The sequence below is a fragment of the Streptomyces hazeniae genome, from assembly GCF_031845485.1.
Lineage (GTDB): Bacteria > Actinomycetota > Actinomycetes > Streptomycetales > Streptomycetaceae > Streptomyces > Streptomyces hazeniae.
The window spans coordinates 1-56,529 of the sequence record NZ_JAVREQ010000030.1; the positions used below are offsets into that span (position 1 = coordinate 1).

The 56,529-nt window shown below is 72.3% G+C and carries 48 protein-coding genes, 2 pseudogenes and 1 riboswitch (1 of these 51 only partly in view); of the genes and pseudogenes, 16 read left to right on the plus strand and 34 right to left on the minus strand.

What is annotated here, in order from left to right; translation table 11 throughout:
- The 9 genes from RM572_RS25180 to RM572_RS25220 all read right to left on the minus strand — a co-directional run.
- Positions 1-7,473: SDR family NAD(P)-dependent oxidoreductase (locus RM572_RS25180; protein WP_311675673.1), on the minus strand; the 7,473-nt coding region annotated here is incomplete at its 3' end.
- Positions 7,455-9,050: an MFS transporter gene (locus RM572_RS25185; RefSeq protein WP_311675674.1), complete on the minus strand. Its 1,596-nt coding sequence runs from the start codon at positions 9,048-9,050 to the stop codon at positions 7,455-7,457. The genes RM572_RS25185 and RM572_RS25180, both read right to left, overlap by 19 nt.
- Entirely contained in the window at positions 9,047-10,276 is a 1,230-nt protein-coding gene (locus RM572_RS25190) for an ABC transporter ATP-binding protein (RefSeq protein ID WP_311675675.1), read from the minus strand. The genes RM572_RS25185 and RM572_RS25190 overlap by 4 nt, the downstream gene beginning before the upstream one ends.
- Positions 10,277-10,290: 14 nt before the next feature.
- The gene (locus tag RM572_RS25195; protein WP_027765910.1) at positions 10,291-11,397 is read right to left on the minus strand and encodes an ABC transporter ATP-binding protein; all 1,107 of its coding nucleotides are present in this window, start codon (positions 11,395-11,397) and stop codon (positions 10,291-10,293) included.
- On the minus strand, positions 11,394-12,392 hold the full coding sequence (locus RM572_RS25200) for an ABC transporter permease (protein ID WP_027765911.1): 999 nt from the start codon (positions 12,390-12,392) through the stop codon (positions 11,394-11,396). Before RM572_RS25200 ends, RM572_RS25195 begins: the two co-directional genes overlap by 4 nt.
- Before the next feature lie 110 nt (positions 12,393-12,502).
- On the minus strand, positions 12,503-14,272 hold the full coding sequence (locus tag RM572_RS25205) for an ABC transporter substrate-binding protein (protein ID WP_311675676.1): 1,770 nt from the start codon (positions 14,270-14,272) through the stop codon (positions 12,503-12,505).
- A 56-nt stretch (positions 14,273-14,328) separates the two neighbouring features.
- Complete coding sequence (locus RM572_RS25210) at positions 14,329-15,330, minus strand: ABC transporter permease (protein ID WP_027765913.1); 1,002 nt, start codon at positions 15,328-15,330, stop codon at positions 14,329-14,331.
- Positions 15,331-15,609: 279 nt separating this feature from the next.
- The gene (locus RM572_RS25215) at positions 15,610-16,431 is read right to left on the minus strand and encodes an enhanced serine sensitivity protein SseB C-terminal domain-containing protein (RefSeq protein ID WP_311675677.1); all 822 of its coding nucleotides are present in this window, start codon (positions 16,429-16,431) and stop codon (positions 15,610-15,612) included.
- Between the two features lie 53 nt (positions 16,432-16,484).
- On the minus strand, positions 16,485-17,285 hold the full coding sequence (locus RM572_RS25220) for an enhanced serine sensitivity protein SseB (RefSeq protein WP_311675678.1): 801 nt from the start codon (positions 17,283-17,285) through the stop codon (positions 16,485-16,487).
- A gap of 204 nt (positions 17,286-17,489) precedes the next feature.
- Between RM572_RS25220 and RM572_RS25225 the strand changes: the two genes are divergently transcribed.
- A complete protein-coding gene (locus RM572_RS25225; RefSeq protein WP_311675679.1) occupies positions 17,490-18,179 on the plus strand; it encodes a hypothetical protein in 690 nt (229 codons plus the stop codon).
- Positions 18,180-18,307: 128 nt separating this feature from the next.
- Here the strand turns inward: RM572_RS25225 and RM572_RS25230 are convergent, their stop codons facing one another.
- A complete protein-coding gene (locus tag RM572_RS25230; protein ID WP_311675680.1) occupies positions 18,308-18,952 on the minus strand; it encodes an AAA family ATPase in 645 nt (214 codons plus the stop codon).
- Positions 18,953-19,319: 367 nt separating this feature from the next.
- Positions 19,320-19,431, plus strand: a riboswitch (glycine riboswitch).
- A 144-nt stretch (positions 19,432-19,575) separates the two neighbouring features.
- Here RM572_RS25230 and gcvT point away from each other — a divergent pair.
- The 5 genes and pseudogenes from gcvT to RM572_RS25255 all read left to right on the plus strand — a co-directional run bounded on the left by gcvT (position 19,576) and on the right by RM572_RS25255 (position 25,523).
- On the plus strand, positions 19,576-20,718 hold the full coding sequence (gene gcvT / locus RM572_RS25235; protein ID WP_311675681.1) for a glycine cleavage system aminomethyltransferase GcvT: 1,143 nt from the start codon (positions 19,576-19,578) through the stop codon (positions 20,716-20,718).
- A gap of 88 nt (positions 20,719-20,806) precedes the next feature.
- A complete protein-coding gene (gcvH, locus tag RM572_RS25240) occupies positions 20,807-21,187 on the plus strand; it encodes a glycine cleavage system protein GcvH (RefSeq protein ID WP_027765918.1) in 381 nt (126 codons plus the stop codon).
- 61 nt (positions 21,188-21,248) lie between these two features.
- Complete coding sequence (gene glyA, locus RM572_RS25245; RefSeq protein ID WP_311675682.1) at positions 21,249-22,523, plus strand: serine hydroxymethyltransferase; 1,275 nt, start codon at positions 21,249-21,251, stop codon at positions 22,521-22,523.
- A gap of 74 nt (positions 22,524-22,597) precedes the next feature.
- The gene (locus RM572_RS25250; protein WP_311675683.1) at positions 22,598-23,980 is read left to right on the plus strand and encodes an L-serine ammonia-lyase; all 1,383 of its coding nucleotides are present in this window, start codon (positions 22,598-22,600) and stop codon (positions 23,978-23,980) included.
- 818 nt (positions 23,981-24,798) lie between these two features.
- Positions 24,799-25,523 (plus strand): annotated as a pseudogene (locus tag RM572_RS25255) (transposase family protein).
- An 85-nt stretch (positions 25,524-25,608) separates the two neighbouring features.
- Here the strand turns inward: RM572_RS25255 and RM572_RS25260 are convergent.
- From RM572_RS25260 to RM572_RS25270, 4 genes are all read right to left on the minus strand, one after another.
- Complete coding sequence (locus RM572_RS25260; protein ID WP_311675684.1) at positions 25,609-26,133, minus strand: hypothetical protein; 525 nt, start codon at positions 26,131-26,133, stop codon at positions 25,609-25,611.
- 350 nt (positions 26,134-26,483) lie between these two features.
- A complete protein-coding gene (locus tag RM572_RS25265; RefSeq protein WP_311675685.1) occupies positions 26,484-26,822 on the minus strand; it encodes a hypothetical protein in 339 nt (112 codons plus the stop codon).
- Between the two features lie 551 nt (positions 26,823-27,373).
- Positions 27,374-27,793, minus strand: coding sequence for an Imm53 family immunity protein (locus RM572_RS29790; RefSeq protein WP_394813704.1), 420 nt, complete (start codon positions 27,791-27,793; stop codon positions 27,374-27,376).
- Entirely contained in the window at positions 27,693-29,345 is a 1,653-nt protein-coding gene (locus RM572_RS25270; RefSeq protein ID WP_449657225.1) for a polymorphic toxin-type HINT domain-containing protein, read from the minus strand. The genes RM572_RS29790 and RM572_RS25270 overlap by 101 nt, the downstream gene beginning before the upstream one ends.
- Before the next feature lie 553 nt (positions 29,346-29,898).
- On the opposite strand from RM572_RS25270, the pseudogene RM572_RS25275 reads away from it, so the two are divergent.
- A pseudogene (locus RM572_RS25275) lies at positions 29,899-30,969 on the plus strand (stealth family protein); the annotation flags it as partial.
- A gap of 17 nt (positions 30,970-30,986) precedes the next feature.
- Here RM572_RS25275 and RM572_RS25280 read toward each other — a convergent pair.
- Positions 30,987-32,033, minus strand: coding sequence for a PhlD (locus RM572_RS25280; RefSeq protein WP_311675687.1), 1,047 nt, complete (start codon positions 32,031-32,033; stop codon positions 30,987-30,989).
- Between the two features lie 101 nt (positions 32,034-32,134).
- The gene (locus tag RM572_RS25285; protein WP_311675688.1) at positions 32,135-32,971 is read right to left on the minus strand and encodes an MmyB family transcriptional regulator; all 837 of its coding nucleotides are present in this window, start codon (positions 32,969-32,971) and stop codon (positions 32,135-32,137) included.
- Between the two features lie 158 nt (positions 32,972-33,129).
- Between RM572_RS25285 and RM572_RS25290 the strand changes: the two genes are divergently transcribed.
- A complete protein-coding gene (locus RM572_RS25290) occupies positions 33,130-34,041 on the plus strand; it encodes a hypothetical protein (RefSeq protein ID WP_311675689.1) in 912 nt (303 codons plus the stop codon).
- A 56-nt stretch (positions 34,042-34,097) separates the two neighbouring features.
- Positions 34,098-34,631 (plus strand): hypothetical protein, encoded by a 534-nt coding sequence (locus RM572_RS25295; RefSeq protein WP_311675690.1) that lies wholly within the window; start codon positions 34,098-34,100, stop codon positions 34,629-34,631.
- Positions 34,632-34,659: 28 nt separating this feature from the next.
- Here the strand turns inward: RM572_RS25295 and RM572_RS25300 are convergent, their stop codons facing one another.
- The 13 genes from RM572_RS25300 to RM572_RS25360 form a co-directional block, all read right to left on the minus strand.
- Positions 34,660-35,685 carry a LacI family DNA-binding transcriptional regulator gene (locus RM572_RS25300; RefSeq protein WP_311675691.1) on the minus strand — a complete coding sequence of 342 codons (1,026 nt, stop codon included), beginning with the start codon at positions 35,683-35,685 and terminating at the stop codon, positions 34,660-34,662.
- A gap of 224 nt (positions 35,686-35,909) precedes the next feature.
- Positions 35,910-36,299, minus strand: coding sequence for a gas vesicle protein K (locus RM572_RS25305; protein WP_311675692.1), 390 nt, complete (start codon positions 36,297-36,299; stop codon positions 35,910-35,912).
- A 31-nt stretch (positions 36,300-36,330) separates the two neighbouring features.
- On the minus strand, positions 36,331-36,534 hold the full coding sequence (locus RM572_RS25310) for a gas vesicle protein (RefSeq protein ID WP_311675735.1): 204 nt from the start codon (positions 36,532-36,534) through the stop codon (positions 36,331-36,333).
- A 7-nt stretch (positions 36,535-36,541) separates the two neighbouring features.
- A complete protein-coding gene (locus tag RM572_RS25315; protein ID WP_311675693.1) occupies positions 36,542-37,381 on the minus strand; it encodes a GvpL/GvpF family gas vesicle protein in 840 nt (279 codons plus the stop codon).
- Positions 37,382-37,386: 5 nt separating this feature from the next.
- Complete coding sequence (locus tag RM572_RS25320) at positions 37,387-37,881, minus strand: gas vesicle protein (protein WP_311675694.1); 495 nt, start codon at positions 37,879-37,881, stop codon at positions 37,387-37,389.
- 9 nt (positions 37,882-37,890) lie between these two features.
- Positions 37,891-38,970, minus strand: coding sequence for an SRPBCC family protein (locus RM572_RS25325; protein ID WP_311675695.1), 1,080 nt, complete (start codon positions 38,968-38,970; stop codon positions 37,891-37,893).
- Complete coding sequence (locus RM572_RS25330) at positions 38,963-39,601, minus strand: hypothetical protein (RefSeq protein WP_311675696.1); 639 nt, start codon at positions 39,599-39,601, stop codon at positions 38,963-38,965. The genes RM572_RS25325 and RM572_RS25330 overlap by 8 nt, the downstream gene beginning before the upstream one ends.
- A 63-nt stretch (positions 39,602-39,664) precedes the next feature.
- The gene (locus RM572_RS25335) at positions 39,665-39,922 is read right to left on the minus strand and encodes a gas vesicle protein GvpG (protein ID WP_311675697.1); all 258 of its coding nucleotides are present in this window, start codon (positions 39,920-39,922) and stop codon (positions 39,665-39,667) included.
- Between the two features lie 14 nt (positions 39,923-39,936).
- The gene (locus RM572_RS25340; protein ID WP_311675698.1) at positions 39,937-40,650 is read right to left on the minus strand and encodes a GvpL/GvpF family gas vesicle protein; all 714 of its coding nucleotides are present in this window, start codon (positions 40,648-40,650) and stop codon (positions 39,937-39,939) included.
- A 3-nt stretch (positions 40,651-40,653) separates the two neighbouring features.
- Positions 40,654-41,121, minus strand: coding sequence for a gas vesicle structural protein GvpA (locus RM572_RS25345; RefSeq protein ID WP_311675699.1), 468 nt, complete (start codon positions 41,119-41,121; stop codon positions 40,654-40,656).
- A gap of 80 nt (positions 41,122-41,201) precedes the next feature.
- Positions 41,202-41,504: a gas vesicle protein GvpO gene (locus tag RM572_RS25350; protein ID WP_311675700.1), complete on the minus strand. Its 303-nt coding sequence runs from the start codon at positions 41,502-41,504 to the stop codon at positions 41,202-41,204.
- 274 nt (positions 41,505-41,778) lie between these two features.
- Positions 41,779-42,579: an SAM-dependent methyltransferase gene (locus RM572_RS25355; protein ID WP_311675701.1), complete on the minus strand. Its 801-nt coding sequence runs from the start codon at positions 42,577-42,579 to the stop codon at positions 41,779-41,781.
- Positions 42,580-42,746: 167 nt separating this feature from the next.
- Positions 42,747-44,339, minus strand: a complete 1,593-nt coding sequence (locus RM572_RS25360) for a DHA2 family efflux MFS transporter permease subunit (protein WP_311675702.1) — start codon at positions 44,337-44,339, stop codon at positions 42,747-42,749.
- 322 nt (positions 44,340-44,661) lie between these two features.
- Here RM572_RS25360 and RM572_RS25365 point away from each other — a divergent pair, with 322 nt between their 5' ends.
- On the plus strand, positions 44,662-45,309 hold the full coding sequence (locus RM572_RS25365) for a PAS and ANTAR domain-containing protein (RefSeq protein WP_311675703.1): 648 nt from the start codon (positions 44,662-44,664) through the stop codon (positions 45,307-45,309).
- Here the strand turns inward: RM572_RS25365 and RM572_RS25370 are convergent.
- Both RM572_RS25370 and RM572_RS25375 read right to left on the minus strand, forming a co-directional pair.
- On the minus strand, positions 45,300-46,166 hold the full coding sequence (locus tag RM572_RS25370) for a class I SAM-dependent methyltransferase (RefSeq protein WP_311675704.1): 867 nt from the start codon (positions 46,164-46,166) through the stop codon (positions 45,300-45,302). The genes RM572_RS25365 and RM572_RS25370 overlap by 10 nt on opposite strands.
- Before the next feature lie 171 nt (positions 46,167-46,337).
- Positions 46,338-46,781 (minus strand): SsgA family sporulation/cell division regulator, encoded by a 444-nt coding sequence (locus RM572_RS25375; RefSeq protein ID WP_311675705.1) that lies wholly within the window; start codon positions 46,779-46,781, stop codon positions 46,338-46,340.
- Positions 46,782-47,140: 359 nt separating this feature from the next.
- Here RM572_RS25375 and RM572_RS25380 point away from each other — a divergent pair, with 359 nt between their 5' ends.
- Positions 47,141-48,628, plus strand: a complete 1,488-nt coding sequence (locus RM572_RS25380) for a hypothetical protein (protein WP_311675706.1) — start codon at positions 47,141-47,143, stop codon at positions 48,626-48,628.
- A 506-nt stretch (positions 48,629-49,134) separates the two neighbouring features.
- A complete protein-coding gene (locus tag RM572_RS25385) occupies positions 49,135-50,418 on the plus strand; it encodes an MFS transporter (protein WP_311675707.1) in 1,284 nt (427 codons plus the stop codon).
- A gap of 4 nt (positions 50,419-50,422) precedes the next feature.
- Here the strand turns inward: RM572_RS25385 and RM572_RS25390 are convergent, their stop codons facing one another.
- Positions 50,423-50,635, minus strand: coding sequence for a hypothetical protein (locus RM572_RS25390; protein ID WP_311675708.1), 213 nt, complete (start codon positions 50,633-50,635; stop codon positions 50,423-50,425).
- Between the two features lie 170 nt (positions 50,636-50,805).
- On the opposite strand from RM572_RS25390, the gene RM572_RS25395 reads away from it, so the two are divergent.
- Together RM572_RS25395 and RM572_RS25400 are read left to right on the plus strand one after the other, a co-directional pair.
- Positions 50,806-51,915 (plus strand): sensor histidine kinase, encoded by a 1,110-nt coding sequence (locus tag RM572_RS25395; protein WP_311675709.1) that lies wholly within the window; start codon positions 50,806-50,808, stop codon positions 51,913-51,915.
- Positions 51,903-52,589 carry a response regulator transcription factor gene (locus tag RM572_RS25400; RefSeq protein WP_311675710.1) on the plus strand — a complete coding sequence of 229 codons (687 nt, stop codon included), beginning with the start codon at positions 51,903-51,905 and terminating at the stop codon, positions 52,587-52,589. Before RM572_RS25395 ends, RM572_RS25400 begins: the two co-directional genes overlap by 13 nt.
- A gap of 96 nt (positions 52,590-52,685) precedes the next feature.
- On the opposite strand, the gene RM572_RS25405 is transcribed toward RM572_RS25400, so the two are convergent.
- Complete coding sequence (locus RM572_RS25405; protein WP_311675711.1) at positions 52,686-54,302, minus strand: extracellular catalytic domain type 1 short-chain-length polyhydroxyalkanoate depolymerase; 1,617 nt, start codon at positions 54,300-54,302, stop codon at positions 52,686-52,688.
- A 297-nt stretch (positions 54,303-54,599) separates the two neighbouring features.
- Between RM572_RS25405 and RM572_RS25410 the strand changes: the two genes are divergently transcribed.
- A complete protein-coding gene (locus RM572_RS25410) occupies positions 54,600-55,430 on the plus strand; it encodes a MerR family transcriptional regulator (protein WP_311675712.1) in 831 nt (276 codons plus the stop codon).
- Positions 55,431-55,499: 69 nt separating this feature from the next.
- Here RM572_RS25410 and RM572_RS25415 read toward each other — a convergent pair whose 3' ends face one another.
- Positions 55,500-55,928, minus strand: coding sequence for a pyridoxamine 5'-phosphate oxidase family protein (locus RM572_RS25415; protein ID WP_027765933.1), 429 nt, complete (start codon positions 55,926-55,928; stop codon positions 55,500-55,502).
- Positions 55,929-56,022: 94 nt separating this feature from the next.
- Here RM572_RS25415 and RM572_RS25420 point away from each other — a divergent pair, with 94 nt between their 5' ends.
- Positions 56,023-56,529: the 5' portion of a S41 family peptidase gene (locus tag RM572_RS25420; protein WP_311675713.1), read on the plus strand. 405 nt of this gene lie beyond the right edge of the window; only the first 507 of its 912 coding nucleotides appear in the window; its start codon is at positions 56,023-56,025; its stop codon lies beyond the right edge, outside the window.

The following is a 56,529-nucleotide window of genomic DNA, read 5'->3' on the forward strand; positions in this document are numbered from 1 at the left end:
CGGCGGCGCGGGTGCGGCAGCCGACGCGGGTGCCTGTGCCGAGGCGGGCGCGGGCGCCGGTGCCGACGCGGGTGCCGGTGCCGCGGCCGAGGCGGGCGCCGGTGCCGACGCGGGTGCCGGTGCCGCGGCCGAGGCGGGCGCCGGTGCCGACGCGGGTGCCGGTGCCGGTGCTGCGGAGGCCGGCACGGCGGCGTCCGCGCCGAGGAGTTCGCTCGCCCGTTCCGGGCTGATCCGCTCGGCGAGGACCGCGCTGAGTCGCTCCGGGGTGTCGGCCTCCTCGAAGAGCTCACGCATGGCGATCCGCACCTCGAAGGCCTTCTCCAGGCGGCGGATCATGTTGATGAGCAGCAGCGAGTCCGCGCCCAGGTCGAAGAACGCGGCGTCCGGCGGCACGTCGTCCACGGCGAGGGAGAGCTGGTCGGCGGCCAGCTCCCGGACCCGCCGGGTGAGTGAGGCCTCGAGCCGGTCCGCCGGGGCGGCGGCCCCGGCCGGGGGCGTCGGGTCGGTGTCGTTCGTCATCGGAGTGCCTCCGGCCGGAGGCGTGCCCGCTCCGGCGCTGATCCAGTAGGACGTTCGGGCGAAGGGGTGCGTGGGGAGAGTCACGTGGCGGCCGGGGTCCTCGGCCCGGACCAGTCCCCTCCAGTCCAGGGCGACTCCACGGCAGTGGAGTTCGGCGGCGGCCCGCAGCAGGCCGGCGGTGCCCGGCTCGCGGCGGGGCTGCGACGCCGTCCAGTGCGCCGCCGTGCCGGCGCGCCGCGCGATGGCGGTGAGGGTCGCGTCCGGCCCGGCTTCCAGGCAGAGGGCGGTGCCCTCGGCGTCGAGGCGGGCGAGCACCGCCGCGTAGTCCGCGGTCTCCCGGGTGTGCCGGAGCAGGTGTCCGGCGGCCGGCAGCTGTCCGGCGGGCAGCAGTTCACCGCCGACGTTGCTGACCACCGGGGTCCGCAGGGGACGCAGTTCGACCTGTTCCAGGTGGAAGCGGAACTCCTCCAGCATCGGTTCCACCAGGGAGCAGTGGAAGGCGCGGTCGCCGCGCAGCGGGCGGACCGCGTGTCCGGCGGTCTCCAGCCGCTGCGCCGCCTGGGCCACGGAGGTCTCGGGACCGGCGAGCACGTGGTGCGTCACCGCGTTGACCACGGCGACCTCCACGTCGGGGAGGCCGGCCGTGGCCGCGCCGACGGCGCTACGGTCGGCTTGGACCGCCGCCATCGCGCCCGGCGGGCAGTGCCGTCGCATCAGTCGGCCGCGCGCCGCGGTCAGGTACAGGCCGTCGGCGAGGCCGAGTCCGCCGGCGGCGTGCAGGGCGGCGTACTCGCCCACGCTGTGCCCGGCAAGCAGGTGCGGGCGGACGCCCAGCGACTCCCACAACCGCCACAGCGCGACCTCGAACGTGAACAGCGCCGGCTGCGTGACGTCCGTGGTCCAGACGTCCTCGGTGCCCTGGGGATCGTCGGCGAGCAGCGCTTCGGTGAGGCTGCCGTCCCAGGTCTCGCGGTAGAGCTGTTCGCATTCCTCGACGGTCTCCCGGAAGACCGGGAAGCGGTGGTGGAGGGCGCGGGCCATGCCGCGGCGCTGGGTTCCCTGCCCGGAGAAGACGAGAGCGACCGGCCCGGCTCCGCCGTCCGGGGCGCAGCCGTCGGCCCAGGAGGGGCGGGCGACGCCGGGGCCTCCTGCGGCGGTGCCGAGGAAGTCGTCGAGTGCCCGCGCGATCTCTTCGGTGCCGGTGCCCAGGGCCGTCATCCGGTGTGCGTGGTGGGGGCGGCGGAGCGCGGCGGTGACGAAGACGTCCGCGGGGCGCGGCGGCGGGTCCTCCCGCAGGCGGTCGCGGTAGGCGGCGGCGAGTTCCCGCAGCGCCGGTGCGGTGCGGGCGGAGAGCGGCAGCAGCCCCGGGCCCTCGCTCGTGCCGTCCGGTGCGGGGTCGGGACGCGCCGCCTCGGTGGGCTCCTCCAGGATCAGGTGCGCGTTGGTGCCGCCCACGCCGAGGGCACTCACGCCTGCCCGGCGGGGGGTGGCGCCGCGCTCCCAGGGCCGGCCGGTGGCGGGCAGGTAGAACGGGCTGCCGTCGAGGGCGAGGGCGGGGTGGGGGCGGGTGAATCCCGCGAGCGGCGGTATCCAGCCGTGGCGCAGTGCCAGGACGGCCTTGATCAGCCCGGCCATGCCGGCCGCGGTGTCGAGGTGGCCGATGGCCGGCTTGGCCGAGCCGAGGGCGCAGAACCCGGCCCGGTCCGTGGTCTCCCGGAAAGCTTCGACGAGCGCCTGGAATTCGATCGGGTCGCCGAGTGCGGTGCCGGTGCCGTGGGCCTCCACGTAGCCGACGGTGTCCGCTCCGACGCCCGCCGTCCGCAGGGCGCCGGAGATCACCCGCCGTTGTCCGGTCATGCCGGGGGCGGTGAAGCCGACCTTTCCGGCGCCGTCGTTGTTGACGGCGGAACCGAGGATCACCGCGTGCACCGTGTCGCCGTCTGCGAGCGCCCGGTCGAGGCGCTTGAGCAGGACGGCGGCCACTCCGTTGCCTCCGACGGTGCCGTCCGCGTCGGCGTCGAAGGCACGGCAGGAGCCGCTGCGGGAGAGGATCGAGCCCGGTACGTACGGGTAGCCGGCGTGCTGGGGCACGTGTACCGCGCCGGCTCCGGCGAGGGCCAGTTCGGCGTCGCCGGACAGCAGCGACTGGACGGCCAGGTGCACCGCGACCAGGGAGCTTGAGCAGGCGGTCTGCACGCCCACGGCCGGCCCGTGCAGCCCGAGGCGGTGTGCCACGCGGGCGGCCGCGAAGTCGGGCTGGTTGCCGATGGCGACCTGGAGTGCGGTCACGGGGTCGCGGGTGTCCTGGGTGGGTGCCAGGTTGTTGAGCAGGTAGGTCTGGAGGGCGTGCAGGGTCATGCCCGTGGTCGCGAAGACGCCGACGCGCGTGGTCTCCGGCACGCCGGCGTAGCCGCCGCCCTCCAGCGCCTCGTGGCACACCTCCAGCAGGAGGCGCTGCTGCGGCTCCATCAGCGCGGCCTCGCGGGCGCTGATGCCGAAGAACGCGGCGTCGAACAGGTCGGTGCCCTCCAGCGGGCCGCCGGCGGGCACGTGGTCGGCGTGGGAGCGCTGTTCCTCGGTCACCCCGGCCGCGGACAGTTCCGCGGGGGTGAAGCGGCGCAGTGCCGACGTTCCGGAGGTGACGAGCCGCCAGTAGGCGTCGAGGTCGGGGGCGCCCGGGAAGCGGCCGGCCATGCCGATCACGGCGATCCGGCGGTCGTCCGCCGTGCCCGGGGCGGGTTCCGGGGGGCCGGGAACGGGCTGTCCCTGTGCGGCCAGATGTTCGGCGAGTTCGACGGCCGTCGGGTGCTGGAAGAGGAGGGTGCGCGGGAGTTCGCGGCCGAGGGCGCGTTCCAGGGCTCCGTGGGCGCGCATCAGCTGGATGGAGCCGAGTCCGGCGTCGTAGAACGGGCGTCGTTCGTCGATGCTGTGGCCTGCCGCCTCCGTCAGGGCGTGCAGCACCAGCTCACGTACGCGGGTCCGGTCCGCGTCCCGGGAGCGGCCGTCGCCGGGGGCCGCCGTGCTCGGCGCGGTGGCCTGCGTCGCGTCCCGCGCGATCCGTGCGGCGGCGGCCGTGGTCTCCTCGTCGGCGGGGCCGCCTGCTCGTACCGGAACGGCCACCTCGCGGCCGCGCAGGTCCCGCAGGGGCGGCAACGCCCCGGCGCCGCCTGCGGCCCGGGAAGCCTGGGGCGCCTCGAGGGCGGCGGGCCGTTCCGGCCGGACCAGGCTGCGCAGCGCCGGGGAGGTCTCGTCCAGTCCGACGAAGTAGCAGTCCGGCCGGTGTGCGAGCACCGTACGGGCCAGGCGGCGTCCTTCGGCGGCGCTGAGCGCGAGCAGACCGCGCCGGGCGGCCGCCTCCTCCCACGCACTGTCGCGGTTCATGCCGACGTCTCGCCACAGCCCCCACACCAGGCAGTGCCCGGGGGCTCCCAGGGACGTCAGCTGGTCGCCGAGGGACTCCAGGAAGCGGTTGGCGGCGATGTAGGAGCCGGACGCCGCGGAGGGGGCGGCCGTCAGGAGGGAGGAGAAGGACACGAACCGGGCGCCCGGCCGCTCGCGGACGAGCCGGGCGAGGTGCACGGCGCCGACCGTCTTCGCCGCGGTCGCGGCCCTCCAGTGGTGCGGGTCCTCGTCGCGGAGCAGCACGGAGTCGAAGGCACCGGCCAGGTGCAGCACGCCGTCCAGCGGTCGCCCCCACGTCGCCTCGGCCTCGGCCACGGCCTCGGTCACGGCGGCGCGGTCGGTGACGTCGACGGCGCGGTAGCGGACGTCGCCGCCCAGCGCTCGCAGCCGGTCCAGGGCGCGGGCGGCGGCTCCGGACGTGCCGTCCTCGGGCACCGGGGTGCGACCGAGCACCAGGAGCCGGAGCCGGAACCGGCCGAGCAGGTCGCTGAGAACCTCGGTGCCCACGCCGCCCAGTCCTCCGGTCACCACGAAGCAGGCGCCGTCGGCGTACAGGGGCTGGTCCGGCTCGCCGTCGGGCGGCGTGTCGATGCGGACCTTCACCAGCCGCCGGCGGTGGCTGCGGCCGTTCCGGATCGCGGTCTCCACCGGCCCGGACCGCCCTCCCGGTCGCCGGGGCAGTGCGGCCAGCGCGCGGCACAGGTCCGTCGCGTCCTGTTCCGGGGTGGCGCCGGCGAGGTCGAGGTGGCGTACGTCGGCTTCCGGTGTCTCCAGGGCCAGACTCACCGCGACGCCCGCGGTGAGCGCGCCGGGGGTGCCGACCGGTTCGTCGCCGGTGATCCGGTGCAGACCGCGGCTGACCGTGACCACGCGCGCCGCGTCCGCCGCGGTGTGCTCCAGGAGGGCCTGCCCGGCGAGGACCAGTGCGGGGCCCGCCGCGGTGAGGGTGTGGGGCAGATCCGCGTCGTCGGGGGCGGCGAGGTCGAGGGTGGCGTAGCCGGCGAGGTGGAGCAGGGTGGTGGGCGTGCGGTCCTCCGCGCGCAGGTCGCGCCAGAGCGCTCTCCAGTGGCCGGGGTCGGCGAAGTCGAGGGTGAAGCGGCCGGGGGCGGTGCGCGCGTAGGCGCTGCCGTGCGCGGCGACGACGGCCGCCTCGAACGCCGCGCCGTGCGCGGTCAGTCGTGCCGCCAGGCCGTCCCGGTCGGCGACGATCAGCGTGGTGCCGGGGTCGGGGGGCGGGGCGTGCCCGGGGCCGTCCGGCATCTCTTCCCACACGGCGCGGTGCACCGCGTCGGGTACGTCGAGGGCGTCGTCGGCGCCGAGGCTCAGGGCACGCAGCACGTCGTCGAAGGCGCCGTCGAGGTACCGGCGGCGGATGCCGGTCCGCTGGATCTTCCCGCTGGTGGTCTTGGGGAACTCGGCGGCGGGGACGGGCACCGCCTGCGTGCCGGCCAGCTGGAAGCGCCGCGCGAGTTCCGCGGTGACCTGGCGGGTGCGGGCTGCGGTGGCGTGGTCGGTGGGGGCGGCGTCCCCTTCGGGGACGAAGAAGACGACGAGCCGTTCGCTGCCGGACTCCGGGTCCGGCACTCCGCAGGCGGCCACGGAGCCGGCCCGGACGCCGTCGACCGCGCCGACCACGTCCTCCAGTTCATGACAAAAATAGTGGCTGCCGTTGACGATGATGACTTCCTTGCGGCGGCCGGTGAGGGTGAGTTCGCCGTCCCGGAGGAAGCCGAGGTCGCCGGTGTCGAACCAGCCGTCGCCGCGGAAGGCCTCGGCGTCGGCCTCGGGGTTGTCGACGTAGCCGGGGGTGACGCGGCCGGAGCGGACCTGGAGCCGGCCGATGCGGCCTTCGGACAGGACCCGGTCCTGGTCGTCGCAGATGCGGAAGCTCGCCCCGAGCGTCGGCGGCCCCATGCTCAGGAACGTGGTCCGCTCGTGCGCGGGCACGTCCTCGCCCACCCACTCCAGGTCTGTGGAGAGGGACGACTTGCGCACCCGGGTGACGGAACCGGGCGTGCCGAACCGCTTGTAGCAGATGGCGGTGCAGGTCTCGGCCATCCCCCAGCCCAGCAGCACGCCGTCCGCGGGAAGGCCGAACGGCGCCGTGGCGTCCACGAAGTCGCGGACGACGGGAAGGGTGCACTGCTCCCCGGCGTTGATCAGCGACCGGACCGAGGTCAGGTCCCAGCGCCGGTCCGGGTGCCGCCGCAGGGCCTCGACGACCAGTTTGAAGCCGAAGTTCGGAGACCAGCTGTGCGCCGCCGCGTACCGCTCCAGCAGGTCGAGCCAGAGCAGCGGGTCGGCCAGCACCAGTTCGGTGGGGGTGTGCACGGCGACGCAGCCGAGCACGGTGTCGCGCAGGTGGAACATGAGCAGCCCGGCGACGTGGTCGAGCGGGAGCCAGTTGACGGTGGTGTGCTGCGGCGCGACGTCCTGCGCACGGGCGCCGGCGACGTACTCCATCACCCCGCGGTGGGTGATGCGGATGGCCTTGGAGCGTCCGGTGCTGCCCGAGGAGAGCTGCAGCAGGGCGGTCTCCTCCGGGTCCGGCCGGTGCACCTCGGTGGCCGGTTCGGCCTGAATCAGCTCGTCGGCGTCCAGCACCCGCACCCCGTGCACGGGATAGAGCGCGGGCAGCGCCCGCACTCCGTCGACGGCCGGCCCGGAGCAGAGCACCACGGGTTCCCGCAGCGTCTCCCAGGCGTGGCAGAGCTTCTCCAGTACGGCGCTCCGCGTCTCGTATCCGGGTGGCCTGGCCACCGTGACGGGCACGATGCCACCCAGCAGGCACGCCCACAGTGCGGGGAAGTAGGCGTCGAGCGTGGGCAGTTGGAGGATGGCGCGGTCGCCCGGGCGAAGCCCGGCGGCACGCAGCCCGCCGAGCATGCGCCGGGCGCGGTCGAGGAGGTCGGGATAGCCGACGAAGACGGTGCGGTGCGGTTCCAGAGCGAGGTGGAGACCCGCGTGCGGGCGTTCCGCCGCGGTCCGCACCAGGGCTTCCGGAAGCGTGCGCGGGAGGTCGGCCGCGAGGTGGAGTTCCGCGCCGTGGCTGAGCGCGGCGGGCCTCGGGCGCCCGTCGCTGCCGTCCGGGCCGCTGCCGTCCGGGCCGCCACCGGGTGCCGCGTCGGCGCTCCCGGATGCGGGCGGGGCGGCTTCCGTCACGGGTGCGGCGTGCGGCTCAGCGGGCTCGACGCGGGGCCGTTCCCGCCGCAGCGGGGCGAGCGTGACCTCGACGTGCCGGCCCGCGGTCCGGCACGTGTCGCGGTACCGGGCCAGCAGCGCCTCGTCCAGTACCGGCACCTCTTCGAGCGCGGCGCGCTCCACCCCTCCGTCGGGGAGGCGGGGCACGTCGTCGACCAGCACGGCGTGCGCGGTGACGCCGTGCTGCAGCGCGGCGGCCGTGACTTGGCGCCGCAACCGCGCGAAGTCCGCCCGGCCGTCGGGGACGACGTAGGCGAGGACCGCCGTCCGGTGCGGAACGAGGGCGCAGTCGAGGACGTGCCGTATGCCGCGCAGACGTGCCTCGAGCCGGGTCATGTCGTCGGTGTCCATCGTTCCCGTTTCCGAGGTGGGTGGTCGCCCGGCCGGTCGTCCGGCCCGGCGGTCGGGGCTTTTTCCGCGGCCGGGCGGGGCGGGGCTGCCGCCGCCCCGTCCGTGCCGCCGTCTTCGGCGTCGGCGGCGCCTGTGCCGTGCGTGCCGTCGGTGCCGTGCGTGCCGTCGGTGCCGTCCGGACCCTTGGCGGGGGCGGCGGGCGGCGGCAGGCGGCGCAGCGCCAGGAGGAAGAGCAGCGCCAGTGCGATGGCGAGGCCGTGCGCCGTCGCCACGACGGAGAGCGGCGTGTGGTGGTCCAGCAGGGAGGCCCACAGCACGGTGCCCGCACCGAGGGCGCCGGTCTCGGCCATCGCGGCCAGTCCGAGCAGACGCCCGCGCTGCACCTCGGGGAGGGCCTGGAGCCGCGAGTGGTACACGATTTCGGTGAAGCCGTCGGCGACGCCCGCCACGATCGCCACACCCATCAGCGCGACGGCGGGCAGGTCGGCGAACGCCAGGATGAAGAAGCCGGACATCAGGCAGGTGCCGACGGCGAAGGCGCGTTCCCCGCCCGGCCTGCCGGACGCGTCGGAGCCTCCCGCCCACCGCGAGACCGTGCGCAGCCGGGAGACCAGCTGGTGGGCGAGCAGACAGCCCACGGCCCAGACGGCGTAGAAACGGCCGACGAAGGCGGCGGCGTCCCCGGGCGCGATCTGCTCCGCGTACACGGGGAGGCCCACCTGGTGCGCGGCGGAGCCCATGTTGTCCACCGCACGGACCAGGATCAGGCAGAGCACGGCCGGAGCGAACCGCCACAGGGCGGACGGCGAGACCGGGTTGCGGGTGCCGGGGCGCCCCCGTGCGGCCCGCTCCCGGTCCGCTCCGCCCCGGGCGCCGGTCTCACCGCCGTCGCCCTCGGCCCGTGCGCCGTTGCGGGCGGCCGGGGCGGCTCCGGACAGTGCCAGCGCCGTGAGGGCGAGAGCGGAAGCCAGGAACGACGCGGCGTCCACCAGGAAGGCGGTGGTGTAGCCCGCTCCCGCCACCACGAGTCCGGCCGAGGCGAACCCGAGGATCATGGCGAGCGAACGCCCCGTGACCAGCAGCCCGTTGGCCCGGACCCGCAGCTCCTGCCCGACGATGTCCGGGACGGCGTGGCGCCGGGCCACCCCGGTGAGCGTGGAACCGCCGCCCATGACGGCGGCGAGCACGTAGAGCAGCACGGCCTGCGCCGCCCCGGGCGCCAGCAGGAAGACCAGCAGGGCCGAGGCCTGGCAGAGATCCGCGCCGATCATCAGACGCACGCGGTCGAACCGCACCACGATCCGCCCCGCCACGTACCCGGAGAGGACCGAGGAGGCTATGCGCAGCAGGAGGAACAGGCCGAGGGACAGCGCGCTGCTCGACGTCTCCAGCACGTACAGGTTGAGCGCGACCAGGTTGAGGTACGTGCCGTAGGACGAGACCGCGTTGCTGACGACGAGGGCGTGGAAGGGCCGGCCCAGCGAGGGGGCCCGCCGCCCTCCGGCGAGTAACCTCCCGCGCCGACGGCGTCCGGCCTTCGGGACGGCGCCGCCCTCCCGCCCCGGAGTTCCCGTCATCTGTTCTTGTCGACCTGCTGCGACTCGACCTGCGCCTGCTCGTGGGCCTCCTCGAGGGCCTCCTTGGTCGCCGCGCTGGCCGCACTCTGGTCGGCGGCCTCGGACGCGGCCTGGTCGGCGGCCTTCTCCGCGGCGGTCAGCAGCACGGTGTCCTCCGGCCGCTGGTCCTCGAAGTCCTCCGGGTGGTGGCAGGCGACCTGGTGGCCGGTGCGGAGCGCGACCAGCGGCGGCTCCTCGACCTTGCACACCCGGGTGGCCTTCCAGCACCGGGTGTGGAACCGGCAGCCCGTCGGCGGCTTGATCGGGGAGGGGACGTCGCCCTGGAGCAGGATGCGTTCCGCGCCGCGCCGGGCGCGGCCCCGCGGGTCGGGCACCGGCACCGCGGACATCAGCGCCCGGGTGTAGGGGTGCATCGGCGCGGTGTAGAGCGACTGGCGGTCCGTCAGCTCGACGATCTTCCCCAGGTACATCACCGCGATGCGGTCCGAGACGTGCCGGATGACCGACAGGTCGTGGGCGATGATCACGTACGTGAGCCCGAGCTCGTCCTGGAGGTCGTCCAGCAGGTTGACGACCTGGGCCTGGATGGAGACGTCGAGCGCGGAGACCGGCTCGTCGGCCACGACCAGCTTGGGGTTGAGGGCGAGCGCGCGGGCGATGCCGATGCGCTGCCGCTGGCCCCCGGAGAACTCGTGCGGGTAGCGGTTGTAGTGCTCCGGGTTGAGGCCGACGACGCCGAGCAGCCGCTGCACCTCGGCCTTGAGGCCGCCCTGCGGCTTGACGCCCTGGAGCTTGAACGGTGCGCTGACGATCGCACCGACGGTGTGCCGCGGGTTGAGCGACGAGTACGGGTCCTGGAAGATCATCTGCACGTCGCGGCGCAGCGGGCGCATTCCGGCCGTGCCGAGGTGCGTGATGTCGCGGCCCTCGAACTCGACGGTGCCGCCGGTGGGTTCGAGGAGGCGGGTGATCAGCCGGCCCATGGTGGACTTGCCGCAGCCGGACTCGCCCACCACGCCGAGGGTCTCCCCGGCGCGCACGTCGAAGTCGATGCCGTCGACCGCCCGGACGGCGCCGACCTGCCGCTTGAGAAGCCCCTTGGTGATGGGGAAGTGCTTCTTCAGGCCCTGGACGCGGAGCAGGGTCTCACCGGGGGCCGGGTCCTCGGTCAGGGTGGCGGCCTGCGTCGCCGACCCGAGTGTCTCCGGCTGCTCGGAAGTCGTCATCTGCTCGTCCTCGCTCACAGCTTCGGCGCTATCTCTTCGTTCCAGATGCGTGTCCGGTCCTCCTGCGACATGTGGCAGGCGGACCAGTGGCCGCCGTCCACCTCGCGGAGGTCCGGCCGCTCGGTGCGGGTGACGTTGCCCTTGGGGACGTCCGCGTACGGGCAGCGCGGGTGGAAGGCGCAGCCGTCCGGGATGTTGATCAGACTGGGCGGCGAGCCCTTGACCGGGATGAGGCGTTCGGTCTGGTCGCGGTCGATGCGCGGCATCGAGCCGAGGAGGCCCCAGGTGTAGGGGTGCTGCGGCTCGTAGAAGACCTTCTCGGCGGTGCCGCGCTCCACGCAGCGTCCGCCGTACATCACCAGGATGTCGTCGGCGAGTTCGGCGACGACGCCCAGGTCGTGGGTGATGACGATGACGGCGGAGCCGAACTCCTTCTGAAGGTCACGGATGAGGTCGAGGATCTGCGCCTGGACGGTGACGTCCAGGGCGGTCGTCGGCTCGTCGGCGATGAGGAGTTCGGGGTTGTTGACCAGCGACATGGCGATCATGGCGCGCTGACGCATGCCGCCGGAGAACTCGTGCGGGTAGCTGTCCACCCGCTGGTCGGGCTGCGGGATGCCGACGCGGTCGAGCATCTCCACGGCCCGCTTGCGGGCGGTCTTCTTGTCCACGTCGTGGTGGATGCGGTACGCCTCGACGATCTGGTGCCCGATGGTGAAGTACGGGTGCAGGGCCGACAGCGGGTCCTGGAAGATCATGGCCATCTCGCGGCCGCGCAGCTTGCGCACCTCGTCCGGCGGGGCCGAGAGCAGGTCGGTGCCCTCGAGCAGGATCTCGCCGGAGATGCGGGCCTTCTGCCGGCCGTACTGGCCGACGGTGTGCAGGCCCATGATGCCCAGCGAGGTCACGGACTTGCCGGAGCCGGACTCGCCGACGATGCCGAGCGTCTTGCCCTTCTCCAGCGTGAAGCTGAGCCCGTCGACGGACTTGACCAGCCCGTCCTCGGTGGGGAAGTGCACGTGCAGGTCGCGGACCTCGAGGAAGGACGTCGAGGGGGCGGACGCGGCGGAGCCGGAGAGGGGCTCGCCGACTGTCGCGCCGGTCTTGTTCAGGTCGGTCATCCCAGCCTCACTCGCGGGTCGATCACGCCGTACATCAGGTCCACGACGAGGTTCGCGACGACGACGGCGAGGGCGGTGATCAGCGTGACGCCCAGGATGAGCGGCAGGTCGCGCTGGTCGATGGCCCGCAGCACCGCCTGGCCGAGGCCGGGCAGGCTGAACGTGGTCTCCGTCAGGATCGCGTTGCCCATCAGCATGCCGAGATCGACGCCCAGCAGGGTGAGGATGGGCGTCATCGTCGACCGCATGGCGTGCTTGCGGATGACGACGGGTTCGCGGACGCCCTTGGCACGGGCGGTGCGGATGTAGTCCTCGCCCATCACCTCGAGCATGGTGGCGCGGGTGAGGCGGGCGTACATGGCGCCGAAGAGGAAGGCCAACGTCACCCAGGGGAGGACCATGCCGCTGAACCAGGCGGTGAAGCTGTCCTCGAGCGGGGTGTAGTCGCGGCGTACCCAGCCGAGGCTGCCGGCGAAGACCGCGAGCGAGATGAGGCCGGTGAAGTAGATGGGGAGCGAGACGCCGCCGAGGGCGAAGACCATGGCGCCGCGGTCCCAGAGGGTGCCGCGCTTGAGGGCCGAGAGCACACCGGCGCCGAGCCCGATGATCATCCACAGCACGGCCGCGCCGATGGCCAGCGCGAAGGTGACCGGGAACCGGTCGGTGAGCTGGGGCCAGATCGCCTGCTCGGTGTTGAAGGAGTAGCCGAAGCACGGGGCGGGGCAGTGGGTCACCGAGCCGCCGCCGACGTAGTCGCGGCCGACGAGGATGCCTTTGAAGAACTCGAAGACCTGCACCAGGATCGGATCGCCGAGCTGGAGCTTCTCCCGGACCCCCTCGAGTGCCGCCTGGTCGGTCACCTTGCCGACGTACATCGTGGCCGGGTCGATTCCCGTCCACTTCGGGATGAGGAAGAAGATGCTGAAGACCGCCAGTACGACGACGACCAGCAACACTACGGCGGCGAACAACCGCCTGATGAGATAAGTGAGCACTGCTCTCGGCCCGGGGCGGCCCGGCGGCCCCGGAGATGATCCGGGGCTCGCCGGGCCGCCAGCACGGCCCTCACCTGCCCTTCGTGCCTAGCGGCGGGTGTGCCGGTCGGTTACTTGACGCCAACAGAGGAGAAGTCGTACTGCCCGCTGTAGGCGTAGGTGGAGTAGACGTTCGTCGCGCGGTCCGAACGCCAGGTCAGGATCTTCTCGAAGGTGAAGGGCAGGTAGTACGCGCCCTCCATCACCTTGGTGTTGATGGACTCGGCGATCTTCGTCTTCTCCGCGTCGTCCTGGGAGTCGATGAAGTCCTGGAAGGCCTGGTCGATCTCCGGCTCGTCGATCATGGCGAAGTTGTTGTTGCCGTTGTCCAGGATGTAGTCGCTGTGCCACAGCGGCATGCCGTAGCCCTGGACGGTGTTGAAGTCCGGACCCCAGCCCATGATGATGATGCCGTAGCCCTTGTTCTTCACCACGTCGGGGTTGCCGATGATGCCGGAGGTCTGGGCACCGTCGTACTGCGAGATGCTGGCCTCGATGCCGACCTCGGCGAGGGAGGCCTGCAGCGCCTCGGCGGAGTCGACCTCGACCGGCTTGTTGTTGCGGACCGCGATCTTGGTCTTGAAGCCGTTCGGCTTACCGCACTTCTTCAGCTCTTCCTTGGCCATCTTCACGTTCGCCGCGCCGTCGTTCTTGGCCAGGCCGTACATGTCGAAGTCCTTGTCGGAGCCCGGCACCATCGGGGGGAGCATGTTGGTGCCGATGTCGCCGCCGGCGATCGGGCCGCCGCGGGCGGTCTGGATCGACTTGTGGTCGGCGCCGTAGATGGCGGCCTTCCGGCAGTGGATGTTGTCGAACGGCTTCACGTGCTGCGGGAAGACGGCGTAGCGGATGTAACCCATGGTCGGGTTGTCCACGTTCGCCTCGTGGTCCTGCAGCGCGTTGGCGCGGCCGGCCGGGCTCAGGCCGGTGCCGTTGAGGTCCAGGTCGTAGTTGCCGGCGATCAGGCGCTTGTCCATCTCGTTGGCGTTGGTGATCAGGTCGACCGTGATCTTGTCGGGCAGCGCCTTGCGGACGGTGTCGCTGGCGCGCTCCCACTCGCCGTTGCGCACCAGGACGATGCTCTTGTTCGGCTCGTAGCTCTCGAACTTGTACGGGCCGTTGGAGAACGGGTTCTGGCCGTACTTGGACCGGGTGTCCTTGTCCTCGCGGACCGGGGACGCCGACGGCATCGCCAGCATCTCCTCGAAGTCGCTGTTGGCCTTCGGGAGGTTGAAGACGATGGTCTTGTCGTCCGGCGTCTCGATGCCGGCGAAGCCGTCCTTGTCCTTGTACGGGCCCTCGAACTCACCGTCGGGGTCCATGGTCTGCTTGATGTAGACCGGACCGCCGGGCAGCACGCTCTGCGCCCACTGGCGCTCGATGCCGTACTTGACGTCCATCGAGGTGACGGGCTTGCCGTCCTGCCACTTGACGTCGTCCTTGAGCGTGTACGTGTAGGTCTTGCCGTCGTTGGAGACCTCGGCCAGGCCCTTCGCCAGGTCCGGCTTCAGCTCCAGGCCCTTCTCGCCGGGTGCGGCGGCCGGGGTGACGAGCTGACGGGTGTAGTACCGCATGAAGTTCCACGCGAAGCCGTAGTAGCCGCGCGTGGTGTCCCAGGAGTCGGCGTCCTGGGTACCGATGAACTTCAGCGTGCCGCCCTTCTTGTCGGACGCGTTGGCGACCTTGCCGACACCGGCGTTGCGGCCCGCGCCCTCGCTGCCGCCGCCCTCGTCCCCGCCACCGCCGCCGCAGGCGGCCGTGGAGAGCAGCGCCGCGACGACGGCGGCCGAGGCGGCTGCCCGCCGCCGGCTCGATGTGCGTAGGAATCTCACGATGCGCATCCTCCGTGGTGATGGCGGCCCGTACGGGTGAGGGGCCGTGGGTGATACATGGGGGGTCAGCGGGATCCCTTCGGGTCGAGGGCGTCGCGGACGCCGTCGCCGAAGAGGTTGAAGGCGAGCACGGTGATGAAGATGGCCACACCGGGCACCACCATGAACATCGGGTCCTGCTCGTAGTAGTCGATGGCGGAGGAGAGCATCTGCCCCCACGACGCCGTCGGCGGCTTCACACCGGCGCCCAGGAAGCTGAGGGCGGCCTCGGTGAGGATGTTGGTCGGGATGATCAGCGTGGTGTAGACGGTGATCGGCGCGATCAGGTTCGGCAGCAGTTCCTTGAAGAGGATGTAGCGCCGGCCGGCACCGAGGCTCTGCGCGGCCTCGACGTACTCGCGCTCGCGCAGCGAGAGGGTCTGGCCGCGGACGATGCGGCCGATGTAGGGCCAGCCGAAGAAGCCGATCACCAGCACCATGACGAACAGCCGGACGCCGGTGCCCTCCAGGCCGAGGAGCTGGTCGGGCATGACGGCGATGAGCGAGATGATGAAGAGGAGCTGCGGGAAGGCCAGCAGGATGTCCATGACGCGGCTGATCAGGGCGTCGATCCAGCCGCCGAAGTAACCGGCGAGGATGCCCATCACGGTGCCGACGATCACCGCGACCATGGCGGAGAGGAAGCCGACCAGCAGGGAGACGCGGGCGCCGTAGACGATGCGCACGAAGACGTCGCGGCCGTTGACCGGCTCGACGCCCAGCAGGTGCTCGGAGCTGATGCCGCCCAGCGAGCCGGTCGGGGTGCCGAACAGCGGGTCGATCAGGTCCTGGTGGTACTTGTACGGGTCCTGGCCGACCAGACCGGCTATCAGGGGCGCGAAGATCGCCACCAGCACGAGGAACAGCACCGTGAAGCCGCCGGCGAGGGCGAGCTTGTCCCGCTTCAGACGGTTCCAGGCGATTCTGCCCAGCGAACGCCCTTCCACGTCCTTCTTCGGCGTGTCAGCGGCAACCGCGGTCTCGTCGGCTTCCTCGGCCGTGACCGTGTCGTGCAGTGGTGCCGTCATCGTGGTGAGGACCCCTCTCGACCGGTGGTGACCGGCCCACGCCCGCCGCGGTAGCGGCTCTTGTACTGCTGTTCGCTTCGGAGGCCGTCGGGCCTCATGGCTCGGGAGTCTTCATCGGGGCCGCGATCACCCGCCAGGGTTCACCGGGAAAGGATGCGCAACTGTGATGTGCCGCACCCGGCGCCGGTATCCGGACGCATGGACTCCGTCAGCGGTACGAAGGATGCCGTTCTGTCCGATTCCGCGTGCGTTTGCACGGGCGTTTGCGCGAATCGCGCGTCAGTACGCGCGGGGGTACCCCTGTGCGGACGCCGCGCCGCCGCCGGTGACGCCCCCGGGGGCCGCGCCGGCGTGCGCGTCACGGTCGAAGAACGGGCGGGAGTTGGCGCGCAGCCACATCGCCACGGGGTCGTAGTCGTCGGCCATCGCGACGCTGGACACCGCGAGCCCGTCCGGCACCGCACCGACGGACTGGCGCACCATCAGCCGCACGTCCTCGGCGGCACGGTCGCCGTCCTCGTACAGGTCGTGGCCGATGGCCAGATACGGCGCCCCCAGCGCGGGCTGCACCCAGGCGCGGCGCAGCGCGCGGATGTTGGGCGTGCGGTGCGCGTTCTGCGCGAGGAGCGCGTAGAACTGCGGAAGTTCGAGGGTGGGTTCGCTGATCCGCAGGGGTCCGGCGGGCACCTGGTCGAGACCGGTGGCGATGCGGCGCAGGTCGAGCCAGGGGATGCCGACACCGCCGCCGGGAGCGTGCGGATTCAGCCAGACGCCCCAGCGCTGCCGGTAGAGGGTGGCGGCGACACGGCGGCCGGTGACCACCTCGTGCGCCCGGGTCCAGCCGGAGGCGGCCAGCTCCTGGGGGGAGGTGACGCAGGGGGCGTAGCCGTACCCGTCGACGTCCATGTTCCCGTACTGCGCGTCGTGCGAGCCGGAGGTGCCCTGCCACAGCAGCATCCACAGCTGCCCGTCGGCGAGGGCGTGCAGCAGAGCCTCGTAGGTGTCGAACCGGTCGGGCGACACCTGGCGCAGCAGCTGTTCGACACGTTCACCCGAACCGGAACTCGCGCTCACGAGGCCGCCCCCTTGTCTTGTGGTCATCTCTCGCCGGTCTTCCCGGCCGGGCGCCGCCGGCCCGTACCCATCCAACCAGCTTACGAGTCGGCCCTGACGTAGAAGGGGCGCACACACTGGCGCATCCACTCGACCACCGGGTCCTCCGCGGCGTCCAGCAGCACCAGCTGGACCGGCCACTTCACCGGCACCTGCTCCAGCGCACGGGCCAGCGCGTCGTGCGCGGCCTGCCTCGACTCCGGCTCCAGGAGGTCGAGTTCGACGCCGACGTAGAGGGCGGGCGGATCGCCCTCGGCGCTGGCGAGCGCCCGGCGCGCGGTGCGCACCGGGGCGACGACGGCGAACTCCCCCGCGGCGGCGGCGAGGAAGTCCACCGGCTCGTCCTGCCAGTCCGGCTCGAAGAGCCGCATGCGCGCGCCGCCGGAGACGCCGGTGAGCCGTTCCGTGGGAGTGTTCCGGCAGAGTTGGGCGACGGCCTCCGGCGGCACCGGAGCGCCGACGGTCCCCTCCGGGTTGACCGCGATGCCCACCTGCGGGGGCAGGCCGCGGGCGAACTCCCGCACCGGGGCGATGGCGAAGGACACATGGGCGCCGACGACCTGGAGGTACTGCTGCTCCGAGCTGAAGACCGGGACGTAGGGGGCGCCGTCGAGTTCGACCGTGGGCACGTTCAGATCGCTGTTCTGCGGTCCGCCGCCCTCCGGCAGCGGCACCCAGACACTGCTCCGCGCGAGGACCTCCAGCAGCCGGGCGCCCGCACCGGGGGTGCCGAGCGCGGCGGCGAGGGTCTCCTCCAGCTCGTTGCCGGGCCAGCCTCCGCCGTGGCCGGGCCCGTACTGCTGCGGCTGCTGAGGCTGCTGAGGCTGCTGCGGAATGGTCATACGGTCACCCTAGCGTCGGCTTCCGGCCCCGACGCCCCTCAGGTACCGCTCCCCTTCCGGCTCGCAGGGGGTTCGGGGGAACCACCGCCCACCTGCGGCGCTCACCCGAACGGTCACGGATCGCGACCGTCCGGTTGCGGGCCGCACACATCCGGCGAAATCTGGATCCCGCCCCTTCGCGCATATTCGAGAGGAATCGTCCCCATGCGTGTCAACAAGACGGTATCCGCCGTGCTCGCCACCACCATCGCCGGCGCGGTCGCGCTCGGCGGCGTCACCGCCGCCACGGCTTTCGCCGCGGACGAGCCTCGCCCGCAGGCCGCCCAGCAGGCCCCGCTGCCCAAGGCCCAGAAGCTCCAGCAGCAGACCCGCGTGCTCGGCGAGACCGGCGACGTCCTGAACCCCGTGGCCGAGCTGATCGACTCGGTGCTCAACGCCCCCGAGGGCCGGCTGTCCCAGCGCGAGGCCGACCGGCACGCGAAGGCCGTCCAGGAAGCCCTGGCCCCGCTGCAGGCCCAGCAGTCCCGGAACTCGTCGGACCGCGCCCCCCGCGCGAACCTGACCGCGCGCGCCGCCGTCGCGCTGGAGGCCCAGGTCGACGAGCTGCTGCAGGCCGCCGAGTCCGGCAACCAGCGCCGCATCGCCAAGGAGGCGGAGGCCACCGTCCGGGCCACCGTCAACGTGATGGCCGCCGTCGTCGCGGACGGCGAGCTGCCCGCCCCGGACATGAACGGCCTGTCGCAGCCGCAGGACGCCGCGCCGAACGCCCAGCGCGACGAGCAGGACGCCCAGGAGGAGGGCCCGCAGCTCGCGGAGAACCGTCTCGCCCCGGGCGACGCCGAACTGGAGATGCTCCCCGGCGACGCGGAGCAGGAGCTGCTCCCCCAGGAGTAAGAGCCCGACTCCTCCGCCGGGACGCGCCGCACAGTGTCCTCGTACGTGGCCCGCCGCCCCTTCCGGGGACGGCGGGCCACGTGCTGCGCGGGCGCCGACTCCTGCCGGGGCCCCGGGCCGGAGCGGGGCTATTCGAAGGCGACCGAGAGAAGGGCCGCCGCGGCGTCGCGGTCCAGGAGGACCACGGAGGCGCAGCCCTCCGGGAGGCGCCCGGCCTCCACGTCGGCGAGCAGGCGGCCCAGGGCCCGCCGGTGGCGGGCGAAGGCGTAGCGCGAGACCGTGCGGCCGCGCTCGGTCTGCCCGGCGAGCGCGACGGGCGGCGGCACGTCGAGCACCACGAGGTGCAGGCCGCGACCACGGCGCCGCGCGTCGGCCGCCAGCCAGCGCCGCACCCAGCTCTGCGTGCCGCAGTCGTGCACCACCACACTGCCGCCGGAGGCCAGCGAACGCCGCAACCCGGCGTAGTGCGCGGCGCGGGCGAAGGGCCGGTAGAGCCCGTACGGCAGCCGCTGCGGCAGCCGCCGCTGCCAGCGCTCCCTGGTGTCCTGGGAGTCGATGCGGGCCACCGCCCCGGTGCCGACGACGGTGCGGGCGATCAGCGTGGACTTCCCGCTGCCGGGCAGACCGGACACGACGACCAGGTCGCCCGACGGGAAGCGGAGCGTGCCGCCCTCGGCCGTCCCACGGAGGTCGCGGCCGGCGGCCGCGGGCACCACCGGCGCCGGAACCCCGGCCCCCACCGCCGTCGCAGTTGCGCTGCGCAGACTCTCCACCCGCGGCCTCCCCTTCCCCGTGCCGCTGACGCGCGGCGCTCGTAGGCGGCATACCCCCAGAGAGTGTCAAGAATAGGTAACGAGCGGCAAGGAGATTCCCGGGCATGCCCGACCTGCGGGACACGGGCCGGCTCGCGGATCCCGTCCGCAGGGGCCACCGAGCGGTCCTGCGTGACCGGCGACGCACGTGCGCGGGCCACACGCCCCCCCCCGGAACCCGCCGCCCCGTGGCGGGGCGTGGCGGCGCGGCCACCCCTCGCGGTCGCGGCAAGGTGCCGGGCGGGCGCGGAGCGATCGGTCCGCGCCCGCAGGGGTCACCGTGGGCGGGGGCGTGCAATGATGGCCCCCGAACTCCATACCGGCCGCTTGAATCCGCGCGGGAGAGTTCCCGCCCGTGGTCCGCTGGGCACACGGGTCGGGACGCCGAAGGAGCAAGATCCTCCCTTGAATCTCTCAGGCCCCGATACCGCGCAGGACGAGGCAGATCTGAAAAGCGGGCCGCGGCGTGCCGCCGCAGCCCCACCCAAGGTGCAAGCCGCCGCCCTGCCGGGCTCGTGGCGAACCTCTCAGGTTCCGATGACAGATGGGGAGGACATCCGTGTCACCAGCCTTGGGAGCCCCACATGAGCACGACTTCCGGTACCCCGCCGCGCACGACCGCGCTCGACGCCGTGCACCGCGAGCTCGGTGCGACCATGACCGACTTCGCGGGCTGGGACATGCCGCTGCGCTACGGCAGCGAGCGTGACGAGCACCAGGCGGTGCGCACCCGCGCCGGGCTGTTCGACCTCTCCCACATGGGCGAGATCACCGTCACCGGACCGCAGGCCGGGGAGCTGCTGGACTACGCGCTGGTCGGGTACCTGTCGAAGCTCAAGACCGGCCGGGCCCGCTACACCCACATCTGCGACGAGAACGGCGGCATCCTCGACGACCTGATCGTCTACCGCACCGGCGAGGCGGAGTTCATGGTCGTCGCCAACGCCTCGAACGCGCAGACCGTGCTGGACGCGCTCGTCGCCCGCCAGGCCGGTTTCGACGCGGCCGTGCGCGACGACCGGGACGCGTACGCGCTGATCGCCGTGCAGGGTCCCGAGTCCGCGGGCATCCTCGGCCGGGTCACCGACGCCGACCTGGACGGCCTGAAGTACTACGCCGGGCTGCCCGGCACCGTGGCCGGGGTGCAGGCGCTCATCGCACGCACCGGCTACACCGGCGAGGACGGCTTCGAGCTGTTCGTCTCCACCACCGACGCGGTGACCGTGTGGCAGGCGCTGACGGCCGCGGGCCAGGAGGCCGGGCTGGTGCCGTGCGGGCTGAGCTGCCGCGACACCCTCCGCCTGGAGGCCGGCATGCCGCTGTACGGCAACGAGCTGACGACCTCCACCACCCCGTTCGACGCCGGCATGGGCCGGATCGTGAAGTTCGAGAAGACGACGAACGAGGGCCGCTTCGTGGGCCGCGAGCCGCTGGAGGCCGCCGCGAAGCAGGCCGAGACCGCGCCGCCGCGCAAGCTCGTCGGCCTGGTCGCGACCGGCCGCCGGGTGCCGCGCGCCGGGTACCCGGTGGTCTCCGCCGCCGACGGTACGGTGATCGGCGAGGTCACCTCCGGGGCGCCCTCCCCCACGCTGGGCAAGCCCGTCGCGATCGCCTACGTGGACGCGGCGCACGCCGAGTCCGGCACCGAGGGCGTCGCGGTGGACATCCGCGGCAGCCACGAGCCGTACGACGTCGTCGCGCTGCCGTTCTACAAGCGCGAGAAGTGAGCGCCGGGCCGCAGCGCGCGGCCCTGCCCCCGTCTCAGCATCCGCACCCTTCCGCCCGCACACAGCGTCCTTCCAGGAGAATCGCACCATGAGCAACCCCCAGCAGCTGCGTTACAGCAAGGAGCACGAGTGGCTGTCGGACGCCGAGGACGGCGTCTCGACGGTCGGGATCACCTCGCACGCCGCCGACGCGCTCGGCGACGTCGTGTACGTGCAGCTCCCCGAGGTCGGCGACACCGTGTCCGCGGGCGAGACCTGCGGCGAGCTGGAGTCGACGAAGTCGGTCAGCGACCTGTACGCCCCCGTCACCGGCGAGATCACCGAGATCAACCAGGACGTCGTGGACGACCCGTCGCTGGTGAACTCCGCTCCCTTCGAGGGTGGCTGGCTGTTCAAGGTGAAGCTCGACGGCGAGCCGGAGGACCTGCTCTCCGCCGACGAGTACGCCTCCTTCACCTCGGGCAGCTGAGGCCCGCACCGGGCTCCCCCGCCGAGCACCGCCCTTTCCCCGGAAGGACCCAGGACTCCAGATGTCTCTTCTGAACAGCTCCCTGCACGAGGTGGACCCGGACGTCGCCGCCGCCGTCGACGCCGAGCTCCACCGCCAGCAGTCCACCCTCGAGATGATCGCGTCGGAGAACTTCGCTCCGGTCGCCGCGCTCGAGGCGCAGGGCTCCGTGCTGACCAACAAGTACGCCGAGGGCTACCCGGGCCGCCGCTACTACGGCGGCTGCGAGCACGTCGACGTCGTCGAGCGGCTCGCCCGCGACCGGATCAAGGAACTCTTCGGCGCCGAGGCCGCCAACGTGCAGCCGCACTCCGGCGCCTCCGCGAACGCCGCGGCGATGTTCGCGCTGCTCAAGCCGGGCGACACCATCATGGGCCTGGACCTGGCCCACGGCGGTCACCTGACCCACGGCATGAAGATCAACTTCTCCGGCAAGCTCTACAACGTGGTCGCCTACCACGTCGACGACAAGACCAGCCAGGTCGACATGGACGAGGTCGAGCAGCTCGCCAAGGAGCACCGGCCGCAGATGATCGTCGCCGGCTGGTCCGCGTACCCGCGGCAGCTCGACTTCGCCGCCTTCCGCCGCATCGCCGACGAGGTCGGCGCGCTGCTGATGGTCGACATGGCGCACTTCGCCGGCCTGGTCGCCGCCGGGCTGCACCCGTCGCCCGTGCCGTATGCCGACGTGGTCACCACCACCACGCACAAGACGCTCGGCGGCCCGCGCGGCGGCGTGATCCTCTCCAAGAAGGACTTCGCCAAGAAGATCAACTCCGCGGTGTTCCCCGGTCAGCAGGGCGGCCCGCTGGAGCACGTGATCGCGGCCAAGGCCGTGTCGTTCAAGATCGCGGCGAGCGAGGAGTTCAAGGAGCGCCAGCAGCGCACCCTGGACGGCGCCCGCATCCTCGCCGAGCGCCTGCTCCAGCAGGACGCGGTCGACGCCGGCGTGTCCGTGCTCTCCGGCGGCACCGACGTGCACCTGGTCCTCGTCGACCTGCGGCACAGCGACCTGGACGGCCAGCAGGCCGAGGACCGCCTCCACGAGGTCGGCATCACCGTCAACCGCAACGCGGTGCCGAACGACCCGCGCCCGCCGATGGTCACCTCCGGCCTGCGCATCGGCACCCCGGCGCTGGCCACCCGCGGCTTCCAGGCGGACGACTTCCGCGAGGTCGCCGACGTCATCGCCGAGGCGCTCAAGCCCGGCTTCGACGACGGCAAGGCCCAGGCGCTGAAGGCCCGCGTCAGCGCGCTGGCCGCGAAGCACCCGCTCTACCCGGGTCTGAGCAAGTAGCACCACGGCGGGCCCGCGCCGGCGACCCCGGCGCGGGCCCGTCCACCCCCAACGGACAAGGGAGTCCGCCCACCATGGCCATCTCCGTCTTCGACCTCTTCTCCATCGGCATCGGCCCCTCCAGCTCGCACACGGTCGGCCCGATGCGCGCGGCCCGCATGTTCGCCCGCCGCCTCAAGAACGAGGGCGTCCTCGCACAGACCACCTCCGTGCGGGCGGAACTCTTCGGCTCACTCGGCGCGACCGGCCACGGCCACGGCACCCCCAAGGCCGTACTCCTCGGCCTGGAGGGCCACTCCCCCGCCACCGTCGACGTCGAGCAGGCCGACGCCTGGGTGCAGCGCATCCGCCGGGACGGCCGGCTCCGCCTCCTCGCCTCCGAGATAGGCGACACGCACGAGATCGCGTTCGACGAGTCGAAGGAACTGATCCTCCACCGCCGCCGCTCCCTCCCCTACCACGCCAACGGCATGACGCTGTGCGCCTACGACGAGGACGGCGCCCCGCTGCTGGAGAAGACCTACTACTCGGTCGGCGGCGGCTTCGTCGTCGACGAGGACGCCGTCGGCGAGGACCGCATCAAGCTGGACGACACCGAGCTGCGGTACCCGTTCCGCACCGGCGACGAACTGCTGCGCCTGACGCAGGAGACCGGCCTGTCCATCTCCGCACTGATGCTGGAGAACGAGAAGGCCTGGCGCACCGAGACCGAGATCCGCGACGGGCTGCTGGAGATCTGGCGCGTGATGCAGGCGTGCGTCGCGCGCGGGCTCGCGCAGGAGGGCATCCTCCCCGGCGGCCTCAAGGTCCGCCGCCGCGCCGCGACTTCGGCGCGCCAGCTGCGCGCCGAGCGCAACGCCGAGGCGCACGCCATGGAGTGGGTCACTCTCTACGCCATGGCCGTCAACGAGGAGAACGCCGCGGGCGGCCGCGTCGTCACCGCCCCGACGAACGGCGCGGCCGGCATCATCCCGGCCGTCCTGCACTACGCAATGAACTTCGTCCCCGGCACCGATGACGAAACGGTTGTGCGCTTCCTGCTGGCGGCCGGCGCCATCGGCATGCTCTTCAAGGAGAACGCCTCCATCTCCGGCGCCGAGGTCGGCTGCCAGGGCGAGGTCGGCTCGGCCTGCTCCATGGCCGCCGGCGGCCTCGCCGAAATCCTCGGCGGCTCCCCCGAACAGGTCGAGAACGCCGCCGAGATCGGCATCGAGCACAACCTCGGCCTCACCTGCGACCCCGTCGGCGGCCTCGTCCAGATCCCCTGCATCGAGCGCAACGGCATGGCGTCGGTCAAGGCCGTCACCGCCGCGCGCATGTCCCTGCGGGGCGACGGCCGCCACCACGTCTCGCTGGACAAGGCCATCAAGACGATGAAGGACACCGGCGCCGACATGAAGGTCAAGTACAAGGAGACCGCCCGTGGCGGCCTCGCGGTGAACGTCATCGAGTGCTGACCGTGTTCTGGCCGTGGGGCGTTTAGGCCCTCCCGACAGCCTCGGCCGCCGCATGTCGGCGGCAGCGTCCAGTCTCCTTGTCTCTGGGCGAGGCGAAGATGCGCTGACAACAGTCAGAGAGGCGTCCTCGGCTTTGAGGCGCTACTTCCCAACAAGTGTCAAGCGGTATGACACGACCAGGAGTCACCCTGCCGCACACACATGACCACTAATCCTTCACAGATCCCTCGCTTTCCGTCCTGTTCAGTATGACAAAGTGGATGCCTAGTACGTCTCGACCTGGAATCCGTGTGGGGGCATCATGCGTTTCCGTACTGCGGCGACCTCTGCCGCGCTTGTTCTGTGCGCCACGGCGGCAATGACGGCTTGCTCGTCACCGCAGGCGAGCGACAGCACCAAGCCTGCAAACCCCGCCACTTCATCAAGTCCAGTACCGGTTGAGGACGTACCGGGCAAGGTCGAGCGAGGCGAGCATCAGACTGGCCGACCCGAAATGGGTGAACCGCAGGGGATAGACCCGAAGGATTGCGCGACCTCCGCCGCGGAGATTCCACCGGAGTGCGAAGTTCCTGACCTCTCACCGTCCGAAATCGATGAAGGCGAGTCAGCTCCGGGGGCACCCTCGACGCCCTGATTGACCGAAGAAGCACCGCCCCAGAATGCGGGAACTCGGCATTAGGACTCAAGCCAGTCGTTGAGTCAATTCCAATCTGCCGCCTGACTGGGTAGTTGTCCCATCTAGGGCGGTGTCGGGCATGAAGAAGCTCCTGGTGGACGGGTTGACGACCAAGATCACCTGTCACACCAGGAGCTTCCGCGTGCTTGTCTACCCGTCTGGCATCGATGTGTCCACCTCGACCCTGCGCTACCTGTCCGCCCGCCTGCGAACCCGGCGTCGGGAACGCGGAACACGGTGGCGCCGTCTGAGCCCGGGCCGCCAGGCCCTGCTCGTCCTCGCACACCTGCGCTCCGGCCACACCTACGCCCGGCTCGCCGACTGGGTTCGGTATCGGTACCGCCACCGCCTACTGGTACACCGCCGAGGCCATCACCTCCTCGCCGCCCTCGCACCGACCATCACCGAAGCCATGAAGACCGCCGCTACCAAGGCGTACCTGATCCTGGGCGGCACACTGCTGCCCCCCGACCGCATCGCGGCCGACCGGCCCTCCTACTCCGGAAACCACAAGAAACGCGGCATGAACGTCCAGGTCATGATCAATCCGGCAAAGATAGTCTGCCGTGGGCCTCACCCGCCCTCCCCGGAACAATCCACAGGATAAAGGCCGCACGCACCCAAAGGGTCATCGACGCCCTGACCGAAACCGGCAAGCCGTGGCTGGGCTGGCAAGGCATACCGAGGCGCCAGCAGGCCATGGCGACCCTCAAGAACTGACGCCTCCTGCGCAAGCTCCGCTGCAGCACCAGCCTCGTTCAGGCCATCCTCACACTGCACCTGACTCGCCCAACTGAGGTTGCAAAGAACTTCTTCGCCAGGGCGAACCGTCTCGCCGTCGGATCCGGCGAAAAACCAGAGATCTGACGACGAGAGGAGAGAGCCGATCGCTCGACAGCCGGGGTACCTCAGCGGTCACAACATGGTCAGCCCAGGTGACCGGCGGCAGGTATCAGTACTGCCCGTCGACCGGGATCCAACCCGACCACGCCTCAGGCTGGTAGAACTTACCGGTGTCGCCGTCATAGCGGAGAACGCGCAGTTGCACGTTCCCCTCTTCCCAGTAGTCCTTGTTGCAGGTAGCCCAGGTGCCTGCACTGCCGCTATTAATGCAAACGAACGAGGGGCGTCCGTAGTCGGTGTAAACCCCAACAGCCGAGGACATACCGTCTGCCTCCGTGTCCCCCGACCAGGTGATGTCTCCGTTGTGCTGGAAACAGCCCTGAACGCCATAGGCCGAAGTCGTACCGAGACACGTAGCGGATGCCGTAACGGTCCTGGCGGTGCCCAGAGGAGGGACGACAGTTCCAGGCGCCGGGGTGTCGCCTACAACGATCTCGATATCTGCCGGCATCACCACTTCCTGCGGGTTCTCCGGCGCACCGTCAGCCATCGCAGGTGTGGCAACGACGACCGAGAAGGCAAGAGCGGTTGCCCCCGTGAAGGCTCTCACCTTTGCACGCCAGTATTTGCTCATACTCCACTACTCCCACCCATAGAATCCAGTCGAACACACACGCCCGTCACATTATGAACGAAACGTGAACAAGATGAGATCCTATGTGATCTACGCCTTGAAGGGAAGAGCTCTATAGTTCAGATTGCTTGTACTCGTCATCAAGATCATTGAGTCAACGGTGACTTCGGCGCGCAAGGGGCGCTTGAGTGGCGTCGGCGCACACTCTGCGGGTGGTGTCCGCTGTACGGCGTTCTGATCACCGGCGGAGTGTGCCGCTCCTGCCAGCTTCGATCACTGAATTCCGAAGGTGCCTTACGGGCTTGGCCACTCAAATGACGCAAGCCCGAATTCTTCGACCACAAAATTCGTCAGGCATACTGAGCCGGACCGAACAGGACGATATCGACCCTCTCTGCCAAGTCAACGTCGTCTACGGCGACCCGCACCGCCCCTTCTCCTCGGAACTCCATACGGACTTCCTCGTTCGGATCGTGGATCACCAGCACTTTCCGGGGGTGTGAAAGTATTCCGGCATGAATGGTGTACGGCAGTCGAGTCTCGAGCTTACCCTTCCAGATCTTCACGGTTACAAGGCCTTCGACCATGAATCTGGCAGCGAGCATGATGGAATCGTTGCCAACGTCGACGGGTGTGAGATCGGGATCCCAGTCGCTATGGTAAAACTCGGCCTCGATTCCGCGCAGCACGAGGCAGCCATGCGCCAAGCGGAGCTACGAACGATCGAACCAATTCAGGCTTCACTTCACTCAATCCCGCTTCACTGCGTTGACAGCTCGCCTTGTTTTTCTCGCAGATGATCTACAGTGAGGATACGCTGTCTGTGGTGTCCCTTGCTTCACGAGTTTTGCCGGAGGCTGGGGGTTGGGGAATCCACTTCTTATCGTGCTTGAGTCCCGAACCACTCGCACCGCACGAATGGCAGCCCCCCCCTTGTTCCCGGCTTCGTTTACCATGTCGCGTACTCCGGGGGAGTCAATGTCGCCATCAACAAGGGCAACGCCTTCCTGGGCATGTGGTCCGATTTCGAAGCCGGTTCACCGAGTGGTCGAAGGCTCGGGTGCGGGCCAGCTCCATCGCGTGATCCTGACGAATTGAGTGGCCACGGGAAGTTCAACTGGACGCCCTTCAACCTCCGGCCGTCAGGTGACGGCCGAGTCATACGCCCTGACGACGCTAAGAGGAGAAGGCATAGCACACCCGGGAGGCGGCGGGCCCTTAAAGCTGGGCGCTGTTCGACTCAGCAACGATCCCCTCGCTGCCTACTGCTTTCCTTGCTCAACCTCTCGAAGAACGCATCTACACGACAAAGTGAGAGCGGACTGCAGGCCGCTTGGAAGACAGTGCCATCGCTCCAAGCAATCATCCACTCTCCGTCCGGGAACTCGCACCTCTCGCGCTCCACGAGGATTCCCTCCAGACTGGTCTCACACACATCGATCTTGATATGCCAACCAGGATTATCCGTCGTAGCAATCTTGAGGCCGAATTCATGCTCCCACTCACCATCACAGTTGGAGGCATACCAAGATTGCATAAAACGCATGCCAAACTCGTCTTTACGGGCATCCAAGTGGCTTTTCCCAATCTTCGGGTGCACGGGCATCACCCCCATTGGGAGAGTTGATGTGAGGTGTTTCCACCTCCGTGCCATCCGCATTTGTGTGAGAGGGGCCCTCAAGGTCGAATCTCTTCACGAGTTCGAACGGAGCTGGGTTACGAGGGTTCGACTGAGGTGCCCACTCCGCATACTTTTTCACTTGCCCCGTTCCTCCGTGACGTACGAACGTCGTATGAGGCCCCTCTGCGTCATAGTTCGGCCGCTGTCCGGGCTTGCGGCCCATGTTGTGAACTAGGACGCTGACGCCGTTCGTAGCTACATAGTACGTGTGGAGGTCGCTGACGGTCAGGTTGTGGACCGTGGCCGACGGGGCACTCCAGCGCTTGACGGCGGTGATCTGGACGTGGGTGCCGGCGCTGGTGCGGAGCCAGTCGCCGCGGTTCAGGTCGGTGGCCTCGATCCACTCGCCGAGTTCGGGTACCCAGAAGGGGTGGCCGTCGGTCGCGGTGACGGAGGCGGTCTCGTCGCCGCGTTCACCGTCCAGGTCGATCGTCACCTTGACGAGGTGCTTGAGTCCTTCGCCTCGGATCTCCGCCGTGACGGTCTCGACTCTCGTCTCGCCCGTTTCTGGGTCGGTGGCGACCACCCTGTCGCCGATGTCTACGTCCTCGATGGCCTTCGTCGTGCCGTCGGCCATCAGGACTCTCGTGCCTGGGACGAAGCTGTTGGTCGGGCAGGAAGGCGCGGCGTCGGCCGCCTTCTTCGCCTTACGCCAGTCCTTGAAGGATGCCCAGAGCTTCTTTCCCAGGCTGACGATCCGTTTACCGAGAGCGATGGCCTTGTCGACGCGCCAGAAGTACTTGGCGATCAGCTTGGTGATCGGGCCACCACCGATCAAGGTGGTGACGATATTGCCCACTGTTGCGCCGCAGGCCCCCAGACTGCCCGTGGTGAAGCAGTCCAAGGCATCCGTGATGCCCAGTTCGTCGGCGACGATCTGGCCCAGTTCCTTCGCTATGGCGATGGCGCGCTGTTTGGCGGCGTCCGCGCGGCTCTGGGCGTCGTTGTTGCTGGAGGTCGACCGCTTGTTCAGCGCCTGTTGCAGCGTCATGCCGGCGGCTTCCGCGTTCGGCGAGAGTCGCACGACCGGCGTGTCGTCACCCGGCATGTTGTTCATGCAGTCGGGGCACGGCCGGGTGGGGCAGTCGATGTCCGCACAGGTGCCGGTCGGGTCCGATGTCGTGACTGGATTGTGGTTGGCGTACGAGTAGCCGTTGATCTGCTGGGGGTTCGTGAGGACCATGACCGGGTCGGCCGACACGAAGCGTCCCGTCGACGGTTCGTACTCGCGGGCGCCGAGCCGGACGAGCCCTGAGGTCTCGTCGTTGGTGCCTCCTACGAAGCCCTTGTCGTCGACCCACTTCGACGGGTCGGCGGAGTCGGCGTCGCGGCCCTGGCCGAAGGGGTCGAGGCGACGGCGCTGCGTGTCCCCGGTCTTGGCGTCGATCGCGATCTGTGCGGTGCCGTGGTGGTCACCTGCGAGGAAGGTGACCCCTTCTCCGGTCTTCCGGACGGCGACCGTCTGGTCGCCGAAGGCGTAGTACCGGCTGGCCGTCACTGCCCCGGAGGACTTGTCCAGGTGCAGCTCCATGCCAGGGAGGTAGAACGTCTTCTCCGTGGGCGCATCCCGCAGGACACGACCGCCGGCGGCGTCGTACGCGTAGGACGCCTCACTGCCGTCGGCGTTCGTCACCTTGGTGAGGTCGTTCTGCTTGTCCCAGGTCAGCGACTGGGTGTCGCCGTTCAGGACACGGGTCTCCGTGTTGCCCGCCGGGTCGTAGGTGTACGTGTCCTGTGAGGTGACGGCGGGAGAGCTCTCGGTTGCTTCGGTCTCGGTGACGACCTTGGTCAGCTGGTGCGGGCCCTCGCCGTTCTCGCCGTAGGTGTACGTCTTCGTATGGGTCGCGGCTCCGCCGAGTCCGTGAGCGGTCTCGGAGGTGCGGTTTCCGACAGCGTCGTAGCCGTAGGTGTGCCAATAGGGGGCTGTGCCGCCGACGGTGGCCTGTGACGGGCCCTCCTGGCAGGCGGCATCCGTGCCTCCCGTACCGGCGGCACGGTCCGGCGTGCGGGTCGACGTCCAGTCCTCGGCCAGCCGACGCTGGCCGTCGTAGGTGAAGCACTGGGCGTCGGCTGTACCGGCGGACGTGGCGCCTCGCCTCAACTCGGTGACCGACACACTGCCTGCGGAGGCCCGGGTACCGGCGGTGCGACGGGTCGAAGACCGTGAGCACCCGACGTACCGGGACCTCTTCCCGCAGCGTCTCGACGGCGTCGGCTTCCCCGTCGACGTGGTGTACACGTGGGTGGACGGAGCCGATCCGGAACTCCGCGCCAAGCGGGAGGAGTACCGCACCGGTGGTGGGCTCCGCATGCACGCCCGCGAGACCGGCGCTTCGCGGTACACGGATCACGACGAGCTGAAGTACTCCCTGCGCTCCCTGGAGATGTACGCGCCCTTCGTGCGCAACGTCTACATCGTGACGGACGGGCAGACGCCGCACTGGCTGGACGACGAGGCGGACGGGGTCCGGGTCGTGGACCACAAGGAGATCTTCGCCGATCCGGCCGCGTTGCCGGTCTTCAACTCCCATGCCATCGGCACGCAGCTGCACCGCATACCCGGTCTCTCGGAGCACTATCTGTACTTCAACGACGACGTCTTCGTCGGACGGCCGGTCACAGCAGGCCACTTCTTCCACGGGAACGGCATCGCGAAGCTCCCCTTCTCCCCCTTCCAGCTGGGTCTGGGCGACCCGCATCCCGATGAGCCGGCGCCCAACTCGGCCGGGAAGAACGTCCGGAAGCTGCTCCTCGAGGACCACGGCAGGTTCACGGTCAACAAGTTCATGCACACGCCGCACCCGCAGGTGCGTGCCGTGATGGAGGAGCTGACGGAACGGTTCGCCGAGGATGTGGACAGGACGAGCCGGTCGCGGTTCCGGTCGGTGACCGACATCGCGATGGGAGCTTCGCTCCACCACCACTACGCCTACCTCACCGGGCGAGCGGTGCCGGGTGCGTACAAGCTGCGCTACATCGACGTGGCGAAGCCCGACGCGGCCGAGTCTCTGGAGGAGTTGGCCCGGACGCGGCGCTACGACTTCTTCTGCCTGAACGACGTGCACACGCCTCCGGAGCAGCAGGAGGCCGTTGCTGCGAGGATCGGGGGCTTCCTGGAGGGCTACTTCCCCTTTCCGAGCCGGTTCGAGCGCTGAGTCGGCATCATGGGGCGTCAGGGCGTGTGCCAGTGGCCGGTGAGGGCGGTGGCGGTGAAGCCGGGGCCGTAGGCGAGGAGGAGGCCGGGGGCGCCGGGCGGGGGCGGGTCGTCGTGGTGGCGGGCGAGGACGTCGAGGACGGCGGCGCCGCCGAGGTTGCCGCGTTCACGGAGGCTGTGCCAGGAGTGGCGGAGGTCGCGTTCGGCGTCGAGGCCGAGGGCTGCGGCCGTGTCGGTGAGGATGCGCGGCCCGCCGGGGTGGACGACGGCCCACGCGGGGGCGGGGTGGGTGTCGAGCCAGGGCCGCAGGTGGGGCAGGACGTCGCCGGTGGCGGTGAGCGCGGCGCCGGTGGAGTCGAAGTGGAGGCCGCCGGCGTCGAGTCGGCCGCGGTAGCGGTCGGTGCTGTGGGGCAGCAGGATCTCGGTGTGGTCGGTGACGGCGAAGCCCGGGCCGGCCGGTGCGCGGGTGACGAGGGTGGCGGCGGCGGAGTCGCCGAACAGCGCCTTGTAGATCATGGCTTCGAGCGTGGTGTCGGCGTGCTGGTAGACGGTGCTCAGCGTCTCGGCGACGACCACCAGGACCGTTTCGGCGCGGCCGGTGCGCAGGAGGTCCGCGGCGCGGGCGAGGGCGTGCGCGCCGCCGACGCAGCCGAGGCTGCCCATGGGGACGCGGGCGGCGTCGGGGCGGAGTCCGAACGCGTTGCAGAGCGCCACGTCGAGGCCGGGGGAGGTCCAGGAGGTGGTGTGGCTGGTGACGACGGCGTCCACGCGGGAGGGGTCGGTGCCGGTGCGGTCCAGCAGGCGGGAGACGGCCAGGACGGCGTGGTCCCGGGCGTCCTCGTAGGCCTGCCGGTTGCGTGCGGCGATCTCGGTCGTGCCGGTGACCTCGGGCAGCGGGCGCATGAACCGGCGGCGTTCGACGCCGAGGCGGGATATCACGCGCCGGATGGCCACCAGTTTGGGGTGCCCAGGGTGTCTCGCCGTGATGTCGGCGAGGATCTGGTCCGTGGTCACCTCGTGCGCGGGTACGGCGACCTCGGGCCGGGCCGAGTACGCGACCGTCATGTTCCCCCCAGCTTCGGAGCCCGTGGCGGGCGAAGTGAATGTACCGGCACTCCGGTTCGAGCGTAGGGAGAACCCGGGCCGAGGGAAACACCGCTCTGGGCTCAGGAAGGGGCCGGAGCGGGGAGAGCGGGGGCGGCGGGGCCGGGGGTGAAGTGGACGACCATGAAGCGGGCGCCGGCGGCGGCGATCAGGTTGGCGGCGCCGATGTGGGCGTGGCCGGGGCCGAGGCGGGGGTGGTGGAGGGGACGCACGTCGCCGTCGGGGTGCATCTCGGCGCGGGGGTCGCGCCGGTAGAGCGGACCGGCGACCGGGTCGTCCATCACCTCGTGCACGATGCGGGTGAGCGTGTGCTGGTAGGGGCGGGCGGCGTGCGCGATGCGGAGCTGCGACATGACGGCCGGGGCCCACGCGGTCTCCCAGTCGACCAGGGTGCGTCCGCGTGCCTCGTCGTCGAGCAGCATCCAGCGGAGGACGTTGCTCGGCGGCCGTGCGCCGGGGAAGAGTTCGGTGAACGCGGGGTTGTGGCCGAGCAGGGTCCAGTCGCCGCTGATGATGTAGGCCATGCTGGCCAGTTCGCCGCAGATGCGGTGCCACACCTGGGGGATGTGGGTGTCCGCGTGCGGGTCGAGGACGTCCGGCGGCTCCTGGCCGAGCGCGTAGGCCCACAGTTCCCGCCATTCGGTCGCGGTGAGTTCCAGGGCGCGGCCGACGCCTTCGAGGAGTTCGCGGGAGGGGCGCTGGATCTTTCCGCGTTCCAGCCGGGCGTAGGTGTCGGGGCGGGCGGCGAGCAGGGTGTCCATGTCGTTCTGGGTGAGGCCCTCGGCGTGCCGTCCGCGGGGGTCCGCGGGGGCGGTGAGTCCCACCTGTTCGGGTGACACGCGGGCGCGCGCGGCGCGGAGAAGGTTCTGCAGTTTCTCGGGCTGACCTGCACGTTTCATGTTCCGTCCCCTCTCGGCTTTTCCCTGACATTATTCACGGGGAAAAAGTCGCTCTGGGAAAGTCGCAGGTGGGCTTGACACGCTCGTGACAGTCGGGCCGTCCCGCCCGGCGCCGCATCGTGGGCTCGGCCGTTTCGTGAGCGTCGGCCGGGAGCGCGATGCCCGTCCTCGACCTGCCCGGGAGGCCGGACGTGCTGACCCTTCGCGACCTGACGGACGGCGGGAACCCGCTGTTGACGTACCTCTACCCGGTGCCGGCGCGGGCCGAGGAGCACGGCCGGTACACCGTGGAGCAGGCGGAGGTGTGCGGGGCCGACGGCTCCTCCCCCCGTGACCTGCGGCCCGGGGCTCTCGCCGTGCTTCCGCCCGACGCGTGCCGTGCCGGCGCCCGGGTGGGCGACGTGGCGCGGGTCCTGACCCGTCAGCGGGCCGGAGCGGTCGTGCTGGCCGGGCCGGGGCACGAGCCGCCGGACCCGGGCACGGTGTCGGCGCTCGGCGAGGCCACGTCCGCGGCCGGGCTGCCGCTGCTCGTCCCGGTACGGCCGTCGCCGGCCTGGCAGGTCGTCGCGGCGGTACGGGCGGCCCGTCACCACGCGGCCGCCGCCCACGCCCTGCGGCTGGCCGCCCTGATGCGCTGCGTGGACGGCCTGTACCGCGCGGGAGACGGGCCGGAGGGCCTGCTGGCGCACCTCGGCGAGTCCACCGACGCCGGTGTCTACCTCGCCGCGCCGTCGAGCACGGGCTGGCGGCTGCTGGCCGACGACGGGTGCGAGGAGGCGCTGCTGAAGGCCCGTGCGCACGGCACCGGCCCGTCCGGTGCCGCGGTGCGTACGGCGGTCGGGGATCACGTGCTGCTCGCCGCGGTCGGCGACCGGGGGCCGTTCGCGGTGCTGGCGGGCGTCCGGGGCCTTGAGGCCGGGCCCTGGCCGGACCACCTGCGCGAGGTGCTGGTGCTCGCGACCACGCAGACGGCGCTGCTGACGCGTCGCGCCGCGCGGACGCCGGAGACCGCGCCTGCGCCCGGCTCCCTCTTCATCCCTCGTCAGCCGACCAGCGCTCCGACGGGCTGAGAAGCAGCCGCCCGCCCACCGACCGTCACCCGCCCACCCGTGAGGAAGGCCGTCCCATGCCCTTGCTCCCCCGCAGCGTCCGCCGTCCGCCCGACGCCGACGCGCTCACCGTCTACCGCCCGCTCCGCTCGCCGCGGCCCGCGGCGCCGCGTGGCCAGCTCGCCCGCGGGCGGGACGGCCGGTGGTGGTACCGCACCGACACCGGCACGGGCCCCCGCACCGACGCGGGCACCGACACCGACGCGGGCACCGACGCCCGGCCCCGCACGGGCGAGCGGGAGGACGGGACGCTGCCGGCGCTGCTGCGCCCGGATCTGGACCACGCGCTGCGGCGCCGGGTCGAGCTGCTGGCGCGGATGGAGCGCGCCGACCACGCCGACGGCGGACTCGTGCCGCTGGTGGAGGCGTTCTGCATGGTCGGGAGCCGGGAGATCGTGGACCTGGAGACCGGTCTGCACGCGGCCCACCAGGCGTGGCGGGCGTCCCGCCGCCCGGGCGCGGCTCCGGGGGCGTGGATTCCCGCGCCGCGTGCGCTGGCACGCGTCGCGGAGAGCCTGCGGCCCGGGGGTGGTTCCGCGCCGGAGGCGTGACCGGAGCCGTCGCGGGGGGCGGCTTCGGTCACGCCGAGGCGCGGTGGACCAGCTCGGTGCGCAGGATGACGTGGCGCCACGCGGTGCCGGGCGTCGCGATCTCCTCCAGGAGGACGCGGATCATGGTTCGGCCCATCTCCTCGATGGGCTGGCGGACGGTGGTCAGCGGCGGGTCGGAGTGGCGGGCGAGTGCGGAGTCCTCGAACCCGACGACGGCGACGTCCTCCGGCACCCTGCGGCCGGCAGCCCGCAGGGCGCCGAGCGCGCCGAGCGCCATCGGGTCGGAGGCGGCGAACACGGCGTCCAGTCCGGGTGCGTCGCGCAGCAGCCGTTCGGTGGCGGCCCGTCCGCCGACTTCGGTGAAGTCGGCGGCGGCCACCAGCGCGGGGTCGTACGGCCGGCCCGCGGCGTCGAGTGCCTGCCGGTACCCGGCCAGGCGGCACTGGGCGACGTACATGTCGGCGGGTCCGGCGACGGTGGCGACGGTGGTGCGCCCGGAGTCGAGGAGGTGCCGGACCGCGGCCCTCGCGCCGCCGACGTTGTCGCTGTCGACGTAGGAGCAGGGCTCCTCGGCGGAGCGGCGTCCGCTCATCACGGTGGGCACGCCGAGTGCGGCGAGGGTGTCGGGCAGCGGGTCGTCGACGTGCATGGAGGCGAGCAGGACGCCGTCGATCCGTCCGGCACGGGCGTACTGCACGAAGCGCCGGCGTTCCTTGTCCGAGCGGACGAAGGTCAGCAGCAACTGCATCTCGCTGTCGGCGAGTTCGTCCCCCACACCGTGGATGAGGTCGGAGAAGTACGGTTCGGCGAACAGGCGTTTCTGGTGCTCGGGGATCACCAGGGCGATGGCGTCGGTGCGGTTGCCGGCCAGGGCGCGGGCGGCGCGGTTGGGGACGTAGCCGAGCTCGGCGATCGCCTGCTCGACGACGAGGCGCGTCGACTCCCGGACCCGCGGCGACTTGTTGACCACGCGGGAGACGGTCCCGCGCCCGACTCCGGCGCGGGCCGCGACCTCCTCGAGGGTCGGCCGCCCTGCCGGCCTCCGCTGCACCATGACGGCCTCCCTGCCGACGTCTTCCGGGTCCGCGCACACGCGCTTCATGAGAGCGCTCCCAGTGCACCGCCCGCCGAGATCCCTGCTGAAAGCAGAGAGGGTCGTACGGAAGGAAGACTACGCCGCTCCGGGCGTGGGAGCGCTCCCGGGAACGCGCCGGGGCCGTTCCAACCGACGAAGGGCGCGACCCCGCGGACTCGGTGGACGTGCGGACTCTGCGCCCCTCAGGCGCGGGGCAGCAGGGAACCCAAGGGGCCGAGGTCGAGGTTGAGGTCCTCCGGGGAGAGGCCGTGGCGGGCGCAGAGGTCGTGCATCCGGTCCTGGAGGGTCATCAGCGTCATGCCGATGCGCTCCTCCTGCTCTTCGCTGAGATCGCCCTCCTCCACCCGGTGCAGCGCAGCGCGCTCCATCAGCTGGCGGAGCAGTTCGACCAGTGTCAGCACCAGCTTGGCCAGGTCGCGTTCGACGGTCTCCGGATCGGTGCGCACCCGCTGGGCGAGGCCGCCGCCGGGCTCGGCGCCCTCGGGCCCGGCCGGCAGCAGGTCGAAGGCGCGCGCCGCGGCGCGGGCGACGTCGTCCAGACGGATGCCGTGCGTCGTCGTCGGTTCGGGCATCGCGGGTCTCCCTCGGAGTGGGCGGGGTGGTTCACCAGGGGGCGGGCTGGTCGGGACCGACGGCGTGGACGACGGCGCGCAGGTTGATGCGGACCAGGTCCACGTCGGCGACGGAGAGGACCAGGTCACCGGTGAGGACCGCGCCCCCTGTCAGCAGTCGGTCCAGCAGGTCGATCAGCGCGACCTGCCGGTCCACGGGGGCGCGGCCGTCGTGGTCCCCTCCGAGGCCGTGCAGCGTGAGGTCACCGTCCACCGCTGCCCTCCAGCGTGGGGGCCGGCGGCGCCTCGGCGAAGGAGTACGGCGCCCAGGGGCCGGTCACCTCGACGCGCACGCCGCCGGCCTCGCGTGCGGCCGCCTCGGCCTCGGCACGGAAGTCCTCACCCCGGTCGTGCGGCACGAGGTAGGACACGTTGCTGATGTTCTCTCCCTCCCCGGTGGCGAGTTCGCCGCTCTGCGGGCGGTGCGGGACACCTTCGGCGGCGTACGCCTCCGCCAGCGCGGCGATGCGTTCCACCGTGTCGGCGGCGGCCTGGAAGGCGTCCTGGTGCCGGCTGCGCTGCGCCTTGCGCTGCCGGAGATAGGCCCGGCCGGGGCTGAGGTCCTCGGCACCGGCCGGGGCGGAGCCCGGTGCGGTGACGGACTCGTCGGCCCGCGGTGCGGCGTCGGGGGACGCGTAGACCTTCACGCCCCACTCGGCACGGCCGTCGAGCCGGTCCAGCAGAGCGCAGAAACGGTCCTCCGCCTCGTGCAGCATCCGGGCCACGCCGGCGTCGTCGCGGTAGACGGTCGCCAGTCGCAGCGGAAGGACGGTCGCCCGTCCGGCCACGCTGTCCACCACGGCGTGGTGGGCCCGGGCCACGGTCTCCAGCCGCGTGAGGTCCTCCAGCTGCGCGCGGAAGCCCTCGTCATCGAACTCCTCGGCGGGGACGCTGGAGACCACGGCGGCGAGCGCGTGCGCGCCGACGACGCGGATGTGGGCCTCGCCGATCCCGGTGAGGTCGGCGAGACCGGTGGGCAGCTCCGCCAGGGAGTGGCACCGGCCGATGGCATAGACGTAGCTCAGCAGGGCGGGTTCTGTCATCGCGGTCACCTTTCGGGCGTTCCGCCGGCGGCACGCAGCCGGTCGATCTCGGCGCGGAGCCGTTCGTTCTCCTCGGCCAGGCCCCGGCCGCCCTCATGGCCGCCATGGCCGCCCGTACCGCCGTCGCGCGCGCCGTGACCGGCGGTGCCGTCCGCCGCGGGTTCGGGCAGGGCTTCGCGTGTCCCGTCCCGGACCTGGCCGGGGCCCGAGGAGCGTGTGGAGTGACCGCGCGCCCCGGAGGAGAGCGACGGATCGTGCTCCCACCAGTCGATGCCCATCTCCTTGGCCTTGTCGACGGACGCGACCAGGAGCCGGAGCTTGATGGTCAGCAACTCGATGTCGAGCAGATTGATCTGGATGTCGCCCGCGATGACGACGCCCTTGTCGAGGACGCGCTCCAGGATGTCCGCCAGGTTGGCGGAGGAGCCGTTCTGGCCGTACGGCTGCTGGGCGCCCCGGTACGGGGACGGTCCCATGCGGGCGGCTACCGGTTCCGGCATGGCGGTTCCTCAGCCTCCCGTCCTGGCGGGTTCACGCTCGTCGGCGCGCGCATCCTCTTCCTCGGGGTCCTCGTCTCCGTACTCCTCCTCGTCCTCGTAGGCGTCGTTCGGAACCTCGTCCTCGGAGAGTTCGTCCTCGGCGGCGTCGTACTCGGCGTCCTCGTCGGTCTCTTCGTCCTCGTCGAGGTCCTCCGGCTCCTCGTCCCGCTGGTCGTCCTCAGCGAACTCGCCCGCCTCCCGGGCCTCCTCCTCCGCGGCCTGTTCCTCCTCCTCGACGGCGGTCTCGTGGTCCACCACGACCTCGCCGTCGCGGATCTCGCCGCGCCAGCCGTCGGTGGCCTCGCCACGCATCATGATGAACTTGCGGTAGAGCTTCAGGTCGAGCCGGGCGCGGCGCCCCTGGGCGCGCCAGATGTTGCCGGTCTTCTCGAAGAAGCCCCCGGGGAAGTACTCCAGGACGAGCAGCACGCGCGTCAGGTTGTCGGCGATCCGGTGGAAGGTCACCACGCCCTTGACGGTGCCCTTGTCGCCCTCGGTGGTCCAGCTGATCCGCTCGTCCGGAACCTGCTCGGTGACGTTGGCGCGGAGGCTCCGCGTCGACTTGGCGACCTTCACCTTCCAGTTGCTCGTGGTGTCGTCCGCCTTCTCGACGCTCACCACGCCCTTGGCGAAGGTGCTGAACTCCTGGAACTGCGTCCACTGGTCGTACGCCTCGCGCACGGGTACGCCGACGTCGATGTCCTCGACGATGACGACGCTCTTCGACTTGCCGCCGCCGCTCTTGCCGCGGCCGCCGCCGAAGACGCCCTTGATCTTCTCCTTCACGGCGTCCTTCCCGACGGCGAACGCCGCCTTGGCCGGGGAGTCGCCCTCGGCCAGTGCCTTCCCTCCCTTGCCGAGGCTTCCGAGCAGGCCGCCGCCGGCCGTCGGGTCGCCGAGCCGGGTGACGGTGTCGCCGAGCTTCTGGCCGAGTCCGGATACGGCGTGCTGGGCACGCGCCTGGAGGTAGGACTGCAGTTCCTCCTTGAGGCGGTCCGCAGCCGGGCTGCCGGTGACCTCGTCCTTCATCTTCGTGAGGCTGTCACTCATCGCGGGCCCCCTTGGTACGGGCGGGCTTGGTGCGGGCCGTCTTGCTGCGGGCCGTCTTGGCGGTGCCCGCCGCGGCCTTGCGGGGCCGCCCGCCGGTCGCGCGGGTCGCCTTCGCCCCGGTCTTGCGGGCAGGGGCCGGACGTTGTGTACGGTCGCGGGCGGGGGCGGCCTTGCGTCGCGGGGCGGGCCGGTCGGGCTCTTCGTCGAGGTCCGCCTCCGCACGGCGGCCGTCCTCCTCGTGCTCCTCCCTCTTCTCTTCGCCGGCGTCGTCGGCGGCCCGGGCGTCGTCGTGCTCGTCCCGCTCGTCGTCCTCGTCCGCCGGGATCTCGTCGTCGGCGCCCTCCAAGCGCAGGGTCCGCCGGTGGAGGGAGTCGGCGAGGCTGTCGGCCCGTTGGGTGACCGCCTTGGTGGCCGCTTCCCGGGTGGCGTGCACGAGCTGGTCGCGCACCTGGTCGCTCAGTCCCCCGAGGACCGGCGACTTGGCGAGGGTGGTGGCGAGTTCCCTGGGGTCCAGGCTCAGTTTCCTGCCGGCCAGGAACATGCCCAGCCCGAGGGCGAGCTTCGCCTTCCTGGTGCGCCCGAGCAGGTAGCCCCCGACGAGCGCGGTTCCTATCTTCGCGGTGCATTTCATGTCGTGCTCCTCCGTAGACGCCCGCTGCGAGCTGGGCGCGTGTTACGTGGTGCCTCGGGGCTGTCAGCCCCGCCGTTCGACCTCTTCGCTGTTCGCCTCGAGCCACTCCAGCTCGTCCAGCAGTTCGTCCTCGCGACGGTCGAACTCCTCCTCGCCGATGCGCCCGTCGAGCAGCGCCTGTTCCAGGTCGCGCAGCTCGCGGCGCACCGGCTCGGGGTCGTAGTACTCGCGCTCGGCGGCGAGTACCACCTGGTCCAGCACCCACCCCACGCCGCGGGCGGGGGCGAGCGGGAACGTGAGGATCTGGCTGATCAGTCCCATGAGGGTGCCGTCCGTCAGACGAAGCTGTAGGGCGGAAGGGGACCGTGCAGCGTGAGCTGTGCTCCGGCGCCCAGGTCGTCGGCGAGGTGCTGCGCGGCCCGTGAGAAGTCGCCGCTGCGCTCGCGCCGGACGAGGAAGGAGAGGGCGACGAGGTGGTCCCGGTTCGGCTGCCCCACCACGTGCCGGACGGCCGTATCGGACAGGGCGTGGACCACGTCCTCCGCCGCACGCTCGCGGCGCCGTTCGATCTCGTGGCTGATCAGCTCGCCGAGTGCGACCTTGTCGGCGTGCGAGGCGGGGTCCTGCCGGGTGCGGTCGTTCAGCTTCCGTGCCTCGTCGGACTGGGTGACGATCTCGCGCAGCATGTCGTCCTCGTCGCGCGCGACCCGCAGGTGGTACTCGGTGCAGCCCTCGACCTCGCGCAGTGCCTGCTCGTAGGCGGCGGCGTGCTCGTCGAGCGCGGCGAGGACCTCGTCGTCGGAGCCGGCGACGAGGCCGAAGCGCATCGGCAGCACGGCCCCGTCCTCCAGCAGCCGTTCCTGCACGTTCTCGTGCGCCATGAGGTCGCGCCGTTTGGCCCGCAGTTCGGCGGGGGCATCGCTGACCACGGCCGCGACGGAGCGGGCGCGCAGGCTGCGCAGGGCCCCGGCGGGGTCGCCGACGCCGTGCAGCCCGTCCAGTCGATGCGGATGCCCGGCGGCCGTGACGGCGTAGAGATAGACGGACATCCGTTACTCCTCGCTCGCCTTCCGGCGGGTGGTGCGGCGGCTGCCGGAGGACGAGCCGGCCTCGGTCCTGGTGCGCCGCGGCTCGCGCTCGCGCTCGCCCTCGTCGTCGTCACGTCCCTTCGTCAGGGATTCGCTGACGGCTTCGACGGCTCCGCTCAGCGCGCCCTTGGACTTTCCCTTGGCACCGCCCTCGGTCAACTCGCTGGTGAGATCGGTGAGCGTACTGGGCGCCTTGTTGCCGGCTTCGAGATCGAGCCGGTTGCAGGCCTCGGCGAAACGCAGATACGTGTCCACGCTCGCCACCACGATGCGTGCGTCGATCTTGAGTATCTCGATACCGACGAGGGACACGCGCACGAATGCGTCGATCACCAGGCCGCGGTCGAGAATGAGCTCGAGGACGTCATAGAGATTTCCGCCGCGCGAGCCATGTTCCCGCGCGGCCGGTGCTGATTGCTGCATCACGGTCATTGCGGCACTTCCTTGCTGTGAGGGACCGGCCGGGCGCAGGGGGCAAACCGGCCGGGGGGTAGGGGTCGCCGTCCGTCGCGTCAGCGCCGGTCGATCTGGCCCCGGGCGTAGCGATGGGTCCGCTCGTAGCCGAGAAGGTCACCTTTCTTGTCCAGTTCGACCCGGTATGTCGCCATCACGCTGGTGGTGTCCGGCACTCGTTCGATCTCGACCACCTCGACGTGCGCGGACCAGCCCTCGCCCTTCGGCTGTATGGCGGACACCGAGTCGGGTGCGGAGCCCAGCAGTTCGGAGAGCTGGGACGCCGCCTTGCGCATCGCGACGGCGATCGGCGTACGCCCGTCTCCGCCGTCACTCCCGCCCTTCCCTTCCGTGTTCGCCATGCGTTCTGCCTTCTTTCCGGTGTGTCCCACACGGGGCGTGCTGCGCGGGATGGCACGTGTTTTCGACCTGGCGCCCTGGGTGCCCCTCCCGCGCCGCCTTACTCACGACTGGAGGAAATCCGCAACACGGGAGCGGAAACGCGACACGTTCTCCCTCTCGTGCGACCGGCGGTCATGCCTGCCGAGAAACGCAAAAGCCCCCGCTCCCGTCGGCTTTCCAAGATCAGGAAAGCGACGAAAGCGGGGACCCCAACTCCCGCGTGTGGTGGGGAATTCAGCCGTTCTTGCGGCCGACTCCCCCGTAGCAGGCGACCTCGGGCGGCTCGCCCCACGGCATGGCCTCCGGGCGCCAGCGCGAGCAGGTCACCACGCCGGGCTCCAGCATCTCCAGCCCCTCGAAATAGCCGGCGAGTTGCTCCGGGGTGCGGGGCGTGTACGGCGCGGCCGGCTTGGACGCGTTGTGGCGGCGGATGGCCTCGACGTACGCGGGGTCGGTGCTGGTGCCGTCGTTCAGCCCGAGGTAGCTGCCCGGCGGGAGAGCTTCCATCAGCCGGGAGACGACCGACCGGGCCTGGTCGTAGTCCTGGACCAGGCCGAGGATGCCCATCAGCATCAGCCCGACGGGCCGGGAGAAGTCGAGGGTCTCCGCGGCCTGTTCCAGGATGCTCTCCGGGTCGCGCGCGTCGGCCTCGATGTACGCCGTCACGCCCTCCGGACGGCTGGTCAGCAGGGCTTCGGCGTGCACCAGGACGAGGGGGTCGTTGTCGACGTAGACGATCCGCGACTCGGGGGCCACCCGCTGGGCGATCTCGTGGGTGTTGTCGACGGTGGGGAGACCGGTGCCGATGTCCAGGAACTGCCGTATGCCTTCCTCCCCCGCCAGGTGGCGGACGGTGCGTCCGATGAACGCGCGCGAGTGCCGCGTCACGTCGACCATGCCGGGGAAGAGTTCGCAGATCTTGTCCCCGGCCGCCCGGTCGACGGGGTAGTTGTCCTTGCCCCCCAGGAGGTAGTTCCAGATGCGCGCGGAGTGCGGCACGGAGGCGTCGAAGGCGGGGGACGGATCGTCGGTCATCGGGTTGCTCCTCGGTGGTGACGGTCTGTTGCCAGCAGTCTCGCCGACCGGGGCGCTTCGCGGGAACGCCCGCTCGCATGCGTCGCCCGGGACCTCCGGCGGAACGGCCCGGAACCGGTGCGGTACCGCACGGACGGCGGCCCGGACCGCCCCCGGGCGGAACGCGCTCAGCGCTCGCCGGACGGGGGCACGCGGAGCGGCGCGCCGGCCATCGGGCACTCGTACGGGCAGGGTTCGGCCGCCGCACGCCTCGCGGAGCGCGGCGCGGCCTCCCGCTCCCTTTCCGCCTCGCCCGCCGGGGGTGCGCCCGGCGGCGCGGGTTCCGGGGGCTCCGGGGGCGCGGCGGGCTCCGCGAGGACGTCGCCGCGGATGGTGAACAGGGCGAGGAGGCCACCGGCGGCAGCGAGAGCCGCGGTGATCAGCATGGCCGTGTGGAAGCCGTCGGTCAGGGCGCCGGGGTCGGTGAAGTCGCGGCCCGCGATCCCGGCGAGCGGCGGAAGCGCGGCGACGGCGGCGAGCTGGGCGACGCGGGAGACGGCGTTGTTGATGCCCGAGGCCACTCCGGAGTGCTCCGCGGGGGCGGCGGCGAGCACGGTGGCGGTGACGGGGGCGACGGTGGCGGACAGGCCCAGGCCGAAGACGACGACGGCCGGGAGCACGGCGGTCACGTAGCCGCTGCCCGCCTCGATGCGCAGCATCAGCAGCATGCCGCAGGCCAGCAGCAGCGGCCCGACGGTGAGCGGCAGGCGCGGGCCGATGCGCTGCGCCAGCCCGCCGGCGCGGGAGGAGAGCAGCAGCATCAGCAGGGTCACCGGCAGCGAGGCGATCCCCGCCTCGAGCGGCGAGTAGCCGAGCGAGGTCTGCAGGAAGACCACGAGCAGGAAGAAGACCCCGCCGAGCGCCGCGTACACGACGACGGTGACCGCGTTGGCGGCGAGGAACTGCCGCGAGGAGAAGACCCCGAAGGGCAGCATCGGCGTCCGCGCGCGCCGTTCGGTGACCACGAAGGCGGCCGAGGCGGCGACGCCGACGAGGAGGGCCGCGCCGATCACCCGGGCGGAGAGATGGCCGCGCGGACCTTCGATCAGGGCGTAGGTGAGGCAGCCCAGGGCGAGCGTGGCCAGCAGCCCGCCGCGCAGGTCCAGGCGGCCGGTGACGGTGGGGTCGCGGCTCTCCGGCACGTGCCGTGCGGCGGCGGCCAGCACGAGGAGACCGATGGGCACGTTGATCAGGAAGATCCAGCGCCAGGACAGCGCGTCGATCAGGTAGCCGCCGACGAGCGGTCCGAGCGCGGAGGCGACGCCGGAGAGCGCCGACCAGGCCCCGATGGCGCGGGACCGGTCCTCCGGCCGGTAGGCGGCCTGGATGATGGCCAGGCTGCCGGGCGTCAGCAGTGCCGCGCCGACGCCCTGGAGCGCACGGGCGACGATCAGCGTCAGCGGGTCGGGGGCGAGGGCGCACAGCACGGAGGGCAGCGTGAAGCAGACCACGCCCGCGGAGAAGACGCGGCGGCGTCCGTAGCGGTCGGCGAGCGAGCCGCCGAGCAGGATCAGGGCGGCGAGGGTGAGCAGGTAGCCGTCCAGCACCCACTGGAGTTCGGACACGTCGGCGTCCAGGTCGTCCCCGATCGCGGGGAGCGCGACGTTGACGACCGTCGCGTCGAGGAAGCCCATCGCGGAGCCCAGCACGGTGGCGGCCAGCACCCACCGGCCCGCGGCGGAGCCGTGGGCGACGGTGCCGGGAGCGGAGGAGGTGGTCACGCGCCTACGGGTGGCCGGTCGCCCGGAGGCGAAACGGGGGCGGTGGGCGGCGGGACGGACCCACGGTTGCGGCGGGGGCCGGCCGAGCCCGCTTCGGGTCGCGTGGGGGTGCCGCCGCGGACGACACCGACCCACGCTGTCCCGCTGGGCCGCTTTCTGACCGAGCGGGCTCCCTGTCGTGTAACCGTCCGTCGGCCTCGTATTCCCGCGTGGGGCCTCGGTTCGCCTGCTCCGGGCACATCCCCAGCCCGTGTCCGTGCACGGGGCGATGTACGTTGGGCAGCGACGGGGTCCATGAAAGGCCGGGGGTGCGGGAGGTCCGATGGCCGAGGATGCCGAGGTCGCCGAGGTCACAGAGTTGTCGGGTGAGCCGACGGGCGAACTGACGGGGGTCTACCGCTACGACGTCGTCGCCGACTCGTGGTGGTGGTCGGACGAGGTCTTCACCCTGCACGGCCTCACCCCCGGTCAGGTGACCCCGACCAGCAAGCTGCTGCGGGAGCACCAGCACCGGGACGACCGCGAGCACGCCCGCGCGCTGCTGGAGGGGTGCCTCGCGGACGGCGAACCGTACAGCTGCTACCACCGGATCGTGGCCGCGGACGGCCGGGTGCGCCGGGTGGTCGTCGTCGGCGACGGCCAGTCGGACACCGACGGCCGCCTGATCGGCGTGCGCGGTTTCTTCGTCGACGTCACCGATGCCGTCAACCGCCAGGTGCGCGAGGTCGCGGACGAGGCGATCGCCGCGGCCCGCGACAGCCAGGAGGACGTCGACCTGGCGCGGGGCATCGTGATGGGCGTGTACGGCGTGGACGCCGAGGCGGCGCTGGCCATCCTGCGGCGGCACTCGCAGCACACCAACACCCGGCTGCGCGACATCGCCGCCTCGCTCGTGGCGGCGGCTCCGGCTCCGCCGGGCAGTCTGCGTACGGAGCTGCGCCGCCGCCTGGAGCGGGCCTTCTACGCCTGAGCGGCCGGAAGGGTTCGTGCGGGCCGTTCTCCGGGCGGCGCGCCCGCCTTGTCGGGCGACACGGGGTGGGGCGCCCGGCCGACCACCAGGGACACCCGCACCGACTCGATGACGTGGTGCACGTCCGGCAGCGCGGCGCGGATGCGCGCGGCGAGTGCCGGGCGGTCGGGTGGCGCGGGCAGGTCCTCCGCGGGGATGGCCGAGAAGACGGTGCCGACGAGCTGGTCCACGCCGAGCCGGTCCTCGTACTCCACGGCCAGCTCCCGCACACCGGTGAACCCGGCGTCGCGCAGTCCCCGGGCGTAGTCCAGACGGTCCTGATCTCCGGTGCCGCAGGTGGCGCGCAGCGGCTGGCGGAAGTACGCCTCCAGGCAGTCGCGGAGGGATCGCGACCAGTCGGTGTCCTGGAGCCACAACGGGGTGCCGTTGGCCAGCACCGCGACGCCTCCGCCGGGGCGGACCAGCGGGGAGAGGGCGCGGAACAGTTCCTCGTGGCGCATCCAGTGCACGGCCTGGCCGATCACGGCCGCCCCCAGGGCGCGGGGGCCGAGGGCGGCACCCAGCGCCGGGACGTCGGTGTCGGCGCCGAGCAGCCAGGAGACGTTGTGCACGTCCTGCTCGGCGGCCGTGGCGCGCGCGAGGCGCAGCATGTCGGGCTCGGGGTCGAGGCCCAGGACGGCGCGGACGCGAGCGGCGAGGGGCAGGGCGAGCTGTCCGGTGCCGCATCCGATGTCCAGCACGAGGTCGTCGCGGGTCAGCCCGAACGTCTCCTGGAGGGCGTCCAGCGCCTGCTCCGGGTAGCCGCGTCGGTACTTCGCGTAGTACTCGGCGACATCGCCGCTGAAGCCCACAGTCATGATCCCAGGCTGCCGCAGGGCTCGGGAGCCGTCCACAGGACGCGCGTTCGCCCTGAGCCGAGTGGCCCTCGGCGCGCGTTCACGCTTCGTGCGCGGCCCCCTCGTGCCCGTCCGGCCCGGGCTGCCGCCGGGCCCGGGCTGCCGCCGGGCCTGCGCGTCCGCCTCGGGCCTCTAGAGGTCGTCGGTCGGCGCCTCGCTCGTCGGCGCGGCGGCCAGTACGGCGTCCAGTTCCGCGTCCAGGGCCTGGGCGACGGACTCGGTGCCGGGGGCGACCAGCCGGTGCGTGAGGCGCAGCCAGGAGCGCACCTCCTCGGCGGGCGCGGTCAGCAGCGCGTCGCCGTCGAGCGAGGCGAGCGCCACGTACAGCACCGCGCGGCCGGCGACGGTCGTCGGCCACAGCCGGACGTCGCCGCGCCCGCAGGGTCTGCGCAGCCCCTCGGCCAGCAGGTCGCGCGCGAAACTCCACTCGACCGGCGCCTCGGTGCCGACGTGGAAGGTGAAGTGCACTGCGAGCGGATCGTCCTCCCGGTAACTCAGCCGCGCCGGCACCGGGATGCCGCGTTTGGGCGACATCGCCAGCCAGAACTCCAACTCGCGTTCGACCGCGACATACATGTTCTTCCCGCCTTCCCCGTCGGTGCGGCGGCCCGCCGCACCCCGATCCCGCTCTCGCGGCCGGGTCGCCTTCCGGCTCCGCCCCGCTCCCGGAGCCGTTTTCCTCGGCTCACGGGGTGTCCCTCGCCGGGAGCGCGTAAACCGGCACCACGGGAAACCGCCGTCACTCCCGTACCACCGCATGCGTGGCCGAGCCCCTTCTCGTCGTTCCGACGTCCTTACGTCCGTCCACCATGGGACGGATCACCCTCGCGCGGGTTCTTCCTTACAGAAAGTCAACGAGCCCGTGCTGAGTGTGTGTAGGCTCTGCTCCCCGCCCACTCGCTTAATCCGCTTAACCGCACCGAATGGAGCGAAACTTGGGCACCAGGACGCCGAACGACCGCCTCCGGCGGGCGATTCACGAGGCGGGCTGCACCTACGCCGAGATCGCCAGGGACGTCAGGTCGGTGGCCGCCGAGAGCGGCGGCCGGACGCGCACCAACTCCTCCGCGGTCGCGCACTGGGTGGCCGGAACCCGGCCTTCCGCGACGACCGCCCGCGCGCTGACGGAGGCGCTCGCGCGGCGGCTTGGCCGGGCCCTGGTGCCGGAGCAACTCGGCCTGCACGCACCGGGGTACGACACGTCGAGCGGTGGCGCGGACGCGGACGCGGGCGACGGCGGGACGGCGGCCGGGCCGGGATCCCCCGGCGACGGTTCCTTCGCCACGGGCGGCGGAGGACTCGGTGAGGATCCGGTGGCCGCGCTGACGCGGCTCACCCGCGACGACCTGGCGGGCCGTACGGAGACGGTGCGGGCCGCCTACGCGGTCGCCCTGGCGGCGGTGCCGCCGCACCGGGCGGAGGAGGTCGCGGCCCGCGCCGGGGTCGTGGGTACGGCTGGTGGCGGCGCCCGCGCCGGGGCGGGGGACGTCGCCGCGGCACGCGCCATGCTGGAGCTGTTCACCCTGGCCGACGAACGCCACGGGGGCCGGCACGGCGCCTCCGCGGTCGTGCAGTACCTGCACTCGGACGTGGCCGCGTTCTGCCGCGCACGGTTCCGCTCCGAGACGCAGCGGCGGCAGATGCTCACCACCGCCGGGTGCCTGGCGTACCTGGCGGGCTGGAAGGCGTACGACGGGAACCGCCCCGGGCTGGCACAGCGCTACTACCTGCGCGCCCTGGCGTTCGCCCGTGCGGCGGGCGAACCGGCGCACGAGGCGTTCGTGCTGCGGGTCATGGCGCACCACGGGATGGAGTGCGGTCGTCCCGAGCACACGGTGCAGCTGATGGACGCGGCGCTGGAACGCCTGGGCACGCGGGCCGACCCGGCGTCGGCGTCGCTCTACGCCGCCACCCGGGCGCGGGCGTTCGCCGTACAGGGGCGGCGCCGGGAGGCGATCGCGGAGTCCTCCCGCGCCCTGCGGCTCGGGGAGGGCGCCGACGAACGCGCCCTGCCGTACTGGGCCGCGCTCTGGGGGTCGTCGGCGCCCTGCGTGCGCAACCACCTGGGGAAGGCGGCCGCCGCGCTGGGCGAACCCGCCCTCGCGGAGGCCCACTTCGCGCGCGCGGAGTGGAGCTCGGGCGGCGGCGGGGCGCAGCGCCGCATCGCCGCGCTCAGCCTCGCGCACACCGGTGCCATGCAGTGCCGTCAGGGCAAGGTCGAGCGCGCCTGCACCACGTGGGGGCATGCGCTGGAGCTGACGGAGGGCGTGCGGTCGGCGCGGCTCGTCGACGCGGTGACGCGGATGCGGACCGAACTCGCCCCGCTGCGGCTGCGGGGCGCCCGCGCCGCCCTCGACTTCGACGCCCGCGCCCGCGACTGGCTCGCCGACGTCACCACCGACGGAAGGGGCACCCCGGGATGACGGACCACCGCCCGGAGGCGGCGGAGCCGCCGCGGCCCCCCGCGGCCGTCGATCCGGCGGTGCCGCCCGCACGCCCCGCGGGGGACGACCCGCCTTCGGCGGTGCCCGGGACCGCCGGACGGGACGACGCCCCGGCGGCGACCGTCCCTCACGGCAGCGGCCGGGCGACTCCGGCGGTGCCCGCCGGCACGGGTTCCGCCGCGTCGCCCACAGGGCTCCGGGGCGGAACCCCCGGAGCGGGAGGCGGGCCCGAGCGGCGGAAGGGCGCGGCCGAGCGGTGCCGCCCGACGGGGTCGTCGGTACGTTCCGCCGCGCCGGTGCGGGCGGCGGAGGCCGAACGCCCCACCGGGCGCCCGGGACCGGGGCGGGGAGCGTCGTTTGGGCCGACGCCCCGCCCCGGGGCGCAGTCCCACGGCCCGGACGGGGACGGTGCGAAGCAGGCACCCGGCACCGCGGGGGCGTCGCGCCTCGGCGCGTCGGCCGGACCGGCGGCGGGGCGCCCGCGGATGGGGCGGATCGCCGCCGCGTGCTTCGCCGGAACAGCCATCGAGTACTACGACTTCAGCGTCTACGGCGTCGCCGCCGCGCTCGTGTTCGGTCCGCTGTTCTTCCCGACCTTCTCCCCCACGGCCGGGCTGCTGGCCGCCTTCGGCGCATTCGCCGCCGGGTTCCTGGCCCGCCCGCTGGGTTCGGTGCTGTTCGGTCACGTCGGCGACCGGTTCGGGCGTCGCACGGTGCTGCTCGGTTCGCTGCTGACGACCGGCCTGGCGACGGTCGGTGTGGGGCTGCTGCCCGGCTACGACACCCTCGGCGTCGCCGCGCCCGCCCTGCTGGTGCTGCTGCGCTTCGTGCAGGGTCTGGGCGTCGGCGGCGAGTGGACCGGTGCCGTCCTGCTCGCGTCGGAGCACGCCCCGCCGCACCGGCGCGGGCTGTGGGCGGGTTTCCCGCAGGTCGGGCCGGCGGTCGGCTACCTGCTGGCGAACGGGCTGATGCTGGCGATGTCCGCTGGGCTGAGTGAGGAGGCGTTCCTCGCCTGGGGCTGGCGGGTGCCGTTCTGGGCGGCGGGCGTGCTGATGGTCGCCGGGTACGCGCTGCGCCACGGGCTGGGCGAGACGCCGGAGTTCCGGCGGGTGGCGGCCGAGGGGCGGGCGGCGGCGCCGTTCGCCGAGGTGGTGCGCGGGCACGGCCGCCGGGTGCTGCTGGTGGCGGGGGCGACGGCCGGGGCGTACGCCCTGTACTACGGCGTCGTCGCGTGGTCGCTGGCGCACGCCACCGGCCCGCTGGGGATGGACCCGACGACGATGCTCGCCTGCCTGATGGCCGCGGTCGCGGTGATGGGCCTCGCCACGCCGGTGGCGGCCGCGCTGGGGGACCGCTTCGGCCGCCGCCGGATGAGCCTGGCCGGGTACGCGGCGATGGTGGTGTGCATCGTGCCGTACCTGCTGCTGCTCCGCACCGGTGAGCCGGTGTGGATCGCGGCGGGCGCGGCGGTGACGCTGCTGGCGCTGGTGGTGATGCTCGGCGTGCAGGGCGCGTATCTGCCCGAGCTGTTCGCCGCCCGGGTGCGCTGCACGGGCACGGCCGTGTCGTACAACCTGGGCGCCGTCCTCGGCGGGGCGGTCGCCCCGCTGGCGGCCACGCGGATCGCCGCCTCGGCGGGGGCCGGGACGGCGGAGTGGGCGGTGGGCGGTTACCTGGCCGTGGTGTGCGCGGCCAGCCTGCTGTGCGTGCTGCGGCTCCCGGACACCCGGCAGCCGCGTCGCAACGAGGAGGCAGTCGCCCTGAAGTGACCGGTCAGGCCGAGGACTTGACCTTCTCGCCCGCCGAGCCGACGGCGAGGCCGAGAACGATCAGCAGCACGTCGACGTACACGTGGTAGCCGTCCAGGAAGCCGATGCGGTGGGTGAGCGCCCACAGGGTGAACCAGCCGTCCGTCCAGGTGTGCAGGAGGCCGCCGACGCCCTGGCTGAGGAGAACGAAGCAGACGAATCCGAGGAAGCCCTTCATGCCGTCGAGGCTGCCCGGCGGCGTGGGCGGGCGGTATCGGCCGTCGGCATCGGGCGGGTACGACGGAAGTACCGGGATGTCGGCGGCCGTGTCGTCCTTCGGTTCATGCTCGCGCGGGGCGGCGGCCAAGAGGGCGCGGCGGGGCGCGGCGGCCCGTACATTCGGCGGTGATGCGCCCCTCGACGCGGGACCGGCTGGCCGACGTCGGTCTCTTCCTCGCCGCGGCGGGCTTCTCGGTACTGACCGCCGATTCGGTGGTGGTCGACCCGGGCCTGTCGCCCACGCTGCTGGCCGCCGACCAGGCGACCGGCGCGCTGGCGTGCGGTGCGCTGTTCCTGCGGCGGCGGTGGCCGGTGCAGCTCGCGGTGGCGCTGCTGGTGGCGGGCACCGTCTCGCACTTCGTCACCGGTGCGACGCTGGCGGCGCTCTACACGGTGGCCGTGCTGCGCCCGCCGCGCACCACCGGGTGGCTCGCCGTCCTGGCGTACGCGCCGGTGCCGGTCTTCCTGGCCCGCGCCCCGGACCCGGGCGCCGAGGAGACGGACAGCGCGCTGACCTACTTCGCGCTGGTGGCCGCGGCGCTGAGCTGGGGCCTGTACGTGCGTTCCCGTCGCCAGCTCGTCGCCTCGCTGCGGGAGCGCGCGGAACGGGCCGCCGAGGAGGCGCGGCGGGAGGCCCGGGAGGGCATCGCCCGCGAGATGCACGACGTCCTCGCCCACCGGCTGTCGCTGCTGAGCGTGCACGCGGGCGCGCTGGAGTTCCATCCGGACGCGCCGCGGGAGGAGATCCGGCGCGCGGCGGGCGTCGTACGGGACAGCGCGCACCAGGCCCTGGAGGATCTGCGCGAGGTCGTCGGCGTGCTGCGGGAGCCGGGCGGGGCGCTGCGGCCGCAGCCGGTTCTCGCGGACGTGGCGCGGCTGGTGGAGGAGGCGCGGGAGGCGGGGGCGGACGTGGTCACCGAGTGGAGGGTCGCCGATCCCGGGGCGGTGCCGGCCGCAGCGGGGCGTACGGCCTACCGGGTGGTGCAGGAGTGCCTGACCAACGCCCGGAAGCACGCGGCCGGGCAGCGCGTCACGGTACGGGTGGCGGGCGAGCCGGGTGACGGCCTGGCGGTGGAGGTGCGCAACCGGGTGCCGGGCGCCGGGGAGGCGGCGATCCCGGGCGGCGGCAACGGGCTGGTGGGGCTCGCCGAACGCGTGCGGCTCGCCGACGGCACGCTGGTGCACGGCCGGGTGGGCGGCGACTTCCGCGTGGAGGCCCGGATACCGTGGGCGGCGTGAGAGCTTCGCCCCCTTACCGCGTCCTGCTGGTCGACGACGACGCCCTCGTACGGTCCGGTCTGCGGCTGATGCTCGGAGGCGCGCCGGACATCGAGGTGGTCGACGAGGCGGCGGACGGCGACGTGGTGGAGGCGCTGGTCGACGCGCACGCCCCGGACGTGGTGCTGATGGACGTCCGCATGCCCAGGGTGGACGGCCTGGCGGCGACGGAGGCGCTCCGGCGGCGTCCGGACCCGCCGGAGGTGATCGCGCTGACCACCTTCCACACGGACGCGTACGTGCTGCGGGCGCTGCGCGCGGGCGCCGCGGGGTTCGTGCTGAAGGACACCCCGCCGCAGGAGATCGTGGACGCGGTGCGGAAGGTGGCGGCGGGCGAGCCGGTGCTGTCTCCGGCGGTGATCCGCCGGCTGATCGCGCGCGTCGCGGAGGACGGCGGCGACGGCGACGACCCGCGCGCGGTTCGTGCGGCGCGGGCCCGCGCGCGGCTCGCCTCGCTGGGCGACCGGGAGCGCGAGGTCGCCCGGGCGGTGGGCGAGGGCCGGTCCAACGCGGAGATCGCGGCGCGGCTGTACATGAGCGTGCCGACGGTGAAGACGCACGTCTCGCGCATCCTCACCAAGCTGGCGCTGGACAACCGGGTGCAGATCGCGCTGCTCGTGCACGACGCGGAGTAGCGCGCACGGGCGTCCGTCGGGTCGCCTCGCACGGGACGGCTGGCCGTGCGGGCTGCCGCCCGGCCGGTGGCAGCCCGCGCGCGCCGTGCCCGCGGGTCAGGTCCGGTAGGTCACGGTCAGGGTCGCCCGGTCGGCCGCGCCGAGGAAGACGTACGCCGTACCGGCCGGGGCCTGGGCGAACCGCAGCCGCACCTGCGTCGTCCCGGCGGGGTCGATCGCGGCGAGCCCCGCCGCGTCGAACGTGCCGGATTCCGCCGTTCCGGAGGCGGGGCGCGGCACCCGTGCGGCGGCGGGCGCGTCGGCGGGCGCCGACCAGTCGTCGGCCGCCACCGTGCAGCTGCCGCCCAGGCAGCCGCCGTGCACGTCCGCCACCAGCGTGTTCCCCGCCGGGTCGGCCCACGGATCGCCGCTGCCGGAGGTGCGGGCGACGGTCAGGTGCGCCCCGGTGACGGTCGCGCCGTCGGGCAGGGCAGAGGTGTCGAAGGACAGCACGGTCCGGCTGTGGCGCCCGTCCACGCCGCGGCCGACGGCCAGCCCGAGAGTGCCCTCCAGGGTGCCGACGGTGGCGGAGGAGCCGTCCGCGGCGGCCTTGACGTAGCCGTCGCGCGCGTCGTCGCTGCCGAGCACCGCCGTGCCGTCGCCGGGCTCCGGGTCGGGGCCGGGGCCCGGGTCGCCGCCGCCGATGCCCCAGAACTGCGCGATGTGGTGCGCGGCGCAGATGCCGACGTCCAGCACGTACGGTGCGGCCCGGCCGCACTGCCCGGCGCCGCTGCCCGGGTCGACGGGCTGCCCGTGTCCCATGCCGGTGATCTCGTACTCCTCGACGACGGGTTCGCCCCCGGCGTCGCGGTGGACGCGGTGCGGGTAGCCGGCGACGGTGTCGGAGGCGTCGGCGGTGGCGTCGGTGCCGTGCACGTGCGTCCACTGCTCGACGAGTTCGCGCTGGTTGACGGGGGCGACGGTGGTGTCGGAGGTGCCGTGCCAGACGGACAGCGTGGGCCACGGGCCGGTGTGCGAGGAGGCGCCGCGCACCGCGTCGCCCCACTGGGCGGCGCTGCGGTCGGAGCCGGGGTTCATGCAGCCGAACGCGTCCACCACGCTGCTCGCGCAGCGGTAGGGGATGCCGGCGACGACCGCGCCTCCGTCGAACCGGTCGGGGTAGGCGGCCATCATGACGGCGGTCATCGCGCCCCCGGCGGACAGGCCGGTGACGTACGAACGGCCCGGGTCGACGCCCGTGTCCGCGCGCATGCGGTCCATCATCTGCACCACGGACAGCGCCTCGCCGCTCCCGCGCGAGGTGTCGGTGTTCTGGAACCAGTTGAAGCACATGTTGCCGTTGTTGAGGCTGCGCTGTTCGGGGAGCAGCACGGCGAAGCCGTGACGGTCGGCGAGTTCGGTCCAGCCGGTCTCGTCGTCGTACTCGGCGGCGCTCTGGGTGCAGCCGTGCAGGGCCACGACCAGCGGGCGGTCATGCGGAAGTCCGTCGGGGACGTAGCGGAACATGCGGAGGCTGCCGGGGTTGGAGCCGAAGCCGGTGACCTCCTCCAGCCCGGCGGCGCGGGCGGGGGCGGGTGCGGCGAGGGAGACGGCGACGGTCGCGACCGCGGCCAGGGCGGCGACCAGGGCCGCCGCCCACAGGCGGTGCGGGCGGTCGCGGCCGGCGCGGCGGCGGTGGGCGGGAGGCGGGGGTGTGGCGTGGTCGGGACGCATCGCGGCTCCAGCGGGTGGGGGCGTGCGGACGTGTGGGTGTGTGCGGGGTTGCGGGGTGTGCGGGGTTGCGGGTGTGCGGGTTGCGGGTTGCGGGTTGCGGGTGTGAGGCGGGTCTCACTGTTGCGCTGGACCGTACGGCCGCGGCTGCCGCCCCGCCACGGGCGCCGTCCACACTTTCCACCCCACCGCATGGCGGTCGCGTACATGTCACATGTGCGCCGTCAGGGCGTCGGGGTGCCCCGCGAACGGCGGGCGCTTGACCCTCACACCGTGTGAGGCTGTGCCGTAGGAGGTGCCATGTTCAGCATCGGAGACTTCGCCCGGCACGGCCGCGTGTCCGTCCGCATGTTGCGTCACTACGACGCCGTCGGACTCCTGCGGCCCGCCCACGTCGACCCGTCCAGCGGCTACCGCTCCTACGAGGCGGTGCAGCTCGCCCGCCTCAACCGCGTCATCGCGCTCAAGGAACTCGGCTTCACCCTCGACCAGGTCCAGAAGATCCTGGACGAGAAGGTGACCACCGAGGAACTGCGCGGCATGCTGCGGCTGCGCCGAGCGGAGCTGGCTGCGGCGCGGCGGACGGCGGACGCGCAGCTCGCGCAGGTCGAGGCGAGGCTCCGGACCATCGAGAGCGAGGGCACCATGTCCACCCACGACGTCGTCGTGAAATCCGTACCCGCCGTCCGCGTCGCCGAACTGTCCGCCGTCGCGGGCGGCTTCGAGCCGGAGCACATCGGGCCGGTCATCGGCCCGCTCTTCGAGAACCTGTGCCGCAGGCTCGACGAGGCGGGTGTACGCCCCACCGGCCCCGGCATCGCCTACTACGAGGACGCCCCCGGGGGCCCGGACGGCTCGATCGTCGTCCACGCCGCGATGCCGGTCGCCTCCGATGCGGCGGTCGGGGACCAGGCCGTCGACCTCGTCGTCCTGCCGGCCGTCGAATCCGCCGCCACGATCGTGCACCGCGGTCCCATGGACGGCGTGCTCGGCACCCTCCAGACGCTGGCGCACTGGATCGACGACAACGGCTACACGTCCGGCGGCTACAACCGCGAGCTCTACCTGGAGTGCCCGGCCGACCGGGCCGACTGGGTGACGGAGCTCCAGGAACCTGTCACCCGCGCCTGACGGGCGTCCACACCTCCCGGCGGGCCCGCGCCCGCCGGGACGGGAGGCCCGGGCCCTCTGCCCCGCCCCCTACACCTCGCCCATGTCGGCGGACAGCCACCGTTCCGGCCGCATCCGGATCACCACCTGCTCTCCGTGCTCCCGGGAGGCCATCTCCACGTACGGCTCCAGCACCTCGGCGGGCAGGTACCGCGCCGACATCTCCCGCAGGTGGGCGACCGTCCCCGGCTCCGTCGCCGTCACCGGGCCCTCGACCGACACGTACCGCACCGACGGGTCCACGCGCTCGGCCATCAGGGAGAACCGTCCGGCCTTCGCGATCGCCGCGTGCTTGCGCGAATCCCGTCCGGTCAGCACCCACAGCTCGCCACCCGGCTCGTACTGGTACCAGATGGGCACCGTCAGCGGCGCGCGGCCGGCTTCACCCGACTCCACGGCCAGCGCCCCGATGTGCGGCTCCGCCAGGAACCGCTCCCGCTCCTCACGACTCAGCGCCATCCCGCAGCACCTCTCCTCAGCAGTCGTCCACGTCACATCACGTCCTGTCCCATTGGACAGCACGCCACTGACAACCGGGCTAGGCTCACCGCTCATGCCGACCTCCCACGCGCACCTGCTCGACCGGGCCGCCGACCACATCGAGACGGGATACGTCTTCCCCGAGCGCGCGACGGAGATCGCCTCCGCGCTGCGGTCACGCGTCGCCGACGGTGTGTACGACGGGCTGTCCGGCCGGGAACTGTGCGAGAAGGTCACGGCCGACCTCCAGGAGGTCTGCCCGGACCGGCACCTCCGCCTGCGGTGGTCCGACGAGCCGCAGTCCACGGAACCGGCGGAAGCCGACGAGGGCCGGGCCGCAATGCTGGAGACGCTGCGCCGCGAGAACCACGGGGTGCGCCGGGTCGAGCGACTCGACGGGAACACCGGGTACATCGACCTGCGCCGGGTCACCGAGGCGGGTGCGGGCGGGTTCGCCATCGGTGCGGCGATGCAGCTCGTCGCCGGGACCGACGCGCTGGTCCTGGACCTGCGCGCGTGCAGCGGCGGCGCTCCCAGCGGCGCGGCCCTGTGGTGCAGCCACTTCTTCCCCGACGACGCA

Bases quoted from the DNA above. Each gene is read 5' to 3' on its own strand.
- RM572_RS25185 (WP_311675674.1), bottom strand. From the start codon at position 9,050: ATGACGGGAACTCCGGGGCGGGAGGGCGGCGCCGTCCCGAAGGCCGGA.
- RM572_RS25190 (WP_311675675.1), bottom strand. From the start codon at position 10,276: ATGACGACTTCCGAGCAGCCGGAGACACTCGGGTCGGCGACGCAGGCC.
- RM572_RS25195 (WP_027765910.1), bottom strand. From the start codon at position 11,397: ATGACCGACCTGAACAAGACCGGCGCGACAGTCGGCGAGCCCCTCTCC.
- RM572_RS25205 (WP_311675676.1), bottom strand. From the start codon at position 14,272: ATGCGCATCGTGAGATTCCTACGCACATCGAGCCGGCGGCGGGCAGCC.
- RM572_RS25210 (WP_027765913.1), bottom strand. From the start codon at position 15,330: ATGACGGCACCACTGCACGACACGGTCACGGCCGAGGAAGCCGACGAG.
- RM572_RS25215 (WP_311675677.1), bottom strand. From the start codon at position 16,431: ATGACCACAAGACAAGGGGGCGGCCTCGTGAGCGCGAGTTCCGGTTCG.
- RM572_RS25220 (WP_311675678.1), bottom strand. From the start codon at position 17,285: ATGACCATTCCGCAGCAGCCTCAGCAGCCTCAGCAGCCGCAGCAGTAC.
- RM572_RS25225 (WP_311675679.1), top strand. From the start codon at position 17,490: ATGCGTGTCAACAAGACGGTATCCGCCGTGCTCGCCACCACCATCGCC.
- gcvT (WP_311675681.1), top strand. From the start codon at position 19,576: ATGAGCACGACTTCCGGTACCCCGCCGCGCACGACCGCGCTCGACGCC.
- gcvH (WP_027765918.1), top strand. From the start codon at position 20,807: ATGAGCAACCCCCAGCAGCTGCGTTACAGCAAGGAGCACGAGTGGCTG.
- glyA (WP_311675682.1), top strand. From the start codon at position 21,249: ATGTCTCTTCTGAACAGCTCCCTGCACGAGGTGGACCCGGACGTCGCC.
- RM572_RS25250 (WP_311675683.1), top strand. From the start codon at position 22,598: ATGGCCATCTCCGTCTTCGACCTCTTCTCCATCGGCATCGGCCCCTCC.
- RM572_RS25260 (WP_311675684.1), bottom strand. From the start codon at position 26,133: ATGAGCAAATACTGGCGTGCAAAGGTGAGAGCCTTCACGGGGGCAACC.
- RM572_RS29790 (WP_394813704.1), bottom strand. From the start codon at position 27,793: ATGCGGATGGCACGGAGGTGGAAACACCTCACATCAACTCTCCCAATG.
- RM572_RS25270 (WP_449657225.1), bottom strand. From the start codon at position 29,345: ATGGAGCTGCACCTGGACAAGTCCTCCGGGGCAGTGACGGCCAGCCGG.
- RM572_RS25280 (WP_311675687.1), bottom strand. From the start codon at position 32,033: ATGACGGTCGCGTACTCGGCCCGGCCCGAGGTCGCCGTACCCGCGCAC.
- RM572_RS25285 (WP_311675688.1), bottom strand. From the start codon at position 32,971: ATGAAACGTGCAGGTCAGCCCGAGAAACTGCAGAACCTTCTCCGCGCC.
- RM572_RS25290 (WP_311675689.1), top strand. From the start codon at position 33,130: ATGCCCGTCCTCGACCTGCCCGGGAGGCCGGACGTGCTGACCCTTCGC.
- RM572_RS25295 (WP_311675690.1), top strand. From the start codon at position 34,098: ATGCCCTTGCTCCCCCGCAGCGTCCGCCGTCCGCCCGACGCCGACGCG.
- RM572_RS25300 (WP_311675691.1), bottom strand. From the start codon at position 35,685: ATGGTGCAGCGGAGGCCGGCAGGGCGGCCGACCCTCGAGGAGGTCGCG.
- RM572_RS25305 (WP_311675692.1), bottom strand. From the start codon at position 36,299: ATGCCCGAACCGACGACGACGCACGGCATCCGTCTGGACGACGTCGCC.
- RM572_RS25315 (WP_311675693.1), bottom strand. From the start codon at position 37,381: ATGACAGAACCCGCCCTGCTGAGCTACGTCTATGCCATCGGCCGGTGC.
- RM572_RS25320 (WP_311675694.1), bottom strand. From the start codon at position 37,881: ATGCCGGAACCGGTAGCCGCCCGCATGGGACCGTCCCCGTACCGGGGC.
- RM572_RS25325 (WP_311675695.1), bottom strand. From the start codon at position 38,970: ATGAGTGACAGCCTCACGAAGATGAAGGACGAGGTCACCGGCAGCCCG.
- RM572_RS25330 (WP_311675696.1), bottom strand. From the start codon at position 39,601: ATGAAATGCACCGCGAAGATAGGAACCGCGCTCGTCGGGGGCTACCTG.
- RM572_RS25335 (WP_311675697.1), bottom strand. From the start codon at position 39,922: ATGGGACTGATCAGCCAGATCCTCACGTTCCCGCTCGCCCCCGCCCGC.
- RM572_RS25340 (WP_311675698.1), bottom strand. From the start codon at position 40,650: ATGTCCGTCTATCTCTACGCCGTCACGGCCGCCGGGCATCCGCATCGA.
- RM572_RS25345 (WP_311675699.1), bottom strand. From the start codon at position 41,121: ATGACCGTGATGCAGCAATCAGCACCGGCCGCGCGGGAACATGGCTCG.
- RM572_RS25350 (WP_311675700.1), bottom strand. From the start codon at position 41,504: ATGGCGAACACGGAAGGGAAGGGCGGGAGTGACGGCGGAGACGGGCGT.
- RM572_RS25355 (WP_311675701.1), bottom strand. From the start codon at position 42,579: ATGACCGACGATCCGTCCCCCGCCTTCGACGCCTCCGTGCCGCACTCC.
- RM572_RS25365 (WP_311675703.1), top strand. From the start codon at position 44,662: ATGGCCGAGGATGCCGAGGTCGCCGAGGTCACAGAGTTGTCGGGTGAG.
- RM572_RS25370 (WP_311675704.1), bottom strand. From the start codon at position 46,166: ATGACTGTGGGCTTCAGCGGCGATGTCGCCGAGTACTACGCGAAGTAC.
- RM572_RS25375 (WP_311675705.1), bottom strand. From the start codon at position 46,781: ATGTATGTCGCGGTCGAACGCGAGTTGGAGTTCTGGCTGGCGATGTCG.
- RM572_RS25385 (WP_311675707.1), top strand. From the start codon at position 49,135: ATGGGGCGGATCGCCGCCGCGTGCTTCGCCGGAACAGCCATCGAGTAC.
- RM572_RS25390 (WP_311675708.1), bottom strand. From the start codon at position 50,635: ATGAAGGGCTTCCTCGGATTCGTCTGCTTCGTTCTCCTCAGCCAGGGC.
- RM572_RS25395 (WP_311675709.1), top strand. From the start codon at position 50,806: ATGCGCCCCTCGACGCGGGACCGGCTGGCCGACGTCGGTCTCTTCCTC.
- RM572_RS25405 (WP_311675711.1), bottom strand. From the start codon at position 54,302: ATGCGTCCCGACCACGCCACACCCCCGCCTCCCGCCCACCGCCGCCGC.
- RM572_RS25410 (WP_311675712.1), top strand. From the start codon at position 54,600: ATGTTCAGCATCGGAGACTTCGCCCGGCACGGCCGCGTGTCCGTCCGC.
- RM572_RS25415 (WP_027765933.1), bottom strand. From the start codon at position 55,928: ATGGCGCTGAGTCGTGAGGAGCGGGAGCGGTTCCTGGCGGAGCCGCAC.